This is a genomic window from Kitasatospora sp. NPDC057965, assembly GCF_042887135.1.
Taxonomy (GTDB): domain Bacteria; phylum Actinomycetota; class Actinomycetes; order Streptomycetales; family Streptomycetaceae; genus Kitasatospora.
In genome coordinates, this window is the sequence record NZ_JBHVPZ010000003.1 from 1 (window position 1) to 55,496 (window position 55,496).

General features: G+C 74.1%; 51 protein-coding genes and 1 pseudogene (1 of these 52 running past the window's edge). 20 read left to right on the top strand and 32 right to left on the bottom strand.

Annotated features, from left to right (window positions below):
- Nucleotides 1-96 (bottom strand): annotated as a pseudogene (locus ACFVVU_RS03930) (electron transfer flavoprotein subunit beta); the annotation flags it as partial.
- Nucleotides 97-467: 371 nt separating this feature from the next.
- On the opposite strand from ACFVVU_RS03930, the gene ACFVVU_RS03935 reads away from it, so the two are divergent.
- Together ACFVVU_RS03935 and ACFVVU_RS03940 are read left to right on the top strand one after the other, a co-directional pair.
- Nucleotides 468-1,814: a hypothetical protein gene (locus ACFVVU_RS03935; RefSeq protein ID WP_387788299.1), complete on the top strand. Its 1,347-nt coding sequence runs from the start codon at nt 468-470 to the stop codon at nt 1,812-1,814.
- Complete coding sequence (locus tag ACFVVU_RS03940; protein ID WP_387788300.1) at nt 1,811-2,371, top strand: hypothetical protein; 561 nt, start codon at nt 1,811-1,813, stop codon at nt 2,369-2,371. The genes ACFVVU_RS03935 and ACFVVU_RS03940 overlap by 4 nt, the downstream gene beginning before the upstream one ends.
- A gap of 281 nt (nt 2,372-2,652) precedes the next feature.
- Here ACFVVU_RS03940 and ACFVVU_RS03945 read toward each other — a convergent pair whose 3' ends face one another.
- Nucleotides 2,653-4,623: an ATP-binding protein gene (locus ACFVVU_RS03945; protein WP_387788301.1), complete on the bottom strand. Its 1,971-nt coding sequence runs from the start codon at nt 4,621-4,623 to the stop codon at nt 2,653-2,655.
- A gap of 530 nt (nt 4,624-5,153) precedes the next feature.
- Here ACFVVU_RS03945 and ACFVVU_RS03950 point away from each other — a divergent pair.
- Complete coding sequence (locus tag ACFVVU_RS03950; RefSeq protein WP_387788302.1) at nt 5,154-8,207, top strand: BTAD domain-containing putative transcriptional regulator; 3,054 nt, start codon at nt 5,154-5,156, stop codon at nt 8,205-8,207.
- A 273-nt stretch (nt 8,208-8,480) separates the two neighbouring features.
- Here the strand turns inward: ACFVVU_RS03950 and ACFVVU_RS03955 are convergent, their stop codons facing one another.
- The 3 genes from ACFVVU_RS03955 to ACFVVU_RS03965 all read right to left on the bottom strand — a co-directional run bounded on the left by ACFVVU_RS03955 (nt 8,481) and on the right by ACFVVU_RS03965 (nt 11,990).
- On the bottom strand, nt 8,481-9,281 hold the full coding sequence (locus ACFVVU_RS03955; protein WP_387788303.1) for a family 1 encapsulin nanocompartment shell protein: 801 nt from the start codon (nt 9,279-9,281) through the stop codon (nt 8,481-8,483).
- Complete coding sequence (locus ACFVVU_RS03960) at nt 9,278-10,315, bottom strand: Dyp-type peroxidase (RefSeq protein WP_387788304.1); 1,038 nt, start codon at nt 10,313-10,315, stop codon at nt 9,278-9,280. Before ACFVVU_RS03960 ends, ACFVVU_RS03955 begins: the two co-directional genes overlap by 4 nt.
- Nucleotides 10,316-10,514: 199 nt before the next feature.
- Nucleotides 10,515-11,990, bottom strand: coding sequence for an MFS transporter (locus ACFVVU_RS03965; protein ID WP_387788305.1), 1,476 nt, complete (start codon nt 11,988-11,990; stop codon nt 10,515-10,517).
- A gap of 113 nt (nt 11,991-12,103) precedes the next feature.
- Between ACFVVU_RS03965 and ACFVVU_RS03970 the strand changes: the two genes are divergently transcribed.
- Entirely contained in the window at nt 12,104-12,523 is a 420-nt protein-coding gene (locus ACFVVU_RS03970) for a winged helix-turn-helix transcriptional regulator (protein WP_380689060.1), read from the top strand.
- Nucleotides 12,524-12,635: 112 nt separating this feature from the next.
- Here ACFVVU_RS03970 and ACFVVU_RS03975 read toward each other — a convergent pair whose 3' ends face one another.
- From ACFVVU_RS03975 to ACFVVU_RS03990, 4 genes are all read right to left on the bottom strand, one after another.
- Nucleotides 12,636-13,274: an FMN reductase gene (locus tag ACFVVU_RS03975; RefSeq protein ID WP_387788306.1), complete on the bottom strand. Its 639-nt coding sequence runs from the start codon at nt 13,272-13,274 to the stop codon at nt 12,636-12,638.
- The gene (locus ACFVVU_RS03980) at nt 13,271-14,395 is read right to left on the bottom strand and encodes an LLM class flavin-dependent oxidoreductase (protein ID WP_380686889.1); all 1,125 of its coding nucleotides are present in this window, start codon (nt 14,393-14,395) and stop codon (nt 13,271-13,273) included. The genes ACFVVU_RS03975 and ACFVVU_RS03980 overlap by 4 nt, the downstream gene beginning before the upstream one ends.
- A gap of 59 nt (nt 14,396-14,454) precedes the next feature.
- A complete protein-coding gene (locus tag ACFVVU_RS03985; protein WP_387788307.1) occupies nt 14,455-15,693 on the bottom strand; it encodes an MFS transporter in 1,239 nt (412 codons plus the stop codon).
- Nucleotides 15,694-15,801: 108 nt separating this feature from the next.
- Entirely contained in the window at nt 15,802-16,398 is a 597-nt protein-coding gene (locus tag ACFVVU_RS03990) for a TetR/AcrR family transcriptional regulator (protein ID WP_387788308.1), read from the bottom strand.
- A 147-nt stretch (nt 16,399-16,545) separates the two neighbouring features.
- Here ACFVVU_RS03990 and ACFVVU_RS03995 point away from each other — a divergent pair, with 147 nt between their 5' ends.
- Complete coding sequence (locus ACFVVU_RS03995) at nt 16,546-17,331, top strand: PP2C family protein-serine/threonine phosphatase (protein WP_380686883.1); 786 nt, start codon at nt 16,546-16,548, stop codon at nt 17,329-17,331.
- Between the two features lie 74 nt (nt 17,332-17,405).
- Here the strand turns inward: ACFVVU_RS03995 and ACFVVU_RS04000 are convergent, their stop codons facing one another.
- The gene (locus tag ACFVVU_RS04000; RefSeq protein WP_387788501.1) at nt 17,406-19,934 is read right to left on the bottom strand and encodes a collagenase; all 2,529 of its coding nucleotides are present in this window, start codon (nt 19,932-19,934) and stop codon (nt 17,406-17,408) included.
- A gap of 426 nt (nt 19,935-20,360) precedes the next feature.
- Entirely contained in the window at nt 20,361-20,933 is a 573-nt protein-coding gene (locus ACFVVU_RS04005) for a DoxX family membrane protein (protein ID WP_380684551.1), read from the bottom strand.
- A gap of 193 nt (nt 20,934-21,126) precedes the next feature.
- Here ACFVVU_RS04005 and ACFVVU_RS04010 point away from each other — a divergent pair, with 193 nt between their 5' ends.
- A complete protein-coding gene (locus ACFVVU_RS04010) occupies nt 21,127-21,723 on the top strand; it encodes a TIGR03086 family metal-binding protein (RefSeq protein WP_387788309.1) in 597 nt (198 codons plus the stop codon).
- Nucleotides 21,724-21,856: 133 nt separating this feature from the next.
- Entirely contained in the window at nt 21,857-22,402 is a 546-nt protein-coding gene (locus ACFVVU_RS04015) for a hemerythrin domain-containing protein (protein WP_380684549.1), read from the top strand.
- 9 nt (nt 22,403-22,411) lie between these two features.
- Here the strand turns inward: ACFVVU_RS04015 and ACFVVU_RS04020 are convergent, their stop codons facing one another.
- From ACFVVU_RS04020 to ACFVVU_RS04050, 7 genes are all read right to left on the bottom strand, one after another.
- A complete protein-coding gene (locus ACFVVU_RS04020) occupies nt 22,412-23,137 on the bottom strand; it encodes a VOC family protein (RefSeq protein WP_355368638.1) in 726 nt (241 codons plus the stop codon).
- A 212-nt stretch (nt 23,138-23,349) separates the two neighbouring features.
- Nucleotides 23,350-24,126: a hypothetical protein gene (locus ACFVVU_RS04025; RefSeq protein WP_387788310.1), complete on the bottom strand. Its 777-nt coding sequence runs from the start codon at nt 24,124-24,126 to the stop codon at nt 23,350-23,352.
- A 102-nt stretch (nt 24,127-24,228) separates the two neighbouring features.
- Complete coding sequence (locus tag ACFVVU_RS04030; protein WP_387788311.1) at nt 24,229-25,077, bottom strand: class I SAM-dependent methyltransferase; 849 nt, start codon at nt 25,075-25,077, stop codon at nt 24,229-24,231.
- Entirely contained in the window at nt 25,074-26,168 is a 1,095-nt protein-coding gene (locus ACFVVU_RS04035; protein WP_387788312.1) for a dipeptide epimerase, read from the bottom strand. The genes ACFVVU_RS04030 and ACFVVU_RS04035 overlap by 4 nt, the downstream gene beginning before the upstream one ends.
- Entirely contained in the window at nt 26,165-27,355 is a 1,191-nt protein-coding gene (locus tag ACFVVU_RS04040; protein ID WP_387788313.1) for a PLP-dependent cysteine synthase family protein, read from the bottom strand. The genes ACFVVU_RS04035 and ACFVVU_RS04040 overlap by 4 nt, the downstream gene beginning before the upstream one ends.
- A complete protein-coding gene (locus ACFVVU_RS04045; RefSeq protein WP_380684543.1) occupies nt 27,352-28,248 on the bottom strand; it encodes a Rossmann-like domain-containing protein in 897 nt (298 codons plus the stop codon). Before ACFVVU_RS04045 ends, ACFVVU_RS04040 begins: the two co-directional genes overlap by 4 nt.
- A complete protein-coding gene (locus tag ACFVVU_RS04050; protein WP_387788314.1) occupies nt 28,245-29,633 on the bottom strand; it encodes an ATP-grasp domain-containing protein in 1,389 nt (462 codons plus the stop codon). Before ACFVVU_RS04050 ends, ACFVVU_RS04045 begins: the two co-directional genes overlap by 4 nt.
- Nucleotides 29,634-29,800: 167 nt before the next feature.
- On the opposite strand from ACFVVU_RS04050, the gene ACFVVU_RS04055 reads away from it, so the two are divergent.
- The 5 genes from ACFVVU_RS04055 (at nt 29,801) to ACFVVU_RS04075 (ending at nt 35,355) form a co-directional block, all read left to right on the top strand.
- A complete protein-coding gene (locus ACFVVU_RS04055) occupies nt 29,801-30,409 on the top strand; it encodes a GNAT family N-acetyltransferase (protein ID WP_387788315.1) in 609 nt (202 codons plus the stop codon).
- Between the two features lie 111 nt (nt 30,410-30,520).
- A complete protein-coding gene (locus ACFVVU_RS04060; protein WP_380684540.1) occupies nt 30,521-31,186 on the top strand; it encodes a TetR/AcrR family transcriptional regulator in 666 nt (221 codons plus the stop codon).
- Between the two features lie 215 nt (nt 31,187-31,401).
- Nucleotides 31,402-32,925: an MFS transporter gene (locus ACFVVU_RS04065; protein WP_355368656.1), complete on the top strand. Its 1,524-nt coding sequence runs from the start codon at nt 31,402-31,404 to the stop codon at nt 32,923-32,925.
- 233 nt (nt 32,926-33,158) lie between these two features.
- The gene (locus ACFVVU_RS04070; protein WP_387788316.1) at nt 33,159-34,865 is read left to right on the top strand and encodes a cytochrome bc complex cytochrome b subunit; all 1,707 of its coding nucleotides are present in this window, start codon (nt 33,159-33,161) and stop codon (nt 34,863-34,865) included.
- A 49-nt stretch (nt 34,866-34,914) separates the two neighbouring features.
- The gene (locus tag ACFVVU_RS04075) at nt 34,915-35,355 is read left to right on the top strand and encodes a PPOX class F420-dependent oxidoreductase (RefSeq protein ID WP_380689624.1); all 441 of its coding nucleotides are present in this window, start codon (nt 34,915-34,917) and stop codon (nt 35,353-35,355) included.
- A 35-nt stretch (nt 35,356-35,390) separates the two neighbouring features.
- On the opposite strand, the gene ACFVVU_RS04080 is transcribed toward ACFVVU_RS04075, so the two are convergent.
- The 5 genes from ACFVVU_RS04080 to ACFVVU_RS04100 all read right to left on the bottom strand — a co-directional run bounded on the left by ACFVVU_RS04080 (nt 35,391) and on the right by ACFVVU_RS04100 (nt 38,017).
- Nucleotides 35,391-35,600, bottom strand: coding sequence for a hypothetical protein (locus tag ACFVVU_RS04080; protein WP_380689626.1), 210 nt, complete (start codon nt 35,598-35,600; stop codon nt 35,391-35,393).
- On the bottom strand, nt 35,597-35,866 hold the full coding sequence (locus ACFVVU_RS04085) for a DUF1876 domain-containing protein (protein WP_350545708.1): 270 nt from the start codon (nt 35,864-35,866) through the stop codon (nt 35,597-35,599). Before ACFVVU_RS04085 ends, ACFVVU_RS04080 begins: the two co-directional genes overlap by 4 nt.
- Before the next feature lie 140 nt (nt 35,867-36,006).
- A complete protein-coding gene (locus ACFVVU_RS04090) occupies nt 36,007-36,711 on the bottom strand; it encodes an anti-sigma factor family protein (protein WP_387788317.1) in 705 nt (234 codons plus the stop codon).
- Complete coding sequence (locus tag ACFVVU_RS04095) at nt 36,708-37,268, bottom strand: sigma-70 family RNA polymerase sigma factor (RefSeq protein WP_380690036.1); 561 nt, start codon at nt 37,266-37,268, stop codon at nt 36,708-36,710. Before ACFVVU_RS04095 ends, ACFVVU_RS04090 begins: the two co-directional genes overlap by 4 nt.
- Nucleotides 37,269-37,372: 104 nt before the next feature.
- On the bottom strand, nt 37,373-38,017 hold the full coding sequence (locus tag ACFVVU_RS04100) for a hypothetical protein (RefSeq protein ID WP_380690034.1): 645 nt from the start codon (nt 38,015-38,017) through the stop codon (nt 37,373-37,375).
- Between the two features lie 147 nt (nt 38,018-38,164).
- On the opposite strand from ACFVVU_RS04100, the gene ACFVVU_RS04105 reads away from it, so the two are divergent.
- Nucleotides 38,165-38,557 carry a thioredoxin family protein gene (locus tag ACFVVU_RS04105; protein WP_380690033.1) on the top strand — a complete coding sequence of 131 codons (393 nt, stop codon included), beginning with the start codon at nt 38,165-38,167 and terminating at the stop codon, nt 38,555-38,557.
- Between the two features lie 93 nt (nt 38,558-38,650).
- Here the strand turns inward: ACFVVU_RS04105 and ACFVVU_RS04110 are convergent, their stop codons facing one another.
- Complete coding sequence (locus ACFVVU_RS04110) at nt 38,651-39,607, bottom strand: helix-turn-helix transcriptional regulator (protein WP_380685122.1); 957 nt, start codon at nt 39,605-39,607, stop codon at nt 38,651-38,653.
- 235 nt (nt 39,608-39,842) lie between these two features.
- Between ACFVVU_RS04110 and ACFVVU_RS04115 the strand changes: the two genes are divergently transcribed.
- The 3 genes from ACFVVU_RS04115 to ACFVVU_RS04125 all read left to right on the top strand — a co-directional run bounded on the left by ACFVVU_RS04115 (nt 39,843) and on the right by ACFVVU_RS04125 (nt 43,531).
- On the top strand, nt 39,843-40,586 hold the full coding sequence (locus tag ACFVVU_RS04115; RefSeq protein WP_387788318.1) for an alpha/beta fold hydrolase: 744 nt from the start codon (nt 39,843-39,845) through the stop codon (nt 40,584-40,586).
- A 170-nt stretch (nt 40,587-40,756) separates the two neighbouring features.
- On the top strand, nt 40,757-42,220 hold the full coding sequence (locus ACFVVU_RS04120; RefSeq protein WP_387788319.1) for a dihydrolipoyl dehydrogenase family protein: 1,464 nt from the start codon (nt 40,757-40,759) through the stop codon (nt 42,218-42,220).
- Between the two features lie 186 nt (nt 42,221-42,406).
- Nucleotides 42,407-43,531: a WD40/YVTN/BNR-like repeat-containing protein gene (locus ACFVVU_RS04125; protein WP_387788320.1), complete on the top strand. Its 1,125-nt coding sequence runs from the start codon at nt 42,407-42,409 to the stop codon at nt 43,529-43,531.
- A 69-nt stretch (nt 43,532-43,600) separates the two neighbouring features.
- Here the strand turns inward: ACFVVU_RS04125 and ACFVVU_RS04130 are convergent, their stop codons facing one another.
- Nucleotides 43,601-44,050 (bottom strand): hypothetical protein, encoded by a 450-nt coding sequence (locus ACFVVU_RS04130; RefSeq protein ID WP_380685118.1) that lies wholly within the window; start codon nt 44,048-44,050, stop codon nt 43,601-43,603.
- A 40-nt stretch (nt 44,051-44,090) separates the two neighbouring features.
- Nucleotides 44,091-45,242, bottom strand: a complete 1,152-nt coding sequence (locus tag ACFVVU_RS04135; protein WP_387788321.1) for an epoxide hydrolase family protein — start codon at nt 45,240-45,242, stop codon at nt 44,091-44,093.
- A gap of 198 nt (nt 45,243-45,440) precedes the next feature.
- Between ACFVVU_RS04135 and ACFVVU_RS04140 the strand changes: the two genes are divergently transcribed.
- Entirely contained in the window at nt 45,441-46,217 is a 777-nt protein-coding gene (locus ACFVVU_RS04140) for a GNAT family N-acetyltransferase (RefSeq protein ID WP_387788322.1), read from the top strand.
- A 79-nt stretch (nt 46,218-46,296) separates the two neighbouring features.
- On the opposite strand, the gene ACFVVU_RS04145 is transcribed toward ACFVVU_RS04140, so the two are convergent.
- Entirely contained in the window at nt 46,297-47,145 is an 849-nt protein-coding gene (locus tag ACFVVU_RS04145) for an EamA family transporter (protein ID WP_380685115.1), read from the bottom strand.
- Nucleotides 47,146-47,227: 82 nt separating this feature from the next.
- On the opposite strand from ACFVVU_RS04145, the gene ACFVVU_RS04150 reads away from it, so the two are divergent.
- Together ACFVVU_RS04150 and ACFVVU_RS04155 are read left to right on the top strand one after the other, a co-directional pair.
- Nucleotides 47,228-48,091, top strand: coding sequence for a MurR/RpiR family transcriptional regulator (locus ACFVVU_RS04150; protein ID WP_380685114.1), 864 nt, complete (start codon nt 47,228-47,230; stop codon nt 48,089-48,091).
- A gap of 184 nt (nt 48,092-48,275) precedes the next feature.
- On the top strand, nt 48,276-49,304 hold the full coding sequence (locus ACFVVU_RS04155; RefSeq protein ID WP_387788323.1) for a LacI family DNA-binding transcriptional regulator: 1,029 nt from the start codon (nt 48,276-48,278) through the stop codon (nt 49,302-49,304).
- A gap of 36 nt (nt 49,305-49,340) precedes the next feature.
- Here ACFVVU_RS04155 and ACFVVU_RS04160 read toward each other — a convergent pair whose 3' ends face one another.
- The 5 genes from ACFVVU_RS04160 to ACFVVU_RS04180 form a co-directional block, all read right to left on the bottom strand.
- On the bottom strand, nt 49,341-50,675 hold the full coding sequence (locus ACFVVU_RS04160) for an FAD-dependent oxidoreductase (RefSeq protein ID WP_387788324.1): 1,335 nt from the start codon (nt 50,673-50,675) through the stop codon (nt 49,341-49,343).
- A 139-nt stretch (nt 50,676-50,814) separates the two neighbouring features.
- Nucleotides 50,815-51,840 carry an ABC transporter permease subunit gene (locus tag ACFVVU_RS04165; protein WP_387788325.1) on the bottom strand — a complete coding sequence of 342 codons (1,026 nt, stop codon included), beginning with the start codon at nt 51,838-51,840 and terminating at the stop codon, nt 50,815-50,817.
- Nucleotides 51,837-52,766 (bottom strand): ABC transporter ATP-binding protein, encoded by a 930-nt coding sequence (locus ACFVVU_RS04170; RefSeq protein ID WP_380684172.1) that lies wholly within the window; start codon nt 52,764-52,766, stop codon nt 51,837-51,839. The genes ACFVVU_RS04165 and ACFVVU_RS04170 overlap by 4 nt, the downstream gene beginning before the upstream one ends.
- Nucleotides 52,767-52,784: 18 nt before the next feature.
- Nucleotides 52,785-53,225 carry a GntR family transcriptional regulator gene (locus ACFVVU_RS04175; RefSeq protein WP_355368697.1) on the bottom strand — a complete coding sequence of 147 codons (441 nt, stop codon included), beginning with the start codon at nt 53,223-53,225 and terminating at the stop codon, nt 52,785-52,787.
- Nucleotides 53,226-53,376: 151 nt separating this feature from the next.
- Entirely contained in the window at nt 53,377-54,876 is a 1,500-nt protein-coding gene (locus ACFVVU_RS04180; protein WP_387788326.1) for a DUF2079 domain-containing protein, read from the bottom strand.
- A 181-nt stretch (nt 54,877-55,057) separates the two neighbouring features.
- On the opposite strand from ACFVVU_RS04180, the gene ACFVVU_RS04185 reads away from it, so the two are divergent.
- Nucleotides 55,058-55,496: the start of a fatty acid desaturase family protein gene (locus ACFVVU_RS04185; protein WP_387788327.1), read on the top strand. Its footprint extends 620 nt past the window's final position; 439 of the gene's 1,059 nt are visible here — the first part of the coding sequence; its start codon is at nt 55,058-55,060; its stop codon lies off the right edge, out of view.

The window sequence follows — 55,496 nt, forward strand, 5'->3', positions numbered from 1 at the left end:
CACGCCCTCCCGGTCGGTGGTGTGATCGTCCGAGAAACGACGGTCACCCGTCGCGTCCGGCACGTACTTCACACAGACAACGATCCTCAAGCTCATGAGCGGTTCTCCTGGTACGGGTGCACTGGTCGGATGCACTGGTCCACGGCCTCGGCCACGGCGAGGGTACTGAGTGCCAGAACGGCCCTTGACCGGATCTGGCCCGTCGACTCTCCGCGACAGCCTGCGAGGCTCTCCCGAGAGAATACGGCACTCAGTACCCCTCGTAAAGGAACTCAGTACCCTTCGCGGCCGTCCGGGGCTCCGGGACGTGGGACGGGCAGTGGGGACGGGGGCGCCGCAAGGTTTGTGCAAGACCGGCCAGGACCCGTCATGGAACCGTCATGGAATCCGCCAGACCACCCGGGCACACACCCGCCGGGGCCGCCGAGACCCGGGGCCCCGGTCCGGGATCAAGGAGGGGGAACGACATGACCTTGGTGCACGGGGAAGTCGACGAAGTCAACCACGGGGAACGGTCCGACGGGGCCGTCGCGATCAACGGGAGCGACAGGACCGGCGGGGGCGCGGCGCGCCCGGGACGTCCGTGGGCCACGCTCACCGACTGCAAGGAGGTGCTGGTCGTCGTCCACTCGATGGTCTACGGCCAGCGGCTGCAGGACATCTATCCGCTGCTCGCCGCGGACCTGCGGGTGCACGTCCAGTTCACGGTGGCGCCGCACGCGTTCAACGGGGGCGCGGCGGCCCACCTCCGGCGGCTCGGGGGCACGGTGCTGCCCTGGGCGGAGGCCGTCCGTCGGGAGTTCGACCTGGTGCTGGCCGCCGGTTCGCAGGGCCTGGAGCGGCTGCGCGGACCGCTGGTCCGGCTGCCGCACGGGGCCGGGCACATCAAGCTGTCCCCGGCGGGGGCCGGGGCCGGACGCACGGTGGCCGGGCTGGGACCCGAGTACGTCACCTGGCACGGTCGCCTGGTGCCCGCCGCCTACGCGCTCGCCCACGAGGACGAGCGCGCCGAACTCGGCCGCGGCTGCCCCGAGGCGCTGCCGATCACCGAGGTGGTCGGCGACGGCTGCTACGACCGGATCGCCGCCGCGCTCCCCGACCGCGCGCGCTACCGCGCCGCGCTCGGACTGCGGCCCGGCGAACGGCTGGTGCTGGTCTGCTCCACCTGGGGCAGCGGCTCGCTGTTCACCCGGCTCGACGCCGTCCTGCCGCGGCTGGCCGCCGAACTGCCCCGGCACGGCTACCGCACCGCGCTGCTGGTCCACCCCAACGTGGCCGCCGCGCACGGTCCGTGGGCGGTCCGGTCGTGGGCGACGGCCACCGCGCGCGGGGCGGTCACGGTGCTCGCGCCCGAGGAGGACTGGCGCCCGCTGCTGGTCGCCGCCGACTTCGTCATCGGCGACCACGGCTCGGTCACCCTCTACGGCACCATGACCCGCGCGCCGATCCTGCTCGCCGAGTACCCGCACCGGGACGTCAACCCGCGCTCGCCCGGGGCGCTGCTGGCCCGCACCGCCCCGGCGCTCAGCCCCTCCCACCCGCTCACCGCGCAGCTCGACTACGCCGCCGAGCAGTACCGGCGGGAGGAGTACGCGGCGATCGCGGCGCGGATCAGCTCCCAGCCGGGCCGCTTCGACCGGCGGATGCGGCGGCTGCTCTACCGCGTCCTCGGTCTGGGCGAACCCGCCCACCTTCCGGAGCCGCCCGCACTGCCGCTGCCCGCCCCGCTGTGGCCGGCGGGTGACAGGGTCGGGCGGGCCGGGTGGACCGGACACGCCGGGTGGGCCGACCGGGCCGGACGGGAGGACGGGTGACCGCGCTGCACACCGTGCGGCTCGCCCCGGCCGACGGCCCCGCGCCGTCGGCCGGGGCTCCCGGCACGCACTTCGAGGCCCGCATCCACTCCCCCGCCGGGGTCTGCCACGGACAGCTCGCCAGCCGGCTGCCGGCCGGCCGGTCCGGCGGGCCGCTGACCCGCGCGTTCGTCGACGAGCACCTGGCGCTCGACCTCGCCGACCCCGACGCCGCCCGCTGGCGCCACCACGCCGACGTGCTCCACCTCGGTGCCGCCGCCCCCGGACCGGCCCGCCTACGGCTCGCCGCCGTCCTGCGGGCCCACCCCGGCTGCGCGGTCGCCACCGCCGACGGCGAGGACGGCACGCTGCTCGTCCTCGCCCGGACGGGCGGACGCCTGGTGCTCCGGCCCCGACCGGGGAGCAGCGGCCCGCCCTCGGCCGCACAGCGGCTGGCCGTCGGCTCGCTCGCGCACACCTGGCTCGCCGCCGGCCGCACCCTCGCCGAGATCACCACCCTGACCGCCTCCGCCTACACCTCCCACCCCGCCTGCCCGGGCTGCCCCCTGGTCGGCTGAAGCGGTCCCGCCGTCCCGCCCCCCGGGGTGGGACGGCGGGACCGGCCGCCCATGGCCCCGGCGTGCGGGCCGGAGGAAGCGGCGCTTCGCCGGCGCCACGGCTGCCACCCGACAGCCCGTACGGAACCCCAGCCCCACACCGACCGGACCCGACAACCGGCCGCCGCCGTCCGATCGCCCGGCACCTCACCAGGTGCTGGCAGGGGCGACACCGAGCGAGCGGGCGGACATCACCCGACGGCCGTGGCGCGACGCCCCCGGCGACCGACCTCGACCGTGCCCTACGGCTCCCCCGGCGGGGTGCCGAGGGCGGCGAGGGCGGCGGTGAGGCGGGTGGCGTCGGGGGCGGAGAGGGCCTCGTAACGGGCGAGGGACTCGCCGTAGCGGGCGGCCGCTCCGGTGAGGTCGCCGCGCGCGCGGGCGAGGTCGCCGGTGAGTTCGAGGACCCGGGCCTCCCAGTGGCCGGCGCGTCCGGTGCGGAACTCGGCGAGCGCCTCCGCGTAGCACCGGTCGGCCTGGTCGTGGGCGCCGAGGGCCGCGTGGGCCTGACCGAGGAAGGCGAGCGCCCGGGCCGCCTCGTACGCGGCGGGGACAGCGACCAGGTCGCGGTGGGCGTCGGTGATGACGGGGACGGCCTCGGCGGGGCGGCCGTCCGCAAGCAGGACGTCGCCGAGCGCCAGCCGGGCGAGCGCGGTGCCGCGCGGGTCGCCCCCGGCTTCCCTCAGATCGGCCGTGCGGCGCAGGCACTCGGCCGCCTCGGCGAGGCGTCCCGCCGGGCGGTGGGTCTGACTCAGGCCGTAGAGGGCGTCGGCCTCGGCGAGCGGCCGACCGGTGGCGCGGGCCAGCTGGAGGGCCTCGGCGAACCAGGTGGCGGCCTCCTCCCCCTGGCCCGCGTTGCGCAGGCCGGTGCCGCCGGAGGTGAGCATCCGCAGCAGGCCCTCGTGGTCGCCGGCCTCGCGGGCGGCGGTGCGGCCGATCCGGTGGGCGTCGATCCACAGCCGGGCCGGGCGCAGTCGCAGGAACAGCGGCCACATGGCGTCGACCAGTTGCCAGGCGGTGGCGGCCCGGCCGGTGGCGGCGGCCCAGCGGACGGCGTCGGCGAGTCGGCCGGTCTCCGCGTCCAGCCAGTGGACGGCCGCCGGCTCGTCCTCGAACTCCCGGACACTGGGCACCGGTTGGGCCGCGTAGTCGCGGCGCAGGGTGCGGTGGCTGGGGCTCAGCAGCGCCTCGGCGGCGGTGGCGGTGGCGAGGTACCAGTCGAGGACGCGGTCGACGGCGGCCCGCCCCTCCGACTGCTCGCGCACCTCGTCGGCGCGCGCCCGGGCGTGCAGCTTCACCAGGTCGTGGAAGCGGAAGCCGTTCTCCATCTCCTCCAGTAGGTGGACGTCGATGAGTCCGCCGAGCAGCCGGTCGGCCTCGGCCGCTTCCAGGGCGCCGACCGCGCAGACCACGTCGAGGGTGAAGACGGGGAACGGCAGCAGGCCGAGCAGCCGGTAGAGCCGGACCGTGTCCGCCCCGAGCACCTCGAAGGACGCGTCCAGGGCGTGTCGCACGGCTTCCCCTTCGACGTCGAGCGCGGCGAGACCCTCGGACTCCTGGTGGAGCGCCTCGGCGGTGGCGGCGAGCGGCTGGACGGGGCGGGCGGCGATCCGGGCGGCGGCCAGGCAGACGGCGAGCGGCAGACGGCCGCAGCGCTCCACCACCTCGGTGGCGGCGTCCAGTTCGCGGTTCACCCGCTCGGCGCCGACCCGTTGGGCGAGCAGTTGCACCGAGGCGTCGTCGGACAGCACGTCGACCGGCCGGAACACGGCGCCGTCTATGCCGAGCCCGGTGAGCCGGCGGCGACTGGTGACCACGACCACGGCGTGCTCCGAGCCCGGCAGCAGCGGGCGGACCTGGGCGGCGGTGGAGGCGTTGTCGAGCAGCACGGCGATCCGGCGTTCGGCGGCGAGCGAGCGCCAGAGCGCGGCGCCCTCGGCGAGGCTGCGCGGCACGGGCGCGATGCCGAAGGCACGCAGGAAGCCGCCGAGCGTCTCGGCGGGGTCGGCGGGGCCGCCCGGGGCGTGACCGCGCAGGTCGGCGTAGAGCTGGCCGTCCGGGAAGCGGCCGGCGAGGCGGCGCAGCCACTGGGCGGCGAGGGCGGTCTTGCCCACCCCGGCCGGGCCGGTGACCACCACGGTGACGTCGGCCGCGCCGTCCGGGGCTTCCTCCAACTCGCGGTCGAGGGCGGCGAGATCGTCATCCCTGCCCACCAACCGTCTTGGTGTCGGGGGAAGTTGGCGCGGAACGGGCAGTGCGGGTGGGGCGGGGGGCGCGGCGGCCTGGCCGTAGACGGTGAGGTGATGGATCTCCCCGGCCTGGACGACCGAGCCGCCGACCCGGGTGTCGGAGACCGAGTTGCTTGTCCCGGGCCCCGGTTGGTGCGGTCCTTGAGTGCCGTCCCCCTCCCTCATCGGCCGCTCCCGCCGGGCCGCCGTTGCCGAACTCCCGGTACTCCGAACCGATCCGGCTCCACTGGTTCCCCCTACCCGTAGAACGATGGACAGAAGTGACGGGAGCGGCCGGTGTGATCGGTCAATCGGCCGCGCCCCCATATCACATGAGGCTCTTCCGGACTGAGTTATGTGTCAATAACGCCTTGCCGCACAGAAGGGTGCGGTATGGATGTCTCCCCCGGAATCGTGGGATGCTCCCTGCACGGCAAGCTGGTAGCCAACCGGCGGGGGGCGTCGCAATGGAGTTCCACCTTCTGGGTTCGGTTGAACTTTCGGTGAACGGCGAGTTGTCGGCAATACCCTCGGACCAGGGGCGACGGCTGCTGGCCGCCCTGGCACTGGACGTCGGCCGCCCGCTCAACCACGAGACGCTGGCCAACCGACTGTGGGACGAGGAGCCCCCGCCCAGCGCGGTGGCCAGCATCTACACCCTCGTCTCTCGCATGCGGAAACAGTTGCGAAAGGCCGTCGCCGACGAGGGTCTCGGCACGTCCCGCGACTCCCCGGACATCAAGGGCCGATCGCACACATATACGCTTCATGCCGATCGTCAATTGATCGACTATTGGCGCTTCGTCGACCTCTCCCGCCATGCCCGCCAACTCGCCGAGAACGGCGAGGACATCCAGGCCCGGACCGTCCTGGGCCGGGCGGAGGAAATCTGGCGCGGCGAACCGCTCGCGGGACTGCCCGGCAGCTGGGCCCAGTCCACCCGCGCCACGATGGCCGACCAGCGCCTCGCCACCACCCTGCTGCGGATCGAGATCGACCTCCGGCTCGGCCGCTTCGGCGAGACCGTCCCCGAACTCACCGCCCTGCGCGAGGAACGCCCCACCGACGAACGGGTCGCGGCCCACCTGCTGGTCGCCCTGCACGGCGCGGGCCGTCCGGCGGAGGCGCTCGCCGTCTACCCGATCATCGTCCGCCGGCTGCGCGCCGACCTCGGCACCGGGCCCGGCGAGGCCCTGACCCGGCTGCACGAGCGGGTGCTGGCCGGGGACCCGCTCACCGCGCCGGCCGGCCGCACGTCCGCCACCGTGCGCCCCTCCCCCGCCCCGCGCGCCGGCGCGACACCGCCCGCGTCCTCCGGGCGCCGCCTGATCGGCCGCCGGGACGACCTGCGGCGCCTGCTCGGGGGCTCCGAGGAGGCGGCCGAGCACGGCGGCGTGGTGACCGTCTCGGCGATCCTCGGCATGGCGGGGGTCGGCAAGACCACCCTCGCCCTGCACGCCGCCCACCTGATGCGCGGCCGCTTCCCCGAGGGGTACGTCCACCTCAACCTCGGCGCCCACACCGTGAATCAGAGCCCGCTCTCGCCCCAGGCGGTCGCCACCGCGCTGCTGCGCCGGCTCGGGGTGCCGGCCACCACCATCCCGCTCGACAACGAGGAACTGTTCGCCCTCTGCGCCGAGGTGCTCGCCACCCGGCGCGCGGTCGTCGTCCTCGACGACGCCGCCGCCGCGGCCCAGCTGCGGCCGCTGCTGCCGCCGGTGCCGGCCGCGCTGATCCTCGTCACGAGCCGCCGGCGGCTCGCCGAACTCCCGGGCTCCAGACCGGTCTTCCTGGACATCCTCTCGGTGGACGACGCGGTCGCGCTGTTCACCTCGGTGGTCGGGCGGGAACGCGCCGACGACCGGAGCCGGATCGTCGAGATCGTCGACCGCTGCGGACTGCTGCCGCTCGCCATCGAGATCGCCGCCAGCCGGTTCAAGGCCCGGCCGTCCTGGACCCTGGGGCACCTCGCGCTGCGGCTCTCCCGCAAGACCGGCCGGCTCGCCGAGATCCGGCACGACACGGAGAGCGTCGCCCGCGCCTTCGAGATGTCCTACCGGTCGCTGCCGGCCGATCAGCAGGAGGCCTTCCGGCTGCTCGGCGCCCACCCCGGACCGGACATCGGCCTGCACGCGGCGGCGGCACTGCTCGGCCGCCCGGTCGACGAGACGGACCACCTGCTGGAGGCTTTGCTGCACTGCCACCTCTTGCAGGAGAATTCACCCGAAAGGTATCAACTCCACGACCTGCTCCGGGAATACGCGCTCGCCCTGATGCGCGACGAAGGCGCCGAGGAAGAGGCCGACGCCGCACTGCGGCGACTGCTCGGATTCATGCTGCACGCGGCCGACCAGGCGGACCGGCTCCTGTATCCGCGCCGTTCACGTCTTCCACTCCCGACGTTCAGTCAATTACCGGGAATGGAAACGTTGTTGTACGATCTTGACCTGGATTCGCATGAGTCGGCACGGGACTGGCTGGACACCGAACAGGCCGCCCTGACCACCCTCGCCTCCCACGCCCGCGCCACCGGCCACCCCGAGGCCGCCGCCTGGCTGGCCCACGTCCTGGCCGGCCGCCTGGACGCCCAGGCCTACTGGAGCGAGGCCCACGACCTGCACCGGGCCGCCGCCGAGTACTGGCGTTCGGTGGCGAACGACCGCCGCGAGGCCCGCGCCCTGATCGACCTCGGCGCCACCCTCGCCAACGCCTCCCGCTACCCCGCCGCCTTCGAGTCCCTCGACCGCGCCCTCACCCTCGCCCGCACCGAACAGGACGCGGACGCCACGGCGGAGGCCCTGAGCCTGCTGGGAAGCCTGCTGTGGCACCAGAGCTCCCTGCCCGAGGCCCTGGCACACCAGGAGGAGGCACTGCGGATCCGAAGAGAGAGCGGCGACCTCTGGAACACCGCACGCTGCCTCGCCAACATCGGCACCGTGGAGAGCTCCCTGGGAAATCGGGAAAAAGCGCTGGCCGCCTATGAAGCGGCCCTGCCGCTGGCCGTACGATTCCGGGACCGGACGCTCGAATTCAGAATCCGGAACAATCTCGGGGATCTCCACCTGGGAATCAATGACCGCTCGGCCGCGCGCGCATATTTCGAACGCGTACTCAATATCGCGGACGATTCGACCCCGCCGTTCGACCTGGCCGTGGCGCGCGTGAACCTGGCGGCCTCCCTTCCCCCCGAGCAGTTCGACCGGGCCGTCACCCTGTACCGGTCGGCACTGGCGACGTTCCGCGCGACCGGGAGCATCCGGCACGAGGCGCATGCCCTGAACAGCCTGGCCGGCGCGCTCGTGACCACCGGCTGCGCGACCGAGGCACGCGACCAGTACGCGATAGCCAGGGAGTTGGCCCGATCGGTCGGAGCGGCCCGTGAGGAGACCACCGCCCTGCGCGGCCTCGCGGACTGCGAACTGACCCTCGGCGCTGCGGACCGGGCCGTCGCGCTGCTGAGCGAAGCGGTCGCACTCGCGGACCACATCAAGGCCGCCGACGAGGCCACACTGGCCCGCCGGGCGCTCGCCCGGGCCTGCTCCGTAAACGAAGGATCCAGTGCAAACTAGTATGTTTATCATTCCACCATCTACGAACTCAAGGCCGATTTGTTCCAGCGCATCCGAGCTGCTTAACTGCTCGCGCAAGAGATCGACTTAGCGACTACCGTAGGAATGCGTGGTTCGACTTGTTCAAGATGATCATCGCAGCTGCCCTTCCGCTCGTCCTCGCCGCCGGTTTCGACGGGACATCGATCGCGGGCATCGCCATCTGGTGCTGAAGGCCGGAACAGCGGCGCGGGGCCGGTGCGGTTCGCACCGGCCCCGCCGTCCTTGGTGGGGTCAGCTCGCGGTGAGGGGGACGGCGGCTTCGGGGGTGTGGAGGCGGGCCGTCAAGCTCTCCTGGAGGTACAGGGCGATGCTGTCGGGGGTGTGGGAGAGGTAGCCGACGCTGACGTCCTGGCCGAGGTGGAGTTCGAAGTCGCCGCCTCGGGTGGAGAGGAGGAGGGCGCCTTCGAGGGCGGGGGCCCAGATGAGTTCGCCGTCGAGGAGGCGGGCGATGTGACTGGCGACGGGGTAGCCGTGGTCCGAGGTCTCGTTGACGGCGGTGTAGGCGTCGGCGCCGAGGAGGAGGGCGTAGGGGCCGCCCACTCCGGCCAGCCGGAGGGTGGTGAGGGCCCTGCTCACGGCCTCCGGGTATTCGCGGACGTCGGCGGGGAGCGGGACGGCGGGGTTGGTGGCGGCCGTGCGGATGCCCTCGATGGCGGCGGCGGGGTAGCCGTCGAAGACGGCGCGGTCCTCGGTGAGGGCGAGGGTGCGGGCGGCCGCCTTGACCGGGCCCCAGTCGCTGTCCCGGGAGCCGCGTTCGACGTCGTCCACGGCGGAGCGGTCGACCGAGAAGGGCACCCGGAGTTCGACGAGCGGCCGCACCTCGCGGGCGTGGGCCTGGACGCCCGGGTTGGGCGGCTCGATCGCGGTGAGGTGGCCGGTGCTGACCGCGGCGAGGGTGGGGCCGTCGGGGCCGCTGAGGTCGACGACCCGGCGGCCCGCCAGGTGGAGCTTGAAGGTCTGCCGGGCCTCCTCCTCGATCTCCGCCCAGGCCGCGGCGGAGACGGGGGCGAGTTCGCGGTGCAGGTTGTTCATGGCGCGGGGATGCCTTTCAGGCTGCCGATGGCGAGGGAGCCGTCGGAGGAGGGGGCGGCGGCGGAGGCGGGAACGCGGGCGGTGGCGGCGGAGGCCACGGAGACGGCGGCCGGCGCGGGCGGCGGGTCGTCCAGGAAGTCGGCGGTCGGGACGTGGAACAGGGTTCCGGTGGCCGCCGCGGAGAAGTCGAGCAGGCGGTCGTGGGCGCCCGGGGGGCGGCCGACGAACATGTTCTCCAGCATCTCCTCGGTCACCGCCGGCGTGCGCGAGTAGCCGATGAAGTACGTCCCGAACTCCCCTCCCCCGCCGAACGAGCCGAACGCCATGTTGAAGCGCACGATCTGCCGCTGCTCGCCGTCCGGGCCGGTGACGGTGGTCAGCGCGACGTGCGAGTCGGCGGGTTTGACGTCGTCGGCGAGCTCGATGTCGGTGAGCTTGGTGCGGCCGACCGCGCGCTCCTGCGCCTCGACCGGGAGGCGGTTCCAGGCGTCCAGGTCGTGCAGGTACTTCTGGACGATCACATAGCTGCCGCCCGCGAACTCCGGATCCTCGTCGCCGATCAGGACGGCGGCCGCCGCCGCCCCGCCCTCCGGGTTCTCGGTGCCGTCGACGAAGCCCAGCAGGTCGCGGTCGTCGAAGTAGCGGAAGCCGTGGACGGAGTCGACCACGGTGGCGGCGCCGGCGAGGCGCCCGGTGAGCTGGCCGGCGAGTTCGAAGCAGAGGTCCATCCGGCCGGCACGGAGGTGGAACAGCAGGTCACCGGGGGTGGCCGGGGCACGGTGGCGGGCGCCGGAGACCTCCCGGAAAGGGTGCAGCTCGGCCGGGCGGGGGCCGTCGAAGAGCCGGTCCCAGGCATCCGAGCCGATGCCGGTGACACAGCTGAGACCGGCGTCGGGGGCGCGGAAGCCGACCGCGCGGCGCAGGCCCGCGAGGTCGGGCAGCAGGGACCGGACGGCGGGTTCGCCGCCGGGGTCGATGGTGAGGACGAGGAAGATCGCGGCGGTGGTGAGCGGGGTGAGGACGGGCTGCGGCATCGGCGGACTCCGGTCTCCGGGGTCTGATCATCCGTACGATTACACCCCAGAGCGGACATTTCGGCGCGGTCGGCGGGCCGAGGAGGGGAACGGGGCCGGCCCCTCACCGGAAGGCTCCGGTGAGGGGCTTGACGGGACGGGGAGGAGAGGACGAGGGGAAGGGAAGCCGCGCGGGGACAGGACGCGGTGGCGCGGACGATCAGGCCGGGGTGCGGTCGCGGCGCACGCCGAGCGCGGTGACGACGGCGCCGAGGGCGACCGCCGCGACCGGGACCACCAGGGCCACCCGGAAGGCGTCCAGCCCGGAGCGCCCGGCGCCGGTGGCGGCCAGGTGCACGGCGGTGACTGCGGAGAGGCCGAGCGCCGCGCCGAACTGGAAGGCGGTGTTGAGCAGCCCGCCGGCCAGCCCCTGCTCCTCCTTGGCGACGCCGTCGGTGGCGGCGATGGTCAGCGGCCCGTAGGCGAGGGCGAAGGCCAGACCGGCGAGGATCATGGTCGGGAACATCATCGGGTAGCTCCAGTGCGGGCCGACCGGCAGGAACAGCGCGTAGGACACCGTCGCCAGGCAGAAGCCGCCGAGGATCACCCGGACGAGGCCGAACCGTTCCACCAGCCGGGGCGTGAGGGTCGGCGCGAGCACCGCGTCCACCCCGACGGCGAGCAGCGCCAGGCCGGTCTGCAGCGGGGTCCAGCCGCGCAGGTCCTGCAGGTAGAGGGTGACGGTGAACTGGAAGCCGAAGAAGGAGCCGGCGAACAGCAGCGCGCCGAGGTTGGCACGCAGCAGCGGGCCGGAACGCAGCAGGCCGAGGCGGACCAGCGGGGCGGCGGAGCGCCGCTCGACGGCGGCGAAGGCGGCCAGCAGCGCCAGGCCGCCGGCCAGTTCGGCGAGCGTCCAACCTGCGGCGCCCGGTTCCCCGATCCGCACCACCGTGTGGACCAGCAGCAGCGCGGCCCCGGTGACGGTGGCCGCGCCGGCCAGGTCGAAGCGCTCGCCGGGGCGGCGGGCGGGCACCTGGTCGCGCGGGAGCAGCGGCAGGGCGGTGAGCAGCAGGGCGCCGGCGAGCAGGACCGGGGCGAAGAAGACCCAGCGCCAGCTGATCGTGGCGAGCAGGCCGCCGGCGACCAGGCCGAGCGAGAAGCCGGCGGCGGCGGTGCCCGCGTAGAGCAGCAGGGCGCGGTTGCGGCGGGGACCCTCGGCGAAGGCGGTGGTGATGATCGCCAGACCGGCGGGGGTCATGAAGGCGGCCGCGAGGCCGGTGGCGAAGCGGGCCAGGATGAGCACCCAGGGGGCGCCGGCGAGGCCGCCGAGACCGGAGAAGAGGACGAAGACGGTGAGCCAGAACAGGAACATCCGGCGTCGTCCGAGCAGGTCGGCGGTGCGGCCGCCGAGCAGCATGAAGCCGCCGTAGCCGAGCACGTAGGCGCTCAGCACCCAGCTGAGCGAGCCGGTGTCCATGCCGAGGTCGGCGCGGATCGAGGGGAGCGCGACATTGAGCATGGCGACGTCGATGCCCTCCAGGAAGATCGCGCCGCACAGGACGAGGAGGACGGCGGTCTCCCGGCCGGTGAGGCGCGCGGAGGCCTGCGGGGGCGAGGACGGCGAGGGCGACGGGGGCGGGGCGGCGGAAGTGCGGGCGGGCGTGCCGGTTTCGGGCACGGCTGAGGACGCGGACACGGAGGTCTCCTGGGAGTGCGCGGGGAGGCGGGGACACCGGACGGGGCGGTTCCCCTTCGGCCGGTCTGTTCCCTCTTGTAACCACCGGCCATCCTGAGGCAGCATCAGGAGCTGTGGAAGAAGGCACTTTGAAGTCACCGACGCACTGCGCGGATACCGGCGGCGACTACGACGTGTTCCAGTGGGACACCAGGGAGGACTGCGAGGTGCGGCAGATCCTCGACCGGATCGCCGACAAGTGGTCGCTGCTGGTGATCGCGCTGCTGGACCGCGGCTCGCTGCGCTTCACCGAGCTGCGGCGCGAGATCGACGGGGTCAGCCAGCGGATGCTGACCGTCACGCTGCGGCAGCTGGAGCGGGACGGCCTGGTCGAGCGCACGGTGCACCCGGTGGTGCCGCCGCGGGTGGACTACGCGCTGACGCCGCTGGGGCGGACGCTGCACGAGACCGTCCGCTCGCTGATCGCCTGGACCGAGACGCACCAGCACGAGATCGCGGCGGCCCGCGCCTCGTACGACGCCCGGGTGAGCTGAACCCACGGCGACGCCCAGCGGCGACGCGCACGACGACGCACGACGACGCACGACGACGCGGGGCGGGCCCGGTCTCCCGGGCCCGCCCCTCGTCATGCATCCACCGCCGCCGTCAGACCCGCAGGGCCGCCAGCTGCTCGGCGAACGGCACCACGGTCTCCCCCGGCTCCCCGCCGTCCGCCGCCGGCCCGCTGGGGGCGCGGCCGGCGAGCAGCCCGGCGAGTTCGCCGGCGGCCCGCTCGATCCGGCCCGGGAGCCCGTCGGTGAGCCGGTCGCCCGTGCTGCCCCAGTCGTCGGTGGCCGCGTAGACCGAGGTCGGGACGACCACCGAGCGCAGGTAGCTGAAGAGCGGCCGGACGGCGTGCTCCAGCGCCAGCGAGTGCCGGGGCGTGCCTCCGGTGGCCGCGATCAGCACCGGCTTGCCGGTGAGCGCGTCGGGGTCGAGCACGTCGAAGAACGACTTGAACAGCCCGCTGTAGGACGCCGCGAAGATCGGCGTCACGGTGATCAGCCCGTCGGCCCGGGTGACCGCCTCGATCGCCTCGCGCAGCGCGGGGCCGGGGAAGCCGGTGACGAAGTTGTTCGCGATCTCCGTCGCGAGGTCGCGCAGTTCGACCACCGTGACGTCCGCCTCCCGCCCGTCGAGGGCGAGCCGGCGCACCGTCGACTCGGTCAGCCGGTCCGCGAGCAGGCGCGTCGAGGACGGCTTGCTCAGTCCGGCGCTGATCACCACCAGCCGGTACGCGGTCACTTGGTCGCCTCCGTGTTCTCCTCGGTGTTCTGCTCCTGCTCCCGGCGGACGCGGTCGGCCGCGACCAGCGAGGCGTGGGTCGGCGCGTCCGGGACCTCGGCCGGGCGGCCCTTGGCGAACTCCTCGCGCAGCACCGGCACGACCTCCTCGCCGAGCAGGTCCAGCTGCTCCAGCACGGTCTTCAGCGGCAGGCCGGCGTGGTCCATCAGGAACAGCTGGCGCTGGTAGTCGCCGAAGGTCTCGCGGAAGGTCAGGGTCTTCTCGATGACCTCCTGCGGGCTGCCGACGGTGAGCGGGGTCTCCGCGGTGAACTCCTCCAGCGACGGCCCGTGTCCGTACACCGGCGCGTTGTCGAAGTAGGGGCGGAACTCGCGCACCGCGTCCTGCGAGTTCCTGCGCATGAACACCTGGCCGCCGAGGCCGACGATGGCCTGCTCGGGGGTGCCGTGCCCGTAGTGGGCGTAGCGCTCGCGGTAGAGGTTGATCAGCTTCTTGAAGTGCTCCTTGGGCCAGAAGATGTTGTTAGCGAAGAAGCCGTCACCGTAGTAGGCGGCCTGCTCGGCGATCTCCGGGCTGCGGATCGAGCCGTGCCAGACGAACGGCGGGATGCCGTCGAGCGGGCGCGGGGTGGCGGTGAAGGACTGCAGCGGGGTGCGGAAGCGGCCCGACCAGTCCACCACGTCCTCGCGCCACAGCTGGTGCAGCAGCGCGTAGTTCTCGATCGCGAGCGGGATGCCCTGGCGGATGTCCTTGCCGAACCACGGGTAGACCGGACCGGTGTTGCCGCGGCCCATCATGAGGTCCACCCGGCCCTCGGCGAGGTGCTGGAGCACCGCGTAGTCCTCGGCGATCTTCACCGGGTCGTTGGTGGTGATCAGCGTGGTCGAGGTGGAGAGGATGATGCGCTCGGTCTGCGCGGCGATGTAGCCGAGCAGGGTGGTCGGCGAGGACGGCACGAACGGCGGGTTGTGGTGCTCGCCGGTCGCGAAGACGTCCAGGCCGACCTCCTCCGCCTTGCGGGCGATGGCCACCGTGGCCTTGATCCGCTCGTGCTCGGTCGGGGTGCGGCCGGTCGTCGGGTCGGGGGTGACATCGCCGACGGTGAAGATTCCGAACTGCATGTTGCTCACCACACTCCAGGTTGAATCCCGCAGGTGAAACCTGGTTCAGGATCCGATCGTCAAAGTTTCAACCACTTTAGCATCCGCCACCCGGGTGTTATTCCCCTCCGCGCCCGGCCCCTGTTCCGAGGCCGCACTGTGCCCGGAACCGCCGGAACCGCGCGACGGGCGCGCAGCGCGTCCGGGAGCAGGGTCAGCAGGCCGGCGACGGCCAGCGCCACCCCCAGCCAGAGGGCGGCGCGCAGGCCCCGGGCGTCGATGGCGAGCCCGCCGAGCAGGGAACTGAGGAGGACGCCCAGCGTGATGAAGGAGTTGTGGAGGGTGTTCACCAGCGGACGGGCGTTGCCGATCCGCTGGACCCGCGAGGCCATCGCCGGGTTCATGGTGACGCCGACCAGGCCGACGCCGAGCAGCAGGCCGACCGCCGGCACCCGGAGCTGGGCGAAGAGCGCGAGACCGGCCAGGAAGGCCGTGTTCAGCGCCAGACCGACGGCGAGCACCGGCAGCGCGTACCGGTCGGCGAGCCGGCCGACCACGGTGTTGCCGACCACGGTCGCCGCACCGTAGGCGACGAGCAGCAGCGGAACGGAGCCGGCCGAGAAGCCGGTGATCTCGGTCAGGACCGGGTTGACGTAGCTGAACAGCGAGAAGGTGGCGCCGATGATCAGGGTGCTGGTGACGAACGCCAGCCAGAGCCGCCCGTTGCGCAGCACGCCGAACTCCGCGCGCAGCGAGCCACCGCCCTCGGCGTGGTCGGCGTCCGGCACCCCGGCCAGGGTGGCCAGCGCGACCGCCACGGTGAGCACGGCCACCGCCCAGAACGCCGCCCGCCAGCCGAGGTGCTCCCCGACGACGGTGGCCAGCGGCAGGCCGAGCAGGGTGCCGAGCATCAGGCCGTTCATCAGCACGGCGATCGAGCGGCCGCGCAGCTCGGGGCGGGCGAGCTGGGCGCAGAGCGAGATCGAGATGCCGAAGAAGGCCTGCGCGGCGATCCCGCTGACCACCCGGGCGGCCAGCATCACCGGATAGCCGGAGGCGGTCGCGGCGAGCAGGTTGCCGACCAGGAAGATCGCGAACAGCAGCGTCAGCGCCCGCTTCTGGCGCATGCGCAGGAGCGAGACGGTGAGGAAGGGGCCGCCGAGGCACATCGCGGCGGAAAAAGCGGTGATCAGGTAGCCGATCTGCGGGACCGTCGCGTCGAGGCCCTCCGCCAGCTGCGGCATCAGCCCGGCGACGGCGAACTCACTGGTCACCATCGCGAAGATGCCGAGGGCGAGGACGTACACGGCAGGTGGCATGGAAGTGCTCCCCCGGTAGTTTTGGATTGATCGGTTCAAAATTCGGGCAGGCGAAGGCAGGAGGGCGGACGAGGGAACGGACGGGCGGCGGGGCGAGCGGCTCGCGGCTCAGGGCGTGAGCGCGTCCATCGCGGTGGCCGCGACGGCCTCGACGGCGGCCCGGTCGGCCCCGCCCTTGGCGGCGACCCGCATCCCGGCGATCATCGCGTTCACGAACCGGGCCAGCTCGCCCGCCCCGCGGCGCCCGGCGATCTCACCGGCACGCTGCCCGGCGCCGATCGCGGCCTCCAGTGCGGCGAGCCGCACCTCCTGGTCCCGGGCCAGCGCTGCGGCCGCCTCCGGGTCGCGCCCGGCCAGCTCGACGACGGTGTTCACGGTCAGGCAGCCGACGCTGCGCCCGTCCGGGCGGTACGCGAACTCCCCGTCGACGACCCGGGCGAGCAGCAGCCGGATCCGCTCCAGCGGGGGCCGTTCCACGTCCTCCAGCAACGCGACCTGCGGGACGGTCATCAGCTCGTTGTAGCGGTCCAGCGACCTCCTGAAGAGGTCGCGCTTGCTGCTGAACGTGTTGTAGATGCTGCTCCGCCCGAGGCCGGTCGCCTCGCAGAGGTCCTGGGTGGAGGTGGCCTCGTAGCCGTTCGCCCAGAACGCCCGCATCGCCGCGTCCAGCGCCCGGTCCTCGTCGAAGGTGCGCGGTCTCGCCATGGCAGCACCGTAGCTGTTTTGGATCGCTCGGTGCAATACCGCGCCGCCCCCGCTCCCGCCCCGCTCCCCCGGCCGGCACGGCGGCGGCGCGGGACAATGGGAGGAGCCGGAAGCGGCCGGCCGGAGCACCCGAAGGGCGGCGAACCGATGGCGGCGTACATCGCGGTGAGCGCGCTGAGCCACGAGGGGCTGGTGCGCGAGCAGAACGAGGACAGCCTCACCGTCGGGCCGTGGACGCTCTGCGCGACCGTCACCAGCAACCCGCAGACCCTGCTCTTCCCGCTCGGCCCGCCCTGCGTGGTCGCGGTCGCCGACGGGCTCGGCGGTCACCCCGGCGGCGAGATCGCCAGCGCCCTGGTCGCCCGGCGGCTGGCCGCGAGCGGACCGGCGCTCGACGGCGAGGAGAGCGTCCGCGAAGCCCTCCAGGACTGCAACCAGGACGTGTACGCGGCGGCCGGCGGGGATCCCGGGCTGGCCGCGATGGGCACCACGGTGGCGGGCCTGGTGCTGCTGGAGGAGCGGGCCGTGGTCTTCAACGTCGGCGACAGCCGCGTCTACCGCATCGGCGGGGGCGGCGGTGAGGACGACGGCGAGGACGCGCTGCGCCGGGTCAGCGTGGACGACAGCCCGCCGCTGCCGCCCGGACGGCGCACCACCTCGGTGGTCACCCAGACCCTCGGCGGCTCGCTCGGGCTGACCTTCGTCGAGCCGCACGTCCGCAGCGCGCCGCTGGCCGTCGGCGACCGGTACCTGGTGTGCAGCGACGGGCTGACCGACCCGGTGCCGGACGAGGAGCTCTCGGCGCTGCTCGCCCGCCCGCCGGAGGAGGGCGAACGGGCCGACGGGCGGGCGGCGTTCGAGCTCTGGAAGGCCGCGATCGAGGCCGGCGGGCCGGACAACATCACGCTCGCGCTGGTGCGGATCGCGGCGTAGCCGTGGCGACGCGGGAGGGCCCCGGCGGTTCGCCGCCGGGGCCCTCGTTCAGTGCTGGTCGGTCAACTCCTCGGTCAGTACTCAGCCTTGACGGTCGCGCCGGAGAAGCCCTGCTGGGCGTAGAGGCTCAGGAAGACGTAGCCGGCCGGCGGGTTGGTGATGGTCAGGGTCTCGCTGTTGTCGGCGTTGGTGGACTTGGCCGTGTAGGCGTTGGTGTACGCCCAGCCGCCGCCGTTGTAGTAGAGGTCGGCGTTGCCGGTGCCGCCCGCGCTGGTGAGCTTGAGCTGCGTCACCCCGGCCGGCAGGAACAGGTAGAAGTGCGCGTAGTTGCCGGTGGTCGCCGCCACACTGGTCCGCCCGCAGTTGCGGTCCAGCTGACGGGTGTCGGTGCCGGTGCACTCGCCCCCGGAGCCGGATCCGACGGTGACGTCCTGGCGGGTGCTCGCGGTGGCGCCCTTGTCGTCGGTCACCGTGAGCGTGACGGTGAAGGTGCCGGCCTTGGCGTACGTCTTGGCCGGGTTGGCCGCGGTGTCGGTGGTGCCGTCACCGAAGTCCCAGGCGCGGGAGGCGATCGTGCCGTCCGGGTCGGTCGAGCGGTCGGTGAAGTTCACCGACTGGCCGGAGACCGCGGTGGTGAAGGCGGCGGTCGGCGGCTGGTTGCCGGGCGGGTTGGTGCTGCCGCCGCAGGCGCCGCCGGCGCAGGCGGTCAGCCAGCTGTCGAAGTCCGCGTCGTAGCGGGTGCCGATGGTGGTCTTGAGGATGGTGCGGGCGCCGTCCCAGTCGCCGACGCGGTACTTGGCGAGCACCGCGTCCAGGTCGGAGCGGTGCTGCTCCAGCATGTAGCGGACAGCCAGGTAGCCCCAGCGGTAGACGCGGTCCTGGTCGCCGTACACGGTGTCGAAGAGGTCGGAGAGCCGGTAGGTGTGGCGGCCGGCGGCGGCGATCGCACCGTCGTTGGTCGCCTTGCGGTACCCGTACGAGACGTACTCGGCGAAGCCCTCGACCCACCAGACGGTCGGGGTGGTCATGCCGGCGTCGAAGTCGCCGTACATGTCGAACCGGCCGTCGAGGTAGTGGGTGTACTCGTGGTTGAGGTTCCAGATCTGGAAGTCCGGGCGGGCCCAGTCGGCCTCGTAGGCCAGGAAGCGCGGCTGGTTGCCGGCCTCGTTCGGCTTGCCCTCCAGGTACATGCCGCCGTTGTTGGTGTCGATCTTGTAGATGCCGGCCGCGAACACGGCGTAGTCGAAGCGCGAGTGGAAGACCACGACCTCGATGGTGGTGTTGCGGTCGTCCGCGACCGGGCCGTTGTCCTTGGCCACGGAGTGGAAGTAGGCGTCCTGTCCGGTGAGGCTGGAGCAGGTGGTGGCGAGCTGGCCGGAGTCCAGCGCCTGGGCGAGGATCCGGATGCTCGGGCTGCAGGTGGAGTCGACCGTCAGGACGGCCGACTTGAGTCGGGCCGGGGCGTCGCAGGTGCCGTAGGAGGAGCAGTTCCCGGTGTCGTAGGCGTCGGTCATCTCGGCGACGGCGGCCCACTCGTAGGAGGTGCGGCCGCTCGGCGAGGACTGGTCGGCCAGGCCCTTCAGCAGCGGGCGGACCTTGGGCTGCAGCGCGGCGTACTGCACGAAGCGGCCCAGCTCGCGGGTCGCGTTGTAGACCAGGAAGGTGTAGTCGCCGCCGAGCAGCGCGCTGTTGGCGGTGGCGAAGGTGTAGAGCGCGTCGAGCACGCTCGGATCGGCCTGCACCGCCTCGACGAAGCCCTTCGTCTGGTGGCCGCGCCACAGCACGGTGAACACGCTGTTGAGCGCGTTGCCCATGTTCACCGGGTTGTGGGTGGCGGCGTCGTACGCGCCCAACAGGCGCTTGACCACCGGCAGGTAGCGGACGTTCTCCTGCGCGCTGTCGATCAGGGTGATCGCCTCCCCGAGCGTGCCCGCGTTGGCGGCGGAGACGTCACGGGAGTGCGCGCTGTTGAAGAAGGAGTCCAGCGCGCCGCGGATCGAGGTCTGCAGGGCGGTGCCGTAGGTGCCCACGTCGGAGGCGTGGTACCACTGCACGTAGTAGCCGGCCCGCAGGAACAGCACCAGCTGGGCGGTGGAAGTGGAGTTGTCACCCGGGTAGTTGGCGGCGTTGTCGCGCAGGGCGTCCGCCACCGTGACCATCTGGGACTCGCGGAACGTCGCGCTCGCGTCCCCACCGGTCAGCAGGAACAGGTCGTTGACGCAGCCGAGGTCGGCCGACGTGACCGCCTGTACCAGGGCGGCGCCGGTGCGGCTGAAGTCCGGGATGTTGCAGGCCTGTTCGCCGAGAGCCATGGGGGCGCTCTCGCCGAAGGACTTGGCCAGCTCGGCCTTCCGCTGGGCCTTCTGTTCCGGCTTCGACAGGGTCTTGGTGCGGGCCGGGTCCGCGGTGGAGAAGGGGGCGCGGTCGCGGGCCGCCGCCGGCTTCTCCGCGCCGGGGGTGTCCGGCGCGCCTCCGATCGCGGGCTGCGGGGCCAGACCGGCGGGTCCGGCCGAGGTGGCGGGCGAGCCGGCGCCGGGCTTCACCGAGACCGGGACGGGGGCGGCCTGGGCGCGCGGGGCGAACAGTCCGACCGCCACGAACATCGCGACGACGAGCGTCAACAGCCTTGCGACATGCGGGTGTTGGTACAAAGGGCGTGCGGTTCTCACGTGGGGGCCTCCGGGCCTTCGTCGGCCGCGTGGGGGCGCGGCCGGGTGGGGTGGTGAGGACCGTTGCAGGGGCACCGTTGGGGCGATGCCCTCGAACATCGGTGGGGGTGTGACATGTACAATTGCACGCATCACATGGCCTAGGAAGGCCCAGAACCGACAACTGTCGCTTCCCCACAGGAACTTCACCGAACAGCCGCAGAACGGCAGAGGGCGACCACACAATGGCAAAGGCCGCCGGTCGGTCGACCGGCGGCCCTCGCGGACAGCGACTGATGCCTCCTTGACCCGCGCGTTGCGGCAGGTCGGTCACGGCGCGTCAGTTGTGGTGCGTCAGTGGCAGCACGCGGTTACGGCACGTCAGTTGCGGACGAGGAGCACCGCGCCTGCGGTGACCAGGCCGATCACGACGGCGGCCGCGCCGTACGACAGCCGGTGCGAACGCACCACCGGCAGGTAGCGGTCCACGGCGTACCGGCCGGGACCGGTCAGTGCGAGCGCCGCCGCGGCGGCGATCAGGATCAGTTCGTACTCGCTGCCGCCGTTCATGGCGAAGAACTTGCCGCTCCACGTCACGGCGAGGGCGTTGAGCATGGTGCCCAGGATCGCGGCGGCCGCCAGCGGGGCCAGCAGGCCGACGGCGAGCGCCAGTCCGCCGCCGACCTCGGAGAGGCCGGCCACGACGGCCATGGCCTTGGGCGCCGGGTAGCCCTTCATATCGAAGAAGGCGCCGGTGCCGTCGATCCCGCCGCCGCCGAACCAGCCGAACAGCTTCTGGCTGCCGTGCGCGGCCATGGTCAGGCCGAGGGCCAGGCGCAGCAGCAGAAGGCCTGCGTCGTAGGCGTGCGGGGAGGTGACCGCGGATCCGGGAGTTCTCCCGGCCGCGGCGATGGGGTTGGTGGGGGCGGTCGTGCTCGGGCTGCTGCTCGGCATGCGCGTCTCCAGGAAAAAAAGGGGGGTTCGTCGATTCCGGTCCGGATTTGTTCAAATTCGAACCAGTGGGGTGATGAGACCGTACCCGTAAGTTTGAATTTGAACAACTGGCGCGGCACGACATTTTGGCGTGATCAAGTCAGCAGTGGTGTAGACCGGCGTACGAAGGCACCAGGCGGGGCAGGCTCTGGGCATGGCACATCGCAACGAACACCGGCGCGCGCAGGACAAGGGCACCCCGCACGCCGAGGCCCTCGCAGCCTTCACCGAACGGGTCCGGCTGATCACCCCCGACCAGTGGGACGCGCCCACCCCGTGCGCCGACTGGACCGTCCGTGACCTGGTCAACCACCTCACCGGCGAGCAGCTCTGGGTGCCCGAGCTGCTGATGGGCGCCACCATCGGCGAGGTCGGCGCCCGTTTCGACGGCGACGTCCTCGGTGACGACCCCGTCGCCGCCTGGACCGCCGCCGCGGACGCCGCCCGTGACGCCTTCGCCGTCCCCGGCGCCACCGACCTCACCGTGCACCTGTCCTTCGGCGACGTCTCCGGCCAGTACTACCTGGACCAGCTCACCGCCGACGCCGTCGTGCACACCTGGGACCTCGCCGAGGGCACCGGCCGGCTCACCCGGCTGCCGGAGGCGCTGGTGGACTTCGCGCTCGCCGAGTACACCGGCTACGGCGACCTCTCGGGCAGCGGGCTGTTCGACCCGCCGCTGCCGGTCCCGGACGACGCCGGGCCGCAGACCCGCATGCTCGCCCTCACCGGGCGCCGGGACCGCCCCTGACCTGCGCCGTTCCCCGGCGAGTGGACCTCGCCGACGGCTCCCGTTCCGCCGCACCGCCCGGACAACGGGCGCGCCGCCGGATACTGGAGGTGTCGGGGGCGGAACCGCAGCAGACCGGAGAGGCGGGCGCGCCATGAACCGCAGGCCGGACATCCTCGGCGAGTTCACCGCGGAGCACCGCGCGGTGGAGGAACTGCTCGCCCGGATCGAGGCCGCCGGGCCGCACCCCGGCGCGGAGGGCGGGACCGGGACCGGCGGAACCGGCGCGGCCGCGGGCGACGGGGCCGGCGAGGACGGCGGCGCGGGCCGCGCAGCAGAGCTGGATCAGCTGATCGGGCGGCTCACCGATCTGCTGTTCAGCCACTGCGCGGCGGAGGAGGAGTACCTGTTCCCGGTCGTCCAGCACGATGTGCCGGACGGCGGCGCGCTGGTCTTCCGGTGCATCCACGACCACCTCGCGATCGGCCAGTACCTCGCCGACCTGCAGGCGCTGCCGCCCGGCGGCCCCGCCCTGGACACCCTGCTGCGTGGACTGGCCGAGCTGCTGCGCCGCCACCTGGCGACCGAGGAGAAGCAGCTGTTCACCGCCACCCGCAAGGCCCTCCCGGCCGCCGCCCGGAACGCGCTCGCCGAACGGCTGCGGGCCGACCGGGCGGAGATCGCCGAGGCCGGACCGTGAGTCCGTGGCTCAGGGCTTGGCGCTGATCACCGCGAACCGGCCGCCCTCCGGGTCCTGGAGCCGGGCCACCCGCCCGTAGGGCGAGTCGAACGCCGGGCCGATCGCGCTGCCGCCGAGCTCCGCCGCCCTGGCCAGCGCCGCGTCGGTGTCCGGTACCGAGAAGGACACCTCCCAGTGCGGCGGCATCCCCGCCGGGCCGCTCGCCTGCTCCCTGGCGAGCGCGGCGACGCTGTGCCCCTCGGCACGCAGCACCACCCGGTCGTGCTCCCAGCGGACCTCGAACCGCTCCGGGTCCCGGCCGTCCCAGCGGAACACCTCGCCGTAGAAGAGCGCGGCGGCGAACGGGTCCGGGGTGCGCAGCTCGATCCAGACCGGCGCGCCGAGGAGGTTCAGCCGCCGGGCCCGGCCCAGCGGGCCCTCCCAGATGCCGAACACCGCGCCCGCCGGGTCCGCGGCGAAGGCCACCCGGCCCGCGTCGAAGGAGAGCGGGCCGACGGCGAGCGTCGCACCGCGCTCACGGACCGCGTCGGCGGCGGCGTCGGCGCTCTCGGTGCCGAAGTAGCTGGTCCAGGCGACGGGCATGCCCCAGCCGCCGCTCGCCACCCCCAGCCCGGCCACCGCCTCCCCGCCGGCCACGGCGTGCACGTACGGGCCGAAGCGGTCCGGGCCGGGCTCGAACTCCCAGCCCAGCAAAGGCCCGTAGAAGGCCTTGGCGGCATCGAGGTCGCGTGCCATCAGGCTCACCCAGCACGGGACGGCCGCCACGCAGCGCACCTCGGCCGTTGTCCCACCGCTGACCATCGCGACCACCTCCGAGACCCCGGCCGCCGGGCCCCTCCCGACTCCCACGGCCGTCCGGCCGCCCGGGCGAGTTCAGCCTAGGGCCTGTCTCCTGGATTTTGTCGGACCAGGACGCGGCGTCCGGGTGCGGGCATCGCAAGGCGGAGTCAGAGCACGGGCGCACCCCCGAAGCCTCCGTGGCCGGCGCCCGGGACGGTCAGGGCGAGCCAGCCGTGGCCGCGGACCGGGGTGTCGGCGGTGATCGCGGCGGGGTTCACGGAGAGTCCGGCGGCAGCCCGGCCGATCGACTCGACCAGGGAGGCGTTGGGCTCGACGCCGTCCTCATCGAACTCGTCGCCCTCCTCCTCGTCGAACTCGCCGTCCGGTCCGGCGGCGCGGGGCAGCGGCTCCCAGGGCAGCGGCTCCCCCGTCCACTCCGGCTCGCCGTAGCGCCAGTAGCCGCGCACCAGGCTGCCGTGCTCGGCGGCGGCCCAGATCACGGAGTCGGCGAACGGGTCCTGGAAGAACACCTGGGCCCGGCCGCAGGCGGCGCTGAGGCGCTCGACCACCTCGTGCGGCCACCAGGCCGTCTCCCGCAGCGGGGACTCCGCGTAGATCAGCCGCCACCCCGCGTACTCGGGCGTGACGAACACCCGGTGCACCCGCTCGGGCGCGGACTTCTCGTCCTCCTCCTGGGCGGCCAGCCCGTAGCGGACGGTGACGGGGATCCGGTCGTGCAGCCCCAGCGCGGTGAACGCCTCCTCGTACGCCTCGCCCGGGACGGCCAGCCACCAGTGGTCGGGCAGCGGCCCCGGGCGCTCGGCCTCGAACGCCCGGCGGACCGCCCGCTCGTCGACGCCGCGCGCCGACGCCTCGGCGCCCAGCACGTCGAGGAGCGCGGTGATCGCCTCGGGGGCGGGGACGGCTGCGGTCGTGGTGTTCATGGCGCAGACGCTAGCCGAGGGGTCCGACAGGCCGTCACCCGCACGAGTGGGCCGACGTGGGGTGCCGAACCCATTCACCCGCGAGGGGGACGGACCCGGCGGTCAACGTCCCCGTCGGCCGGGGAGGTCCAGCCTGGCGACCAGGTGGAGGCGGTCACCGTCGGCGGTGTCGGCGGGCCGGTCGCCGTCCGTCCAGGGCGGTTCGGTGCGCGGGCCGGGCCGGTCGTGGAGGGCGAGCACGGTGAAGCCGTGGACGGCGAGCAGGTGGCGCAGCTCCTGGGGGAAGAGCAGCCGCCAGGCGGAGTGCTGCTCGATCGGCGGGGCGCCGTCGTCGCCGGTCCACCTGCGGGTGCGGCGCAGCAGTTGGGCGGCGTGGTCGATCCACAGCACGGTGCGGGAGGTGTGCGTGACACCGTCGTGGGTGACGCTGTCGAAGCGTGGGGTGCCGAGGAGTTCGGTGCGGCCGAGGAAGAAGGCCCCGTTGCGCATCTCGGCGACCAACAGGCCGCCGGGGCGCAGGTGGTGGCGCAGCCGGCCGAACAGGGCGTCGAGATCGGCGTTGGTGTGGCAGTAGAGCAGCGCGCTGTCCAGGCAGAGCACGGCGTCGAAGCGGCCGGGCAGCGTGAAGTCGCGCATGTCGCCGACGTGGTAGGCCGGTCCGGGGTGGTGGGCCCGGGCGTGGGCGATCATCGCCGGGGAGCTGTCCAGGCCGGTGACGGTGAGCCCGGCCGCCCGGTGCAGCCAGCCCGCGTCGCGGCCGGTGCCGCAGCCGAGGTCGAGGACCTCGGGCCCGGCGCCGTGTTCGCGGAGCATCGCCCCGGCCCACCGGGCTGCGGTGAACCCGGGGTCGGGGAAGCGGAGTTCGTAGAGTTCCGGACGGTCGGTGAGCAGGTTGCGGTGGGCGGTGGCGGGGGCCGCGGCGGGGGTGTCGGCCAGGGGGCGGTGGTTCATAGGGCCTCGCTGGGGAGGGGGCGGGCGTCCTGTCCGGGGAGCGGCACGGCGGCGGGCGCGGGCAGCACGCCGAGGCCGGCCCGGCCCGGGGTGCGGACGGTGCCGTCGGCGCCGCCGATGCCCTGCCAGGGGTCGTGGGCGAGCAGCAGGTGGCCGTCGAGGTCGAGCCAGCGGGCCCGGTCGGCGAGGTGGACGGCGGGCGCGATGCCGAGCGAACTGGCCGCCAGGCAGCCGAGCATCAGCTCGGTGCCGCTGCCTCGCAGGGCCTCGGCGATGCGCAGCACCTGGTGGACGCCGCCGCACTTGGCGAGCTTGAGGTTGACGCCCTGCACCCGCCCGGCGAGCCGGCAGGCGTCCTCGTAGTCGACGGCGTCCTCGTCGGCGATCACCGGGACGGGTGAACGCTCGGCGACCGCGGCCAGCGCGTCGGGGCGGCCCGGCGGGATCGGCTGCTCGACGGCCTCGACGCCGGCGGCGGCGAAGGCGGGCAGCAGCCGCAGGGCCTGTGCAGGGGTCCAGGCGCCGTTGGGGTCGAGCAGCAGCCGGATCTCCGGGGCGGCCTCCCGGACGGCCCGGACCCGGGCCAGGTCGAGGCCGGGGTCCGGGGCGCCGGCCTTGACCTTGAGCACGGTGAACCCGGCGTCGGCGAGCCGGGCGGCTTGGGCGGCGGCATGGGCGGACGGGTCGATGCCGATGGTGCGGGCGGTGGCGGCGACGACCGGATCGGCGCGGCCGAGCAGCCGGTGGACGGGCTCGCCGGCCCGTTTGCCGACCAGGTCGAGCAGCGCGGCCTCGACGGCGGCCAGCACCCCGGCCGGCAGCGTCACGTAGGGGGCCGTGCCGTCGCGGAGGTCGGCGAGCGCCTGCTCCGGGTCCGGGCCGTTCTCCAACACGGGGCGCAGCGCGTCGAGTTCGCGCCGGATCCGGTCGGCGGGCAGGTCCAGGTGGACGCTGCTGACCGCCTCGCCGTGTCCGGTCGCCCCGTCGTGCCCCAGGGAGAGCTGGACGGCGTCCCGTTGCGTGGTCACCGAGCGGGAGATGCGCAGCGGCTCGGCCAGGCGGAGCCGGACGGTGCGGACGTCGAGTCTCATCGGTCCTTCTCGGTGCGAACAGGGGCGGTCCCGACGGCGGTCCCGACGGCGGCGGCGGCGGTGGCGGCGGCGGCGGTGGCGGTGGCCACCGGGGCGGCGGCCGGTTCCCCGGGCGCGGACCGGCCGGTGCGGCAGCGCGCCCAGCCGGTGACCTCGACGGCCGCCGGGTACGGGACCTCGACCGGGCGCGACACGGCCCGCCCGGCGTCCAGGCCGTGCCGCCGGCAGAACGCGTCGTCGTACACGGTGCCGAGGTAGCGGTGCGGGCCGTCGGGGAAGACGGTGGCGACGGCCGCGCCCGGATCGGCCCGGGCGGCCCAGGCGGCGACCAGGGCGACCGCGCCGGTGGACCAGCCGCCGCTGACGAAGGCGCCCCGGGCGAGGCGCCGGCAGGCGTCGACCGCCTCGGCCGGGCCGACCCAGTGCACCTCGTCGAAGGCCTGGTGGGCGACGTTGCGCGGGTGGATGGAGCTGCCGAGGCCGCGCATCAGCCGGGGCCGGGCGGGCTGGCCGAAGATGGTGGAGCCGACCGAGTCGACCCCGATGATCCGCAGCCGGGGCCAGCGGCGGCGCAGCGCCTCGGCGAGCCCGGAACTGTGGCCGCCGGTGCCGACGCTGCAGACCAGCACGTCCAGGTGGTCGAGTTCGGCGGTGATCTCCCGGGCCATCGATCGGTAACCGGCCGCGTTGTCGGGATTGTTGTACTGGTCGGGCCAGTAGGCGTCGGGCAGCCGGTCGAGCACGTCCCGCAGCCGGGCGAGCCGGGCGGCCTGCCAGCCGCCGTGCCGGGCCGGCCGCTCGACCAGCTCCAACCGGGCGCCGTAGGAGCGCAGCAACTGCCGCATGGACGGTTCGAGTTCGCTGTCGCCGACCAGCACGACGGGGTGCCCGAGGGCCTGTCCGGCGAAGGCCAGGCCGACGCCCATGGTGCCCGAGGTGGACTCCACCACCGTGGCGCCGGGGCGCAGTTCACCGCGCGCGTGGGCGCCGCGGAGCATGGCGACGGCCGAGCGGGCCTTCATGCCGCCGGCGCTCAGCCCCTCCAGCTTGGCCCAGAAGCCGGGGTGCGGCCGCGGCAGCGGGGTGGTGATCCGGGCCAGCGGGGTGCCGCCGAGCAGCGGCAGCAGGGCCGGGTTGCCCAGGACCGGACGGGCCGGCGCCGCGCCGGGGTCGAGCAGGGCGGTCACCGGGCCGCACCCCCGTACAGGTGGAGGATGCTGGGGCCGCCGTCGAGCCAGAAGAAGGGGTAGGGCTCGGCGCTGACGCCGGTGACCCCGTCGCCGAGCAGGCGGGGCAGGACGGAGCTGCCGGTCTGCGCGAACAGCACCAGGGGCTTGCCGGTGGCGCGGGCGTGGGCGAGCAGCGGATCGAGGGTGCCGTTGCCGAGGGTCATGCCGGAGGCGAGGATCGCGTCGCAGTCGTCGAGGTGGGCGAGGGCGTCGGTGTGCACCGGCTCGTCCCACTCGGTGCGACCGCCCTTGAGGTCGCACGGCAGGTAGCCGACATCGTGGGAACGGAGCTGTTCCAGCAGGGAGTTGACGACGCCGACGACCAGGACCCGGCGGACGGCGGCGAGCGGCAGCAGCCCCACCACGGCGGAGGCGCGGACCCGCGACTTGGTGAGCGAGGAGCCCGAGGGCAGGCCGTACCGCCGGGCGCCGTAGGCCGGCGCGTGCGGGAGGCAGTGGCCGAGGTAGGCGTCGAGCGCGGCGACCCGGACGGCGCCGCACGGGTGGTCGAGCAGGTCGGCGACGGCGGCGCCGACGCAGTCGGTGACCGTGTCGGCCGGCAGTTCGCCGGGCTCGACGGCGCAGGAGCCGACGGCGGCGCCGAGCCGGAGGCTGAGCACCTCGTTGCGGTACCCGCGGGCCCGGCCGCTGTGCCGCACGGCCTGCACCGTGCTGAAGGCGAGCGCGATCCGCAGCGCGGCCGGGTCGGGCCCGTACGCCCCCGTACGGGCCCGCCCGGTGATCAGGTCGAGCACGGGGAGGGTGGTGATCCCGGGGCTCGTGGGGAAGGCGCCGGCCGGGGCGGGGTCGGCGGCCCAGCTGGGCGGGGCGGTGGCGGTGAGGGTGCTCATGCGGACACCGCCGCGGCTTCGTCCCGACGGTCGGCGGGCGCGGGCGCGGGCCCGGACTCGGGTACGGGTACGGGTACGGGTACGGGTACGGGCTCAGGGTCGGGCTCGGCCTCGGGCGCGGGCGCGGGCGCGAGACGCGGGGCGAGCCCGGTGAGCAGCCGCTCGGCCGTTCGGCGCGCCCCGGACCCGCCGGTGTCGGCGGTCATGACGTGCCCGAGGTACTCGTTGTTGCTGGTCGCGGGCCGCACCTCGCGGCCGGACCCGGCGAGCGCGAGTTCGACCACCGCCGGGTCGCGGCGCACCGTGTCCTCGCCGTCGAAGCCGTCCAGCAGGCCGGCCTGCCCGCCGTCGGGCACCAGGAAGGCGATGGCGGCGCTGGCGACCCCGGTCGGGCGGACGGCCAGGTCGGGCCGGCGGCCGAGCGCGACGTCGACGGCGGCAGCCGCCAGGTCGACCCCGGTGACCCGCCGGACCAGCTCGGTGATCCGGTTCCCGGCCGGACGCGGGTTGACCTCGATCACCCGGGGTCCGGCCGCGGTGAGCTTGATCTCGGTGTGCGCGACGACCTGGTCGAGGCCGAGCGCGCCCAGCGCGGCGACGGCGGTGCCGGCAGCCGCCGCGGCCTCGGCCGGGTCGAGCGCGGCCGGGAACATGTGCCCGGTCTCGACGAAGGCGGGCGCGCCGCCGATGCTCTTGTCGGTGATCCCGACGACGTGCGCGACACCGTCCGTGGACACCGTCTCGACGCTGACCTCCGGTCCGGTGAGCAGCTCCTCCAGCAGCACCGCCGGCTCCCGCCGCTGGCCGCGGGCGTTGACCGGGAAGGCATCCAACGCCCGGATCGCCGCGAGGAGTTCCGACTCGTCGCGGACCGCGCGGACGAACATGCCGGCGCACAGGTCGACCGGCTTGACGACGAGCGGGTATCCGATCGCCCGGGCGGCGGCGCGGGCCCGTCCGGGGTCGGCGCAGAGCGCGTACGCGGGCCCGGGGACGCCGGCCTCGGCCAGCCGGCGGCGGGTGAGGTCCTTGCGGCAGGCGGCGGTGACGGCGTCGGGCGCCGGTCCGGGCAGGCCGAGCCGGCGGGCCACCAGGGCGACCTGCGGAAGGTAGTAGTCGCAGGAGGAGAGCACGCCGTCGAAGCCGAGCAGCGCGTGCAGCCGCTGCGCGTACGGCAGCAGCGTCTCCGGGTCGTTGGTGTCGGCGGTGAGCACGTTCTCCGCGGCGAGCAGCGGATGCGGGCCGTCGGCCGGGGCGGTGGCCCGCAGGTAGTGGTGCAGGTCGCGGGTGAGGAAGGTGAAGCGGTGGCCGCCCTCCCCCAACGCCCGCGGCAACAGCCTGCTCATGGAGCCGACCCAGCTCTCGATCACCAGCAGATGTGCCACGGATCTCCCTTTCGACCTTTCGACGGACTCGACAGGCAGGACCGTAACGGCATTCGTTTTCATTTTCAACGCGCCGGAGCCGCGTTTCCGTCGAAGCGTCAGATGAAAGTGGTTTTCATGTACTCTTGCCCTCGACCGCCATGCCCCTGCCCCGCCGGAGTTGCCTGATGGATCGTCAGCTTCCTTACGTCGTCCGCCATGCACTCCCGCAGGACGTGCCCGGAGCGCGCCGGCTGATCCTGGACACCTTCTACCGCGAGTTCGGCTACGGCTATGTGCCCGACTGGCACGCCGATGTCGTCGACCTCCAGGGGCACTACCTGGACCACCCCCGGCACGCCCTCCTGGTCGCCGTGCTCGGCGAGGAGGTGGTGGCCACCACCGCGCTGCACTCCACCGGACCGGCCCATCCGCCGCACCCGCGCGAGCTCGTCCGGCACTTCCCGTCCGGGACCACCGCGCAGCTGGTCCGGGTCTACGTCCGGGCCGAGCACCGGCGGCACGGCCTGGCCCGGGAGCTCGTGCGCCGCGCCTGCGCGTTCGCCGCCGAGGAGGGCGGCTACCGCCGGCTCTACCTGCACACCAACACCGCGATCCCCGGCGCCGAGCCGTTCTGGCGCAGCCTCGCCGAGGAGGTCTACGACGCCCGCCCGACCGGTGAGCACGGCCCGGGGGTGGCCACCGTCCACTTCGAGATCCCGCTGCACCGGCCGACGGTCGCGGCGGGCATGGTGGGGCACGGCAGGGGCTTCGGCGAGAGCTTCGACCGAATGTGACGCAGGTCACATCGGGGTGCGAAATTTCCGGGGACGGATTCCCCGTTTAGCCTTCCGTAGGACTAAGCGGGGAGTGACTCCCCACAATCGCATCCCGGGAGGAGTGCACCCGTGACCACCGTCGCCCCCCGTCCGACCCGCACCGCGGGGCCGGCCCGCGCGCCCAGACTGCGCGCGGACGCCAGCCGCAACCGTGAACGGATCGTCCTGGCGGCCCGGGACGCGTTCGTCGAGCACGGCGCGGACGCGCCGCTGGACGAAATCGCGAAGCGGGCGGGCGTCGGAAACGCTACGCTCTACCGGAACTTCCCCACCAGGACGGCACTGATCCGCGAGGTGGCGCTGCTCGTCAAGAACCGCATCGTGGCGATCGCCGAACGGGCGGCCGCCGAGGTCGCCGGACCGTTCGACGCCCTGGAGCGGTTCGCCCACGAGACCGTCGACGAGAAGGTCGGCGCGCTCTGCCCGATGCTCACCAACCACGTCGACCCGCACGACCCCGACCTGGCGGAGGCGCGCGAGCGCCTGCTGTCCGTCGCCGGCGGTCTGCTGGAGCGGGCGCAGGCGGCGGGCGAGGCCCGGGCGGACGTCGGCCACGGCGACCTGTTCATCGCCCTCAGTCAGCTCACGCGTCCGCTGCCGGGCACCTCGTGCCACCTCCTGGACGAGTTCGTCCACCGGCACCTGCAACTGTTCCTGGACGGCATGCGGGCGCCCGCCCCTTCCGTCCTGCCCGGCCGGGCAGCGATCTTCGAGGACTTCCACGACGACCACTGACCCACCGCCACCGCGCCGGACGACCGGCGTGACCTGACGTCCGAAACACCCTTCACCGCGGGGACGCGCTACGGCCGCCGCGGCGTGCCCACCGCTGCCGCCCGTGACCCGGGTCGCGCCTTCGGCACGCCCGCGCGTTCCGCCCGCCCCGCACCTCTCGCACCTTCCGCACGCCCAGCACCGTCCGCACCTCTCGCACCGAAGTGAGTACCTCCATGCCGCAAACCGACGCCCAACCCGCCCTCCAGCCCGATCCGAGGCGCTGGAAGGCCCTGATATTCATCGGCCTCGCGCAGCTGATGGTCGTCCTCGACGCCACCATCGTGAACATCGCGCTGCCGTCCGCGCAGAAGGACCTCGGCATCACCGACGGCAACCGCCAGTGGGTGATCACCGCGTACGCGCTCGCCTTCGGCGGTCTGCTGCTCTTCGGCGGCCGGGTGGCCGACCTGTGGGGGCGCAAGCGGGCCTTCGTGGTCGGCCTGACCGGCTTCGCGCTGGCCTCCGCGCTGGGCGGCGCCGCCGCCAACACCGCGATGCTGCTCGGCGCGCGCGCCCTGCAGGGCGTCTTCGGCGCGCTGCTGGCCCCCGCCGCGCTCTCGCTGCTGGCCGTGATGTTCACCGAGGCCAAGGAGCGCGCCAAGGCGTTCGGCATCTACGGTGCGATCGCCGGCGGTGGCGGTGCGATCGGTCTGATCCTCGGCGGCCTGCTGACCGAGTACATGAACTGGCGCTGGACCTTCTTCGTCAACATCCCGTTCGCCGTGATCGCCGCCGTCGGCGCGGTCATGGTGATCCGCGAGCCGGCCGTCGGCCGCAACCGCAACCGCCTCGACATCCCGGGCGTGCTGCTGGTCACCACCGGTCTGGTCTCGCTGGTCTACGCCTTCACCCGGGCCGAGTCGGACGGCTGGAGCTCGGGCGTGACCATCGGCCTGTTCGTCGCCGCCGCCGTGCTGCTGGCCGCGTTCGTCGTGGTCGAGCAGAAGGTCAAGGCGCCGCTGCTGCCGCTGCGCGTCGTGCTGGACCGCAACCGCGGCGGCGTCTACCTGGCGCTGGGCATGGCCGTGATCGGTATGTTCGGTCTCTTCCTGTTCCTGACCTACTACCTGCAGATCGTGCTCGACTACAGCCCGGTCCTGACCGGCGTGGCCTTCTTGCCCATGGTGGCGGGCATGATCACCGGCTCGACCCAGATCGGCGCCCGGCTGATGACCCGCGTCCCGGCGCGGTTCCTGATGGCGCCCGGCTTCCTGGTCGCCTCGCTCGGCATGCTCATCCTGACCCAGATCGACCTGGACAGCTCCTACCCGGCGCTGATCCTGCCCGGCCTGGTCCTGATGGGCCTGGGCATGGGCACCGCGTTCATGCCGGCCATGAGCCTGGCCACGCACGGCGTCCAGCCGCGCGACGCGGGTGTGGCGTCCGCCATGGTCAACACCTCGCAGCAGGTCGGCGGCGCCATCGGCACCGCGCTGCTGAACACCATCGCGGCCAGCGCCACCACCACCTGGCTGGCGGCCCACGCGGCTTCCGCCACCACCCCGGCCGCCGCGCAGGCGGTGCAGTTCCAGGGCATGGTGCACGGCTTCTCCACCGCGATCTGGTGGTCCTTCGGCATCCTGGTGCTGGCGTCGGTGGCCGCGTTCACCCTGGTCAACGCAGGTCGCCCCGGCTCCGGCGAGGGCGCGGCGGCCGACGCGTCGGCCGCCGACGAGGTCCCGGTGCTGGTGCACTGACCCCTGCGGGGTGCGCGACGGTGCGCAACGGCCCGTCCGGCGTCTTCACGACGCCGGGCGGGCCGTTCGCCGTTTCCGGGACCGGCGAGGACGCTGGCGAGGACCGCGGTACGAACGCGGCGAGGACGCCGGTGAGCACCCCCCGATGAAACTGGGGAATGATCCCCGCTTATTCTGGTCGGGCTTCGAAGCGGGGATGACTCCCCGCTTCACTTCGACCGAGGTGCGTGGACATGACCCGGAATCAGGGAACCGGCGGCGGACGCGGGCAACGCGCCGCCGACTGGACCGACGGCCGGCTGGGGATCTACACCCTGGCCAGGGCCAACCTGCGGAAGATCTTCCCGGACCACTGGTCCTTCATGCTGGGCGAGATCTGCCTCTACACCTTCCTCATCATCATCCTGACCGGCGTCTGGCTGACGCTGTTCTTCAAGCCGAGCATGGGCGAGATCGTCTACGACGGCTCGTACGTGCCGCTCAAGGGCGTGCCGATGTCCGAGGCCTACGCCTCGACGGTCGACATCAGCTTCGAGGTGCGCGGCGGCCTGCTGATCCGGCAGATCCACCACTGGGCGGCGCTCGTCTTCATCGCGGCGATGTTCGTCCACATGATGCGGGTCTTCTTCACCGGCGCGTTCCGCAAGCCCCGTGAGATCAACTGGCTGTTCGGCTTCTTGCTGCTCTTCCTCGGCATGCTGGACGGCTTCTTCGGCTACTCGCTGCCCGACGACCTGCTCTCGGGCACCGGCATCCGCTTCGTCGAGGGCGCGATCCTCGCCGTCCCGCTGGTCGGCACCTACATCCAGATGTTCCTGTTCGGGGGCGAGTTCCCCGGCACCGACATCGTGCCGCGGTTCTTCACCATCCACGTGCTGCTGATCCCGGGCATCATGCTCGGCCTGCTGGTGGCGCACCTGATCCTGGTCTTCCACCACAAGCACACCCAGTGGGCGGGACCGGGCAAGACGGAGAAGAACGTCGTCGGCATGCCGCTGATGCCGGTCTACACGGCCAAGGCCGGTGGCTTCTTCTTCCTGGTGTTCGGCCTGATCGCCGCCGTCTCGGCGCTCGCCACGATCAACCCGATCTGGGCGTACGGCCCGTACCGCCCCGACCAGGTGTCCACCGACGCCCAGCCCGACTGGTACATGGGCTTCGCCGAAGGGCTCGTCCGGGTGATGCCCGGCTGGGAGGTCGGCCTGTGGGGCCACACCCTGAACCTCGGCGTGCTCGTCCCGTTCACACTCTTCCCGCTCGTCCTCGGCGCGATCGCCGTCCACCCGTTCGTGGAGGCCTGGGCGACGAACGACCGGCGCGAACGCCACCTGCTGGACCGCCCGCGCAACGCCCCCGTCCGCACCGCGCTCGGCGCGGCCTGGATCTCGCTCTACCTGGTGACGCTGGCCGGCGGCGGCAACGACCTCATCGCCACCCATCTGCACCTGTCGCTCAACACCATCACCTACGCCGTCCGGGTGGGATTCCTCGTCGTCCCGGTGGCCGTCTTCGTGATCACCAAGCGCTGGTGCCTGGGCCTGCAGCGGCGGGACAAGGAGAAGGTGCTGCACGGCCGCGAGACCGGCGTCATCAAGCGGCTGCCGCACGGCGAGTTCGTGGAGGTGCACGCCCCGCTCGCGCCGGCCGAACTGCACCGGCTCACCGCGCACGAGCAGCCGCGAGCCCTCGAACTGCCCGCCGCCGTGGACGACAATGGAGTGGCCCACCCGGCCGGGGTCCTTGACCGCGCCCGTGCGAGGCTGTCCCGTGGGTTCCACGGAGACGGGGCCCGGATCGCCGGGCCCACCGCCGAGGAGTTCCACCGGGCCGCCGCACACCACGGGGCCACCGGGCACCACCCGACCGCCGCACAGCAACCGCCCGCCGCACAGCACGCCGTCACCGAGCACCACGAGAACGGCGGCGGGCGCGGCCACTGAGGCCGCGCGCCGCCCGCGACCACCCGCCGCAACGGAGAGGGAGGACACCGTGCACGACCGTACCGACCAGCTGGCCGACAGCAGATACCTCCTGCTCACCACCTTCGGCGAGGACGGCCGCCAGGTCCGCTCGCAGAGCTGGGTCGTGGCCGACGGCACGGCGCTCGGCATCTGGACGCCCGCCCACTCCGGCGAGGCCGAGCGGATCCGCCGCCACCCCAAGGTCCTGGTCGGCCCGTGCGACGCGCACGGGCGGCCGACCGGGCGTCAGCTCCCGGCCCGGGCCGCCGTCTGCGACGCGGACGACACCGCCCGCTACCGCGCCTCGCTGATCAACAAGTACGGGCTGGCGGCGTTCCTGGCCCTGGCCCGCAGCCGGATGCGGCTCGGACTGGCCGGGACGATCGGCATCCGGATCACGCTCAACGAGCTGGAGCAGCGGCTGATCGGGCCGGAGTGGCAGGTGCCGACCACGTACTGCCCGAACTGAGTCGCCGGGCCCCGTCGTCGACCCCCGTCGTCGACTCAGGCGGCGTCGCCGCCCACGTCGTCGTCCGGCGCGCGGGCCAGGTCCCCCGGCTCGCAGGCCTCCCGGCCGGTCCCGGCGTGCACCACCTTGACCGCGCGGCCGGGACCGCCCGGCACCACCCGTTGCTCCCGGCCGCAGCGCGGGCAGATCAGCGGGATGCGCGACCGGGGGGCGCCCGGGCCGGCGGCGGCGTCCGGTCGCGTCACGACAGCGGGTGGGTCGGGACCGGGCTGACCTCCTGGATCTCCCCGTGGGCCTTGGTGAGCAGCTGCGAGGCGAGGTCGTTGAGCGCCCGCGCGGCCGCGATCTCCTCGCCGACCCTCAGCTGTTCCGGGTCGGAGGGGTGGCGGCTGGTGTAGCCGTGGGCGCGCAACTCGGTCCCGTCCCCCAGCCGCAGCAGGGCGGCGGCGGCCGTCCGCGGCCCCTCCTCGCGGAATTCCATCTCGATGTGCCAACCGACAAGAGTCTGCATGGCGGATCACCTCCGGCGGTCGCTTCTCGTCCGGTTACTCCTCCAGGGTGCGCCGTACCCCCGGTGAACACCAGAGCAGACGGCCGGGGCGGCGTCCGGGGGGCGGTTGAACGCGTTCAAGGATCCGCCGATGGGGTGGGTCAGGCAGGGACGGTGAGGAGGAGGGCGCCGGTGTCGAGGGTGCGGATCTCGAAGTGGGTGATGGTGGTGGGCGGGTAGGCCGTGCCGCCGGTGGTGCGGAGCGGGGTGGTGGGGGCGTAGCCGGTGGCGGGGACGTTCCAGGTGGTCACCGTCTGGTGGCCGCCGGTGGCGGAGACCGCGACCAGGTCACAGGTCAACGGGCCCTGGACACCGGACAGTTCGAGCGCGACCCGGCTGCCCCAGGGTGCGGGGTCCACGCCGACCACGGCGTGGACGCCGGTGGCCGGGTCCGTCGCGGCGAACTGGTGGGCGGCCGCGGTGGCGACCACGCCGGGGGCGGAGTCGGCGGTGATCACGGCGGCGGTCACCGCGGGGCCGGCGATCGTCAGCGCGGCCGCCGCGGCGACCAGTGCCAGCCCCCGGACGCGCCCGCGCCGCCGGCGCGCCCGGACCTCCCCCATCAGCCGGTCGAGCAGCGCCGGGTCGGGCTCCGGGGCCGGGTCGACCGGGTCGGCGGCGGCCGCGTACTCGCCGAGCAGCGCCTCGACCGGGCCGAGTTCAGCCAGTTGCCCGGCGCACCGCGGGCAGCCGGCGGCCAGGTGGGCGTCGAAGGCGGCACGTTCGACCGGGTCCAGGACGCCGAGGACGTAGGCGCCGACGTCCAGGTGCACGGTCCGCGCGGGATCGGGTTCGGACGGTGTCACGATGTCACTCCCCGTTCCTCCAGCGCGAGCCTGAGCGCGCGCAGCGCGTAGTAGGCCCGCGAGCGCACGGTGCCCGCGGGGATGCCGAGTTCGGCGGCCGCCTCGCTGGCGGTGCGGCCCTTGAAGTAGGTCTCGACGATGACCGCACGGTGCGCGGCCGAGAGGTCGCCGAGCGCGTCGGCGACCGTCATCATCCGCAGCGCACGGTCGAGTTCGTCCTCGGCGGGCAGCAACTCCAGGGGGCCGGCGTCGACTTCGCGCGGGCGGGCGAGTTCGGCGCGGTGCTCGTCGATGACGATCCGGCGGGCGACGGTGGCGAGCCAGGGCCGCAGCGATCCGGCCGCCGGGTCCAGCCGGTGGAGGTTCCGCCAGGCGCGCAGCAGCGTCTCCTGCACGACGTCCTCGGCGCGCTGGCGGTCGCCGGCGACGAGGTGGAGGACGAAGCCGAACAGCGGCCCGGCGTGCTCCTGGTAGAGCGCGCGCATCAGCTCCTCGTCCGGTGCCGGCGCGCCCCGGACGGCCGGGCGGCCGCCACCGGGAGGCTCCTCGGTCACCATCACATCCTCGCGCACGCGTGCCTCCGGGTCGAGCGTCGTCGTCGAGCGCCGACGGACGTCATCGGGCATCGTCGGACGTCGTCACGGACGGCCGGACGGCCGGCTCAGTAGCCGGAGCCGCCACTGCCGCCGCTGCCGCTCATGCCGGCCCGGTCGCCGGTGGGGGTCGCCGCGAACCAGATGCCGTCGATGCCCTGGCCCTTGGTGTCACCGGGCTTCTGGTCGGGCGCGTAGCGGTAGAGCGGCCAACCGGCCAGGGTGACCTGCTTGCTGCCGTCGGCGCGGGTGACGGTGCCGACCAGCTTGGCGTCGATGCCGCTCGCCGAGACCGTCGTGCCGGTGGCCGGGACGGGCGGCCACAGCGCCGCGCAGCCGCCGTTGCAGGTGGCGGTGGGCGGGTTGGCGCTGTCGTGGTCGAAGCGGTAGAGGGTGAAGCCGGCACCGTCGGTGACGATGGTGCCGAGGTGCGGGTCGTCGGTGGTCCTCAGGGTGGTCGCGGTCATGCCCGGCGAGGCCGGGGCGCTGGACGCGGCGGGCGGGTTGGCGGGTGCCGAGCTGCTGCTGGAGCCCGACGAGCCGCAGCCCGCCACCAGGGCGGCCGCGGCCAGCCCGCCCGCGGCGAGCACGGCGAGCCGTCCCTGACGGCGGCCGGGTCGCCGGCCCGGTCCGCTGGTGTGGTCATCGGTCGAGCCGTCGGTGCGGTGGGTGGTGCGCATGGTGACCGCTCCCCGGTCGATGGGGGTGCACATCGGTGCCGGACACCCTCCGGTACGGACGGGGGCCGCCGTCCGCTCAACGGGCGACCCGGTCGGGTCCCCGGAATAGCGCGCGGACAGCAGCCGTTGTCGGGGGCACATGGCCTTGACCGCCACCACCGGAAGGGCAGGAACCGCGACATGAGCAGCACGGTCGAGCTGACCAAGGAGAACTTCGACGAGATCGTCCCCGGACCGGACGGCAAGGATTTCGTCTTCATCGACTTCTGGGCGGGCTGGTGCGGCCCGTGCCGCCAGTTCGCGCCGGTCTACGAGAAGGCCGCCGAGCGCCACCCGGACCTGGTCTTCGCCAAGGTGGACACCGAGGCGCAGCAGGAGCTGGCGGCGGCCTTCGGGATCCAGTCGATCCCCACGCTGGCGATCATCCGTGAGGGCGTGCTCGTCTTCTCGCAGGCGGGCGCGCTGCCCGAGCCGGTGTTCGAGGACCTGATCGGCCAGGCCCGCGGGCTGGACATGGCGGAGGTCAAGCGGAAGGTCGCGGCGGAGCAGGACGGCGGTCCCAAGGAGGCGTGACGCCCGGCCGCTCGACCGGCCCGTTCGTCACGGCGAGCCCCGGGGTGGTTCCTCCACCCGCGGGGCTCGCCGCCGTGCGTTCGGGCGCGGCGGTCAGTCCTCGCTCCAGGTGGTGAGGCGGGCGGCGAGCGCGCGCAGTTCGTCCCGCAGGGCGTCGGGTCGGCGCACGGTGAAGGGCCAGCCGAGGCCGGCCAGCAGCACGGCCATGCCGTCGAGCCGTTCGGCCCGCGCGTGGAACAGGACGCGCCCGTCGTCCGTCCCGGTGAGCGTGCCGGCGGTGGGCGGGATGCGGTGGCGGGCCTCGGCGAGGGTGGTGGTGAGGACCACCTCGACCTCGTGCGTCCACGGCACCGCGGCGAGCGACTCCAGCACCCGTTGCACCGGGTCGACGCCGGCCGGCGGTTCGAAGCCGGTCTCCCGCGGGTCGACCGAGCGGATCCGGTCCAGCCGGAAGGTCCGCTGCTCGCCGCTGCGGTGGTCCAGGCCCGTGGTGTACCAGCGTCCCGAGTGGAAGACCAGCCCGTACGGGTCGAACTCGCGCTCGCTGGGCGCGCCCGCGCGGTCCCGGTAGTCGAGCCGGACGCGGCGCCGGCGGCGGGCCGCCTCGGCGAGCGCGAAGAGCGCGGGGGCGGCCGGGCTGGGGCCGGCGGTGGGCGCGGCGGTCAGGCCGAGGGTCTGCTCGACGGCCTCGACCCGCTCGCGCAGCTGCGGCGGCAGCACCCGCTGGATCTTGGCGAGCGCCGACTCGCCGGCCTGCTCCCCCACCGACAGCCCGGACCGCCGGCCGGCCAGCAGTCCGAGCACGACGGAGGCGGCCTCGTCCCCGGTGAGCATCAGCGGCGGCAGCCGGTACCCGGGCATCAGCCGGTAGCCGCCGTAGCGGCCCCGCTCGGCCCTGACGGGGATGCCGAGTTCGGCGAGCCGGGCCGCGTACCGGCGCACGGTGCGGACGTCGACCTCCAGCCGCGCGGCGAGTTCGGCGCCGGTCAGACCGGGGCGGGCCTGGAGCAGTTCGAGCAGGGCGAGCACGCGGCTGACCGGGTGTTCCACGGGTCCTTTGCTCCTCGGGGCGGCGACGGTTCGCCCGGAGGAGGGTCGGCCGAATCGACGGATCGGCCAACGAGCCGATTAATCCGGTCGAGTTCTGTCCGGATGCGATTCTAGGCTCGGAGCCGACGACGGGCAGCCGGGCGAGTTCCCCGGTCGCCCCGTCCCCGGTCGTTCTGCCCCCGGCCGCACGGCCCGGTACCCCAGGACACGAAACTCCAGGAGAGGACCCTCCCCCATGAGCACCTTCGTACTCGTTCCCGGTTTCTGGCTCGGCGGCTGGGCGTGGGACGCGGTGGCCGAACCGCTGCACGCCGCCGGCCACACCGTGCACGCGGTGACCCTGCCCGGGCTCGCCGACCGGGCCGGCGAGGCCTCGCCCGAGACCGGCGCGCAGGCCCACGTCGACGACCTGGTCGACCTGCTGGTCCGCGAGGACCTCCGGGACGTGGTCCTGGTCGCGCACAGCGGCGGCACCCTTGCCGTGAGCGGCGCGGCCGACCGGGTGCCGGAGCGGATCCGCCGGGTGGTGTGGGTCGACTCCGGCCCGATGGCCGGTGACGTCGCGATCGCCGACCTCTGGGACCCGGCCTACCGTGCCGCGCTGGAGGCCTCGCTGGTCGACGGCTGGCGGGTGCCGCTGCCCTCCTGGGAGGTGCTGGCCTCGGGCGGCGCCGCCGTGGCCGGGGTGGACGAGGCCGGTCTCGCCCGGTTCCGCGCGCTGGCGACCGACCAGCCGGTCCGTACGCTCCACGAGCCGTTGCGGCTGACCGGCGCCGCCGACAAGCTGCCGAAGGCCCTGGTCTCCTGCTCGATCCCGCTGGCGCAGGTCCGGGAGATGATCGCCGCCGGGCACCCGTACTTCGCGGCGCTCGGCGGGGCGGAGTGGGAGCTGCGCGAGCTGCTGACCGGGCACTGGCCGATGTTCTCCCGTCCGGCCGAAACCGCGGCGGTGCTGGCGGAGTTGGCGCAGGCCGAGTAGCGCGGGCCCCGGACGGGGAAACGGCGGGCACCCGGCGGACGACGGGCGGGGCGACGGTACGGTGATGCCGGCCGCCGCCTCGCCCGCGTGTTCGGCCACGCAACGTGGGCGGGGCGGCGCAGGATGGGCACGGCACCACGGCACACCCGCGAGAGCACGGAGGAACACGGATGACCACTCCCCAGTCCACCGCCCCCGAGGAGTACGACGTCATCGTGATCGGCGCGGGTCCGACCGGCGAGAACGTCGCCGACCGGACGGCCGCCGCCGGGTTGCGCACCGTGATCGTGGAGAGCGAACTGGTCGGCGGCGAGTGCTCCTACTGGGCCTGCATGCCGAGCAAGGCGCTGCTGCGCCCGGTGGCCGCGCTGGCCGACGCCCGCGCGGTGGCCGGTTCCCGGGAGGCGGTCGGCAAGGGTGCCCTGGACCCGGCCGCGGTGCTCGCCCGGCGTGACGCGTTCACCTCGCACTGGCAGGACGACGGCCAGGTGCAGTGGCTCCGCGACACCGGCATCGACCTGGTCCGCGGCCACGGCCGGCTGGCCGGCGAGCGGCAGGTGACGGTCGAGGCGGAGGACGGCAGCGAGCGGGTCCTGGTGGCCCGGCGCGCGGTGGCGGTCTGCACCGGCAGCCGGCCGGTGCTGCCGCAGGGCGTCCCCGGGCTGGCCGACGCGCGCCCGTGGACCAACCGGGAGGCGACCGGCTCGCAGACCGTCCCCGGGCGGCTGGCGGTGGTCGGCGGCGGCGTGGTCGGCGTGGAGCTGGCCACAGCCTGGCGGGCGCTCGGCTCGGAGGTGGTGCTGCTGGTCCGCGGCAGCGGGCTGCTGCCCCGGATGGAGCCGTTCGCCGGCGAGCTGGTGGCGGAGGGCCTGCGGGCGGCCGGGGTGGACCTCCGGTTCGGGACGGAGGTCGCCTCGCTGGAGCGGCCGGCGGCGGACGGCGGGCCCTCCGAGGTCACCCTGGTGCTGGACGACGGCGAGCGGCTGACCGTGGACGAGGTGCTGTACGCCACCGGGCGTGCCCCGCGCACCGCGGACATCGGCCTGGAGCAGGTCGGCCTGCACCCCGGCGGCTGGCTCGACGTGGACGACAGCTGCACCGTGCTCGGGGTCGACGGTGGCTGGCTGTACGCGGCCGGGGACGTCAACCACCGGGCGCTGCTCACCCACCAGGGCAAGTACCAGGCCCGGATCACCGGTGCGGCGATCGTCGCGCGCGCCCAGGGGCACTCGCTGGACACCGCGCGCTGGGGCGCGCACGCCGCGTCCGCCGACAGCGCGGGTGCGCCGCAGGTGGTCTTCACGCACCCGGAGGTCGCGGCCGTCGGCCTGACCCTGGACGCCGCCGAGCGGGCCGGGCTCCGGGTCAAGGCCATCGACCACGACCTCGGCGCGGTCGCCGGGGCCTCGCTCTACGGCGACGGCTACCGGGGCCGGGCCCGTGCGGTGTTCGACCTGGACCGGGAGGTGCTGGTCGGCGTGTCGTTCGTCGGGCCGGGCGTCTCCGAGCTGCTGCACTCGGCGACCGTCGCGGTGGTCGGCGAGGTGCCGATCGACCGGCTCTGGCACGCGGTGCCCGCCTATCCGACGATCAGCGAGGTCTGGCTGCGGCTGCTGGAGGGCTGCCGGGGCTGAGCCCCTCCAGGGCGGGGCCGTCCCCGGCCCCGCCCTGCTCGCCCTGCTCGCCCGCGCCTGCGCGGCGACCCGGCGCGACCCGGCGCGGCCCGGCGCGGCGAGATGTGGCGGACGTCCGACGGCGGGACACTGGCCCGGGGAGGGTGTCCGGGCGGGGCCGTTTCGCCGAGCAGGTGGTGTGTGGCAATGAGCGAAGTGCTGTTGGCCGTCGGAACCGAGAAGGGCCTCTTCCTCGGACGCAGCCGCGACCGGTTGGACTGGGAGTTCAGCGGGCCGCACTTCCGGATGAACGCGATCTACTCCGTCGCGATCGACCGCCGGGACCACGCGGACGGCGGGCCCCGGAAGGACGGCGGTGTCCGGCTGTTGGTGGGTGCCGACAGCAGCCACTGGGGGCCGTCGGTCTGGCGCTCGGACGACCTCGGCGCGAGCTGGTTCGAGCCGCCCAGGCCCGCGATCCGCTTCCCCGAGCACACCGGCGCCGCGCTCACCCGGGTCTGGCAGCTCCAGCCGGCCGGGCCGGAGGCACCCGGCGTGGTCTACGCGGGCACCGAGCCCGCCGCGCTGTTCCGCTCCGAGGACGGCGGCGAGAACTTCGCGCTGGTGGAAGCGCTCTGGGAGCACCCGCAGCGCAGCGAGTGGGGCGCCGGGTACGGCGGCCAGGGCCTGCACACGATCCTCACCGACCCGCGCGACCCGCAGCGGCTGCTGATCGCCGTCTCCAGCGGCGGCGTCTACCGCAGCAAGGACGGCGGCGGCAGCTGGCAGCCGTCCAACTCCGGCCTGCGGGCCGAGTTCCTGCCCCAGGAGAGCCAGTACCCCGAGTTCGGCCAGTGCGTGCACAAGATCGCCCGGGACGCCGTCAACCCGGACCGACTCTACCTGCAGAACCACGGCGGCGTGTACCGCAGCGACGACGGCGGTGCGAGCTGGCGCTCGATCGCCGACGGGCTGCCCGCCGACTTCGGCTTCGCGATCGCCGCCCACCCGCGCCGCGCCGACACCGCGTACGTGTTCCCGCTCGGCGGCGCCGACGACCGGATCCCGCCCGGGCGCCGCTGCCGGGTCTTCCGCACCAACGACGCCGGGGAGAGCTGGCAGGCGCTCGCCGAGGGCCTGCCGGGCGAGGACCACTACGGCATCGTGCTTCGTGACGCGCTGCGCACCGACGACGTCGAGCCGGCCGGCATCTACTTCGGCAACCGGACCGGTGACGTCTACGCGAGCCACGACGAGGGCGAGCACTGGGCGTTGCTGGTCTCCCACCTGCCGGACGTGCTCTGCGTCCGGGCGGCGGTGATCGCCGACTGACGCACCGTCGGGGGCGGGGGGACGGTCGGGGCGGACCGGAGCGGACCGGAGCGGACCGGGGCGGCGGGATCAGGTGTCGTACTCGCCGTCCCACGGGGCGTGGAAACCGAGGTTGTCGGGGTAGAGCTCGGCCCAGTCGTCCTCCGTCGCGTCCTCGCCGTGCCGTTCGACGACCAGGCCGAAGAGGCAGCCGTCGACGTGCACGGCGAAGGGCGCGACCGCGATGTCCCCGAACTCCCGCTCCGGCAGGGCCGCCAGCCACTCCCCCAGCAGCTCGGCGGCGGCCTCGGCGGCACCGGGGACCGCGCCGGGCACCGCCTCGATCCGGGAGTCCAGGTGGCGCCCGGCGTCGTCGAACCGGTGCAGCACGGCGAAGCAGCCGCCGCCCTCGTGCCTCACCGCCCCCTCCGGGACGGCGTAGGTGACGGAGGCGAAGAACTGGCCGCCCCGGAAGCGGCCGATGGTGTCGGTGCGGTAGCCGGGCTCGTGGACGATCGGGATGACCTCGGGGACGCTCATACCGGAACGGTAGGCGCCGCCACCGACAACCCGGGCCGGCTCAGCGCAGGGTGCGGAAGAACGCCCGGACGTCCGTCACCAGGGCCTCCGGCGCCTGGAGCGAGGCGAAGTGGCCGCCGGTGTCGTGGACGGTCCAGCGGGTCACCCGGTTGGAGAGCTCGGCCAGGGCGCGGATCGCCCGGTCGCCGTGGAACAGCGCCACCCCGGTGGGCACGCCCGAGGGTTCCGGGCGGCCCCAGCCGTCGGCCGCGATCTCCCGGTAGAGGCGGGCGGCCGAGCCGGCGGTACCGGTCAGCCAGAAGGCGGTGACGTCGGTCAGCACGGCGTCCCACGAGGGCAGGGTCTGGCCGGTCACCTCCGGGTCGTGGTCGACGAAGAATTCGAGGTTCCAGGCGAGTTGGCCGACCGGCGAGTCGTTGAGCGCGTAGGCCACCGTCTGCGGGCGGGTGGACATCTGCGTCGCGTAGCCGGAGTGCGCCTGCCACCACCGGGCGTTGGCCTCGGCCTTGGCCCGCTCGTCGGCGGAGAGCAGGGCGGACTCGGCGGCGGAGAGCGGGGCCGAGGCACTCGGTGGCGCGTTGAGGTGGATGCCGATCACCTCCTCGGGCGCCACCCGGCCGAGTTCGGGCGAGACGATGGCTCCGAAGTCGCCGCCCTGCGCGCCGTACCGCCGGTAGCCGAGCCGGCGCATCAGTTCGGCCCAGGCGGCGGCGATCCGACGGGTGCCCCAGCCCGGTGCGGTGGTCGGCCCGGAGTAGGCGAAGCCGGGCAGTGAGGGGGCGACGACGTGGAAGGCGTCGGCCGGATCACCGCCGTGCGCCCGGGGGTCGGTGAGCGGGCCGAGGATCTGGGCGAAGTCGTGGACGGTGCTGGGCCAGCCGTGGGTGAGGACCAGCGGGACGGCGTCCGGCTCGGGCGAACGGACGTGCAGGAAGTGCAGGTTCTGCCCGTCGATCGTGGTGGTGAACTGGGGGAAGGCGTTGAGCGCCGCCTCGTGCACCCGCCAGTCGTAGCCGTCCGCCCAGTACCCGGCCAGTTCGCGCAGGTACGGCGCGGCGACCCCGTAGGACCAGCCGGCCCCCGGCAGTTCGTCCGGCCAGCGGGTGCGGGCGATCCGCAGGCGCAGCTCGTCCAGTTCGTCCTGCGGAACGGCGAGCCGGAAGGGGCGGACGGCTTCCTCGTCGTTGATCATGCGGTGACGGTAGGCCGCGATTAGGTCAGCCGGCGTCCTACTCGGCCCCGCGCGGTCCTACTCTGCTCTGCTCGGTCCTGCTCGGTCCTGCTCGGTCCTTCTCGGCCAAATCGGTTGATCGGAACGGATCGTTCACCGAGCATGACGGGTAGACGGCACGCGAGGGGTGTGCCGCCGGGCGAGGATCGGACGAGCGGCGTGGCGGAGACGGAAACCGACTGGCGGTACGGCTACGGGGCGGACGGCGTCGCCCTCGTGCGGTACGGGCTCGGGGAGCGGGAGGGACGCCCCTGGGCCGACCAGCTGGAGGTGGTCGACCCGCGCGGCGACCTGCCCGCCCTGGCCGGGTACGTGCGGGCGGAGATGGCGGGCTGGGTGGTCTCCGGACCGGTCGAGCTCGGTCAGGAGCTGGTGCGGCAGGGCGCCTCGGTGCTGCGCCACGGCCACACCATGCACCGCGAGCTCACCGGCGCCCCGCCCGCCGAGGGCTGGGAGGCCTGGGCCCGGACGCCGCTGCGGGACGGGTTCCGGACCGTGCCGTGCGACCGCCCGGCCGAGGCGCTGGTCGCGGCCTCGATGGCCGCCTTCGGCCCCGGCCACCCCGACCACCGCCCGGAGGAGGCGGACGGCGACCGGCTCGCGGTGCGGCGGCTCGCCGAACTGCTCGCCGGGGAGGTCATAGGGCCGCTGCTGCCCGTCAGCGCCCTGGTCGTCGACGAGGCCGACCGGGTGGTGGCCGGAGCCGTCCTGACCGACTGGGACGGGCTGCCCTGGATCGCCCATGTGTTCCGCGATCCGGCGCTCGGCTACCCCGGCCTCGGCCGCGACCTGCTGCGGCGCGTCCTCGCGGACCTCGTCGCCGGGGGCCGGACCGAGATCGGGCTGGCGGTGACCGAGGGCAACCGGGCCCAGCGGCTCTACGAGGAGATGGGTTTCACGGTGACCCGCAGCTCGCTGACGGTCATCGTCCCCTGAGTCCTGCGGCCCGAGGCCGGCAGCCCGCAGCCCGGCCCGCGCCACGCGGCATCGGCCGCCGCCGTCCTGGAGCCGACCCTCAGGGGTGGGCCAGCTCCAGGACGGCTATCCCGGCCAGGACGGTCGCGCTCGCCGCCATCCGCAGCCGCCCGAGGCGCTCGCGGAAGACCACGGTGGCGATCAGCGCGGCGATCACGATGCTGGTCTCGCGCAGCGCGGCGATCGTCGCGAGGTTCCCCCGGGACTGCGCCCAGACCACCAGCCCGTAGGCGGTCAGCGACAGCACCCCGCCGATCAGCCCGAACGGGACCGCCGGACCGGCCCCGGCCAGCAGGCCCCGGCCCCGGCGCGCCCAGGCGATCAGCGCCAGCACCGGCCCCTGGAGCAGGAACAGCCAGGCGACGTAACCGCCGACCGTGCCCGCGTGCCGCACGCCGCCGCCGTCCGACACGGTGTACGCGGCGATCATCACCCCGGTGCCGGCCGCCGCCATGAGCGCGGGCAGCTGGGCCCGGCCCGGCATCCCGTGGGCGAAGGCCAGTCCGGCCAGTCCGCAGGAGATCACGGCCACCCCGAGCAGTTCCCCGGTGCCGAGCCGGTCGCCGAGGAGGGTGACCGACAGCACCGCCACCAGCAGGGGCGCCGAACCGCGGGCGATCGGGTACATCTGCCCGAAGTCCCCCAGCTGGTAGGCGCGCAGCAGGAGCAGCTGGGAGGCCACCTGGAGCACCACGGAGGTGATCAGGTACGGCCAGGCCGCGGCCGCCGGGAGCGGGTTGAGCACCACCAGGACCAGCGCGCAGGCGGTGTACGCGAGGTTGATCAGCGCGAAGCCGACCAGCTTGTCCTGGATCCGGTGCGCCAGCCCGTTCCAGACCGCGTGCAGCACGGCGGCGGTCAGGACGGCCACGGGGACGGCGGCGGGCATGACGGGGCTCCCCTCCGATGGACGGCCGAGGGACCGGCGGATCACCCGCCCTCGGAATCGGATTCCACGATACACTCCACCTATGGAAGAGCATTCCGATTTTTCCCCGCTGGAGTCCCAGCTGGCCGCGCACATCCGCGCCCGGCTCGGCGACCTGCGCGGCAGCGAGGCACGGGTCGCCCGGGTGGTCCTGGCCCGGGGCGCCGATCTGGTCGGCCTCAGCGTGAGCGACGTCGCCGAACTGGCCGGGACGGCGCCCTCCTCGGTGGTCCGCGCCTGCCAGCGGCTCGGCTTCCGGGGTTACCAGGAGCTGAAGATCGCCGCCGTCCGGCAGGCCCCCGCCCCCGGGCCCGACCCCGCCGACACCCGGGACCCGGCCGCCCGGGCGCTCGCCGAAACCGTGCGCGCCGCCCGCGAGGCGCTCGACGGGATCGCCACCACGCTCACCCCCGACCGCTTGCGGGCCGCGGCCGGGGCGCTGAACGCCGCCGACCACGTGCTGGTCCTCGGCGCGGGCCTGTCCGGCGCGGTGGTCGTGGACGCCGCGTACCGGCTGAGCGCGCTGGGCCTGCGCACCGACTCCCCCGCCGACCCGATCACCGCCCAGCTGGCCGCCGCCCAACTGCCGCCCACCGCCGCGTGCCTGGCCGTCAGCCACACCGGTGCCACCCGCACCGTGGTCGACGCGGCCCGCCTCGCCCGGGACAACGGCGCCACCGTGGTCGCCCTCACCAGCTACGCCCGCTCCCCGCTCGCCGACGCCGCCGCCCACACCCTGGTCGCCGGCGGCCAGGACCTCGTCTTCGGCCTGGAGACCACCGCCAGCCGGATCGCCCACCTGACGGTGGTGGACGCGCTCACCCAGACCCTGCTCGCCCTGCGCGGCGAACCGGCCGAGCGCGCCCTGCGGCTGTCGGCGGACGTCACGGCCGACCACGCTTACTGACGGGCCGTCAACGCACCCCGGAAGGCCGGAAGCACCCTTCCCCTCCACCGCGACACCCCGCCGCACGGCCGTCGCACGGCCACCGTGCGGCCGTCGCACCGCCACCGCACCCGGCACCACGCCACCCGTCCATCCGGTGAAATGACCGTGAGGACGGTCGGTGGCGGTGTGTAGGCTCGCGGTCATGGCAAGGGTGACGCGGGACGACGTGGCGAGGGCGGCGGGAACGTCGACTGCGGTCGTGAGTTATGTGATCAACGATGGACCGCGCCCGGTGGCGGCCGCGACGCGGGCCCGGGTGCTCGCCGTCGTCGAGGAGCTGGGGTACCGGCCGAACCGGGTCGCGCAGGCGATGGCCCGGCGGCGCACCGACCTCATCGGCATGGTCGTGCCGGACGCCCGCCAGCCCTTCTTCGCCGAACTCGCGCACACCGTGGAGCGCGCCGCCGCCGAGCGCGGGCGGCTGCTGCTGATCGGCAACTCCGACTACGCGGACGAGCGCGAGGCCCACTACATCCGCGCCTTCCTCGGCATGCAGGTGGACGGCCTGATCCTGGTGACCCAGGACCCCTCCGCCCCCGGCCTCACCGGCGTGGACGCCACCGAGGGGACGCCGGTCGTGCTGCTGCACCACCGCGCCGAGACGGAGCGCGGGATCGCGGTGGTCGCGGACGACGAGGGCGGCGCCCGCGACGTCGTCCGCCACCTGCTCGGCCACGGGCACGCCGAAGTGCACTGCTTCGGCGGCACCTTCGCCCTCAGCCCGACCGACCCGGTGACCTTCCGCACCGCGGGCTGGGCCGCCGCGCTCGCCGAGGCCGGGCTGTCCGCCGAGGGCCGGCTGACACCGGCGCCGTTCGACCGCGTGCGGGCGCACCGGGAGGCGCTCGCGCTGCTGGCGCGCGCCGACCGGCCGGCCGCCGTGTTCTGCGCGACCGACGACCAGGCGATCGGCCTGCTGCGGGCCGCCGACGACCTGGGCATCCGGGTACCGGAGGACCTCGCGGTGGCGGGCTTCGACGACATCGCCGAGGCGGTGATCGCCGGGCCGCCGCTGACCAGCGTGGCCACCGCCCAGACGGAGATGGCCCGCGCCGCCGTCGACCTGGTGCTGGGCGCGGGCACGGACGGCGCGACGCCGCCGGCCCCCGGGGCCCGGATGTTCCCGGCCCGGATGGTGGTCCGCCGTTCCTGCGGCTGCGCCGGGGCCTGAACAGCCGCCGGGAGCGCCCGGCGGCGGTTCAGGCGGTCACCCGCCGTCCGCTCGGCCGCCGTCCGCTCGGCCGCCCTGCGGCGGGCCCGCCATGAGGTGCAGGTTCTCGTGGCCGTCGGGGGCGAGCACCCGGTCGTGGTTGAACGCGGAGATCCCGGCCCAGAACGCGCCCCGCTCGAACATCGCCTTCTCGTAGCCGCCGACGGCCGTGTCGAGGGCGTCGGCCGCGTCGACGGCATCGGCGCCCTCCGCGGCGAACCGGCCGAGCACCGGGGCAACCGCGAGGGCGAGTTCGGCCGCGTCCCACATCGCGAGGTTGACGCCCTGGCCCGCGAACGGCGACATCAGGTGCGCCGCGTCCCCGACCAGGGTGACGCCCGGGCGGCGCGGCCAGGTCAGGCCGACCGGCAGCTTCTCCAGCCGCTGGGTGCGCAGGGTGTCGTCGCAGGCCTCCAGCGCGGCGCGGAACTCCGGTGCCCAGTCGGCGAAGTGGCGGGCGACGGCGGCCCGGGTGCGGTCCGGGTCGTGCGCGGCGAGGCCGGTCTCCGTCAGCCAGTCCTCGGGGCACCGGAAGAACGCGTAGATCCGGATCCGGCCGTCGCTGTTGCGCTGGAGGACCAGGCCCTTGTTGTCGTGGAAGGCGAACAGGCTGCCGTGGCCGACCTCGGCGGCCGTGCCCGGGGCGGTGCGATCGGCGTCGGGGATGCCGAGTTCGACCAGGCTGACGCCGGTGTAGTGGGGTTCGGCGGAGGTGAGCAGCGGGCGGACCCGCGAGTGGGCGCCCTCCGCGCCGACGAGCAGGTCGCAGGTCTCCACCGCGCCGTTGGCGAAGTGCAGCCGGTGCCGGCCGGAGCCCAGCGGCTCGGCGCGTTCGAGACGGTGGCCCCAGCGGACGGCGGCCGGGTCGAGCGAGTCGAGGAGGAGCTCGCGCAGGTCGCCGCGGTCGATCTCGGGGCGCCCGGGCCGGCCGCCGTCCGCGGCATCGACGGTGTCCGCGGTGTCCGCGCCCGGGGCAGGGCGGCTCGCGAAGGCGGGGTGCGCGCTGCCGTGTTTGTCGACGACCCGGAAGTCCTCGCCCTCCGGCCGGGCCTTCGCCCGGAACTCCTCGGTCAACCGCGCCTCCCGCAGGGCCCGTTGGCCGGTGTCGCCGTGCAGGTCGAGGGTGCCGCCCTGGCCCCGGACGTCCCGGGCGGGCTCGCGCTCGTACACGGTGGCGGCGATGCCGTGGACCCGCAGGATCCGGGCGAGGGTGAGGCCGGCGGGCCCGGCGCCGATGACGGCGATCCGCGGGGTGCCCGCCGCTCCATCCGCCGCGCCGTCCAGCGTGCCGCCCTGCGTGCTGTCCGTGGGGTCGGTCGTCGCTTCGGTCATGCTGCGCCGTGCTCCTTCCGCGCCTTCAGGGGCTTCCGTCACGGCGGACAACACGCCCGGCCGTGCAACCGTCCCAGTCTGGTCGGCAGGGCACGCGGACAGTAGACCGGAATCGGACGGCGAGCGGCCGCCGGTCCGGTCAGACCCCGGCCCGGGTGAGCCGGCGGAACACGGTGGTCACCACGAGGGCGGTGAGGACCAGCAGCAGAACGGTCTCGACGAGCTGTATCGGGACGAAGTGCGACACCGGGTGGTACCGCCCCCAGGAGGTCGGCGCGGCCGCACAGACCTCGGACGAGATCGCGCATTCGGCGTTCGTCAGCCTGGTGCCGTCCGCGAGCACCACCCCGTGCTCCACCAGCCAGGCGTTGGCCGGCTGGGCGAAGCCGCCCAGCCGGTTGTTGTACCCCTGCTCCTCCTCGACCAGGGGCCAGAAGAACGGCCGTACCGCGAGCATCACCGCATGGGCGAGCACCACCGCCGCACCGCTCACCAGCACCGCGATGACGGTGCGCCGCACCAGTTGGCCGACCAGCACCCCCAGCGCCGTGCCGAACAGCGCCCAGGCGACCGGGACCGTGCCGAGCACGGGATAGGTGAACCCCTGGAACGGCGGGTCGAAGTTCCACGTCCCCCTCACCATGTCCGACCGCCACACCCAGGTGGTGAGCGCCGACAGCACGGCGGACAGCAGCAGCACGACGGCGCCCGGGACGGCGAGCCGGGCCGCCAGCCAGCGGTGCGGGGCGACGGACTGCGCCAGCACCATCCGCAGGGTGCCGCTCTCGTACTCCTGGGCGAGCAGGGGCCCGCCGAGGAACATGCCGAGCAGGACCGGGACGGCGGTGACGGCGGGCTGCACGATGTTCATGAACATCCAGCTCAGCATCCCGATCCGCCCGCTCTGCACCTGACACGTGAGGTCCCACACCCCCGTTTCGAGGCAGCCGATCCGGCGCATGGTCTCGACCCGGTCCTGGATGAGGGCGTGCATGGCGATCAGGACGAGCGCGGCGAGGAGCGCCGGGATGACCATCGTCCGCACCGCCACCCGGCTCTGTCGCCAGGCCAGCCAGAGCACGCCGCCCGGTCCGCGGGAGGCGCCCCGGGAGGGACCGGCGGGGCGGACCTCGGCGGACGGGCCGGTCAGGGTGCTGGTGCTCATGCGACGGCCTCGCGATCGGGGGCGGTGACGGCAGTGGGGAGCGGGGTGCGGAGGTAGGCCAGCAGCAGTTCCTCCAGGCTCGGCCGGGTCGACTCCCACGGCCCGTCGACCGGTTCACCGGTGTGCAGCAGCGCGGTGACCTGGCGGCCCCGGACCCGCCGTTCCACCGCGGTACCGGCGGGCAGGGCGGCCCCGTCGGCGACGCCGGTGAGCAGCTGGTGGCCGTCCAGGATCTCCTCCAGGTCGCCGGCCAACCGGATCCGGCCCGCCTGGACCAGCAGCAAGTGGTCGATGACGCCGTCGAGTTCGGGAAGGATGTGCGAGGAGACGAGGATGGTGGTGCCGCGTTCGGCGGCCTCGGCCATCAGCACGCCCATCAGCTCGTGGCGGGCGAGCGGATCGAGGTCGGACATCGGCTCGTCGAGCAGCAGCAGTTCGGCACGCTTACCGAGGGCGAGCGCGAGCGCGACCCGGGTGCGCTGGCCGCCGGAGAGCGCGCCGATGCGCGCACGGCCCGGCAGCTCCCCCATGTCGATGACCCGTTGAGCGGTCTCCTCGTCCCACCCGGGGTTGAGTTCGCGCCCTATGCGCAGGGTCTCCGCCACCGTGAAGGAGGGGTAGAGCGGCTTCTCCTGGGTGACGTAGGCGACCCGGGCGCGCGACTCCGGGGTGCTCAACGCCTCGCCGAACACCCGCAGTTCGCCCTCGGTCGGCTCGATCAGCCGGGCCGCCAGGGTCAGCAGGGTGCTCTTGCCCGCCCCGTTCGCCCCGACCACGCCGCAGATCCGGCCGGCCGGGACGGTGAAGGTGCAGTCGTGCAGCGCCCACAGGTCGCGCCGGTACCGCTTGCCCAGCCCCACCGCCTCGACGGCCGGCCGGTCCTCGGCCGGTGCCGCGCCCTCCGGTACGGATGTCGTGTCCGTCATGCGGTCCCCCCGCCCTCCCTAGTCCGTTGCGGCCGGACCCTCCGGCCCGGTCGACCCGTGCGGCGCCGCCGGGACGCCCGTCTCGAAGCGCTGCTCCAGTACGGAGGCCATCAGCGCGGCGATGTCCTCGCGGTCGAGTCCGGCCGCGCGGGCCTCGTCGACCCACCCCACCAGCCCGGCCCGCAGCGGCCCGTCGGCGGCCGCCCCGGGCCGGGCGAGCGACCGGCGGACGAAGGTGCCGAGCCCCGGCCGGGGCTCGACCAGCCCCTCGCGCTCCAGTTCGCGGTAGGCCTTCAGTACGGTGTTCGGGTTGATCGCGGTCTGCTCGACCACCTCCCGCGCGGTCGGCAGCTTGTCCCCGGGCTGGAGCACACCGAGCCGCAGCGCCTGCTTGGTCTGCTGCACGATCTGCTGGTAGGTGGAGACGCCGCTACGCCGCTCGATGCGGTATTCGATCACACCCGCATCACCCTTTCACTAGTTTATTAGTGGAATCGTGGCAAACCGCAAGGTCGTGGTCAAGTCGAAGCGGGGGTCCCCGGACCTTCCGATCCGCCCCGGCCGCCCCGGCCACCCCGGCTGCCCCGGCCGCCCTGGCCGCCCTGGCCGGCTACGGGCGACGCAGCAGTCGCAGATCGCCGTCGGCCACGACCGGCCGGTAGCCGAACGATTCGTACCGGCCGAGCATCCGGCGGGTGTCCTCGATCGCGCAGGGGGCGTGCACGCTCGGGTCGGCCAGGTCGACGGCCACCCACTGCGGACCGTCCGACAGGTCGTCGGCCAACGACGGCACCGGCTCTCGGCAGACCAGGCCGACCGTGGTGCGCCCGGCCAGTTGCGCGGCGAGGCGGTTGGACGCGGCGACGGTGGCGCCGTCGGGTATCCGGGCGAGCAGCGCCCTGGTCGCCGCGAGGCGGGGCGAGGTGGCCCAGGCCCCGGGGGCGGCGAGCTCGTGCAGCGGGTAGACCGGGAGCGTCACGACGGCGACCAGCACGGCGACGGCCAGCGCCCGCCGGGCCCGGCGAACGGCGGCACCGCCCGGCGCGACGGGAGCGGGCGGCCCGTCCGAGGGGGCAGGACCGGAAGCGCCGGGCCGGCGGGCGAAGGCGCCGGTCCGCTCCAGGGCGTCCACCAGGGCGGCGATCAGCAGCGGCATCAGCACCGCGCTGTAGTGGTAGCCCACGCCCCAGTAGTGCGGGTTGTCGGCGATCAGCCGCCACCCCACGGTCGGCACGCAGAGCAGCGCCAGCGGCGACCGCAGCCCGAGGAACCCGGCGGTCGCGGCGGCCAGCCCGAGCAGCAGCCACTTCAGCGGCGGCCAGACCAGCCGGCCCGCCAGTTCCCACGGCGCGCCGACGGCCTTCCCGGCCCCCAGCTGCCCCCAGTAGGCGAAGTCGCCGCCGGGGTTGAACGACGGCAGCACCACCAGCATGGTCAGCGCCGTCGCGCCGAGTCCGAAGAGCGCCGCCCCGAAGCCCAGCGCCCGGATCCCGCCGCCCCGCGGGGCCCGCCGGAAGACCAGCACGCCGACGGCGGCCACGGTCAGCCCGAGGTCCTCCTTCACCAGCACCAGCGGCAGCGCCCAGAGCACCGCCGCGACCAACCGCCCCCGCCCGAGCGCGGTGGCCGCGAAGGCCAGCAGCGGCACGGCGAACGCGATCTCGTGGAAGTCGTCGGCGACTGCCTCGACGATCCCCCAGGACAGCCCGATCAGGCAGCCGACGGTGCCCGCGAGGCGCGGGCCGCCGACCTCGTGGGCCCACCGGCTGAGCGGCACCACGGCCAGTGCCATCAGCACCGCCTGGGCGAGCAGCAGGGTCACGGCATCGGGGAACGCCCGGTAGAGCGGGGCGAGGGTGACCAGCACCGGGTGGAAGTGGTCCCCGAGCAGGTGGTAGCCGGGGCCCTTGAGCAGCACGACCGGTGCCCGGCCGTCCGCGTAGGCGCGCACCGCCTGCTCGAAGATCCCCAGGTCGTAGGCCTGGGTCAGGACGCGCCGGTGCCGGTTGACGGCGACGCAGGAGTAGAGCACCGCGAACAGCGCGGCCAGCCCCCAGGACAGGACCCAGGGCCGACGGAGGCGGCGGAGCACCCTGCGGAGCAACCACATGAACAAACCACCCTTTCACTATTTGATTAGTGGAAGGGTGGTGGAATCCCCGCGCCGACGTCAACCCCGGGCGCACCGCACCAGGGGGGTGGCCCACCCCGGGAAGGGGGGGTTAACTCCCCCCTCGGGAAGGGGGTTTCTCCGGTTCCGGGACGGCGACCGGGCCACCAGACTTCCTGCCATGAGCCCAGAGTCCACGACCCTTCCTCCCCCGGCCCCGGCCGCACCCCCGCGCCGCGTCCCGGACGGCAGCGACTTCGCCCAGCTCACCCGCCGGATAGCCGAGGAGGGGCTGCTCGACCGCCGCCCCGGCTACTACGCGGTCCGCTTCGGCGTCACGCTGGCCGCGTTCGTGGGCGGCTGGTACGCCCTGTTCGCCCTGGGCGACACCTGGAAGCAGCTCGTTCTGGCCGCCGCGATGGCCGTCGTCTTCGGTCAACTCGGCCTGCTGGCCCACGACCTGGCGCACCGCCAGGTCATCGGAGGACGTCGCGGGAGCGAGTTCGGCGGGCGGATCGTCGCCAACCTGCTGATGGGCATGAGCTACGGCTGGTGGATGAACAAGCACACCCGCCACCACGCCAACCCCAACCACGAGGGCCGGGACCCGGACGTCGCGC

What these genes read in the sequence shown, in the direction of transcription:
- ACFVVU_RS04010 (WP_387788309.1), top strand. Translation starts at nt 21,127, where the DNA reads ATGGCACATCGCAACGAACACCGGCGCGCGCAGGACAAGGGCACCCCG.
- ACFVVU_RS04025 (WP_387788310.1), bottom strand. Translation starts at nt 24,126, where the DNA reads ATGAACACCACGACCGCAGCCGTCCCCGCCCCCGAGGCGATCACCGCG.
- ACFVVU_RS04065 (WP_355368656.1), top strand. Translation starts at nt 31,402, where the DNA reads ATGCCGCAAACCGACGCCCAACCCGCCCTCCAGCCCGATCCGAGGCGC.
- ACFVVU_RS04105 (WP_380690033.1), top strand. Translation starts at nt 38,165, where the DNA reads ATGAGCAGCACGGTCGAGCTGACCAAGGAGAACTTCGACGAGATCGTC.
- ACFVVU_RS04165 (WP_387788325.1), bottom strand. Translation starts at nt 51,840, where the DNA reads ATGAGCACCAGCACCCTGACCGGCCCGTCCGCCGAGGTCCGCCCCGCC.
- ACFVVU_RS04085 (WP_350545708.1), bottom strand. Translation starts at nt 35,866, where the DNA reads ATGCAGACTCTTGTCGGTTGGCACATCGAGATGGAATTCCGCGAGGAG.
- ACFVVU_RS03955 (WP_387788303.1), bottom strand. Translation starts at nt 9,281, where the DNA reads ATGAACAACCTGCACCGCGAACTCGCCCCCGTCTCCGCCGCGGCCTGG.
- ACFVVU_RS03935 (WP_387788299.1), top strand. Translation starts at nt 468, where the DNA reads ATGACCTTGGTGCACGGGGAAGTCGACGAAGTCAACCACGGGGAACGG.
- ACFVVU_RS04095 (WP_380690036.1), bottom strand. Translation starts at nt 37,268, where the DNA reads ATGGTGACCGAGGAGCCTCCCGGTGGCGGCCGCCCGGCCGTCCGGGGC.
- ACFVVU_RS04045 (WP_380684543.1), bottom strand. Translation starts at nt 28,248, where the DNA reads ATGAGCACCCTCACCGCCACCGCCCCGCCCAGCTGGGCCGCCGACCCC.
- ACFVVU_RS04155 (WP_387788323.1), top strand. Translation starts at nt 48,276, where the DNA reads ATGGCAAGGGTGACGCGGGACGACGTGGCGAGGGCGGCGGGAACGTCG.
- ACFVVU_RS03985 (WP_387788307.1), bottom strand. Translation starts at nt 15,693, where the DNA reads ATGCCACCTGCCGTGTACGTCCTCGCCCTCGGCATCTTCGCGATGGTG.
- ACFVVU_RS04115 (WP_387788318.1), top strand. Translation starts at nt 39,843, where the DNA reads ATGAGCACCTTCGTACTCGTTCCCGGTTTCTGGCTCGGCGGCTGGGCG.
- ACFVVU_RS04000 (WP_387788501.1), bottom strand. Translation starts at nt 19,934, where the DNA reads ATGTTCGTGGCGGTCGGACTGTTCGCCCCGCGCGCCCAGGCCGCCCCC.
- ACFVVU_RS03990 (WP_387788308.1), bottom strand. Translation starts at nt 16,398, where the DNA reads ATGGCGAGACCGCGCACCTTCGACGAGGACCGGGCGCTGGACGCGGCG.
- ACFVVU_RS03995 (WP_380686883.1), top strand. Translation starts at nt 16,546, where the DNA reads ATGGCGGCGTACATCGCGGTGAGCGCGCTGAGCCACGAGGGGCTGGTG.
- ACFVVU_RS04035 (WP_387788312.1), bottom strand. Translation starts at nt 26,168, where the DNA reads ATGAGACTCGACGTCCGCACCGTCCGGCTCCGCCTGGCCGAGCCGCTG.
- ACFVVU_RS04030 (WP_387788311.1), bottom strand. Translation starts at nt 25,077, where the DNA reads ATGAACCACCGCCCCCTGGCCGACACCCCCGCCGCGGCCCCCGCCACC.
- ACFVVU_RS04160 (WP_387788324.1), bottom strand. Translation starts at nt 50,675, where the DNA reads ATGACCGAAGCGACGACCGACCCCACGGACAGCACGCAGGGCGGCACG.
- ACFVVU_RS04015 (WP_380684549.1), top strand. Translation starts at nt 21,857, where the DNA reads ATGAACCGCAGGCCGGACATCCTCGGCGAGTTCACCGCGGAGCACCGC.
- ACFVVU_RS04070 (WP_387788316.1), top strand. Translation starts at nt 33,159, where the DNA reads ATGACCCGGAATCAGGGAACCGGCGGCGGACGCGGGCAACGCGCCGCC.
- ACFVVU_RS04150 (WP_380685114.1), top strand. Translation starts at nt 47,228, where the DNA reads ATGGAAGAGCATTCCGATTTTTCCCCGCTGGAGTCCCAGCTGGCCGCG.
- ACFVVU_RS04130 (WP_380685118.1), bottom strand. Translation starts at nt 44,050, where the DNA reads ATGAGCGTCCCCGAGGTCATCCCGATCGTCCACGAGCCCGGCTACCGC.
- ACFVVU_RS04135 (WP_387788321.1), bottom strand. Translation starts at nt 45,242, where the DNA reads ATGATCAACGACGAGGAAGCCGTCCGCCCCTTCCGGCTCGCCGTTCCG.
- ACFVVU_RS04120 (WP_387788319.1), top strand. Translation starts at nt 40,757, where the DNA reads ATGACCACTCCCCAGTCCACCGCCCCCGAGGAGTACGACGTCATCGTG.
- ACFVVU_RS04020 (WP_355368638.1), bottom strand. Translation starts at nt 23,137, where the DNA reads ATGGCACGCGACCTCGATGCCGCCAAGGCCTTCTACGGGCCTTTGCTG.
- ACFVVU_RS04005 (WP_380684551.1), bottom strand. Translation starts at nt 20,933, where the DNA reads ATGCCGAGCAGCAGCCCGAGCACGACCGCCCCCACCAACCCCATCGCC.
- ACFVVU_RS04170 (WP_380684172.1), bottom strand. Translation starts at nt 52,766, where the DNA reads ATGACGGACACGACATCCGTACCGGAGGGCGCGGCACCGGCCGAGGAC.
- ACFVVU_RS03960 (WP_387788304.1), bottom strand. Translation starts at nt 10,315, where the DNA reads ATGCCGCAGCCCGTCCTCACCCCGCTCACCACCGCCGCGATCTTCCTC.
- ACFVVU_RS04100 (WP_380690034.1), bottom strand. Translation starts at nt 38,017, where the DNA reads ATGTGCACCCCCATCGACCGGGGAGCGGTCACCATGCGCACCACCCAC.
- ACFVVU_RS04180 (WP_387788326.1), bottom strand. Translation starts at nt 54,876, where the DNA reads ATGTGGTTGCTCCGCAGGGTGCTCCGCCGCCTCCGTCGGCCCTGGGTC.
- ACFVVU_RS03980 (WP_380686889.1), bottom strand. Translation starts at nt 14,395, where the DNA reads ATGCAGTTCGGAATCTTCACCGTCGGCGATGTCACCCCCGACCCGACG.
- ACFVVU_RS04055 (WP_387788315.1), top strand. Translation starts at nt 29,801, where the DNA reads ATGGATCGTCAGCTTCCTTACGTCGTCCGCCATGCACTCCCGCAGGAC.
- ACFVVU_RS04145 (WP_380685115.1), bottom strand. Translation starts at nt 47,145, where the DNA reads ATGCCCGCCGCCGTCCCCGTGGCCGTCCTGACCGCCGCCGTGCTGCAC.
- ACFVVU_RS04125 (WP_387788320.1), top strand. Translation starts at nt 42,407, where the DNA reads ATGAGCGAAGTGCTGTTGGCCGTCGGAACCGAGAAGGGCCTCTTCCTC.